Origin of the sequence: Clostridium acetireducens DSM 10703, assembly GCF_001758365.1 — a bacterium.
Classification (GTDB): Bacteria; Bacillota; Clostridia; order Clostridiales; family Clostridiaceae; genus Clostridium_C; species Clostridium_C acetireducens.
On record NZ_LZFO01000003.1, the window covers coordinates 1 to 57,671 of the forward strand.

Sequence of the window (57,671 nt, forward strand, 5' to 3'; positions counted from 1 at the left end):
AAGTTATCCACAGGTGCAATAGCACCTTAGCTTTGCTATTATCTTTTTCTGAACAAAATAGTTAATTATTAACAAAAAGTAATGATTTTTAAATATAATTGAGGAAGTTTAATTGTGCAATTTCCTCAATTATAAATAATTATTTATTAAATTCTATATTATATTTATTAAATCCTATATTAAAATTTAGTAATAACCAGTTTTTAATAATTTAAGAATATTTATATTTCTGAATTTAATATATAACATATTTTTTTATTATGCAAATATACGGATTTAATTCATGTTATGTAATATACAATAAATTTATTTATTAATTATTTTTAATTACATTTTAATTTTAGTATAATAATCTATTATACTCTATTTTTTAATTTTAACATAAATAATTCCTAATGGAAGGTGATTTGATGATTGTTTTAAGCTGTAAAAATATTAACAAAAGCTATGGTATAGATTCTATACTAAAAAATATAACTTTTCATATAAATGAAGGCGAAAAAATTGGACTTATAGGAGCAAATGGTGTAGGTAAATCTACTTTGTTTAAAATAATAGCAAATCAAATTGATTACGATAGCGGAGATCTTTTTGTAGATAAAAGTAAAAAAATAGGTTACTTATCTCAGCATTTATCCCTAGATTCTAATAATACTATATATGATGAGCTATTACTAGTATTTAAGTCATTGTTAAACTTAGAAAAAAAAATAAATAAATTAGAAAAAAGTTTAAGCACCTCTTATGATTCTAATAATATGTCTTATTACGAAAAATTAATAAAAAATTACACATTATCTCAGGAATTATATAATAATCGAGGCGGATATACATATAAAGCAAAAATCAGTAAAGTTTTAAATGGTTTAGGTTTTTCACAAAAGGACTACGAAAAGCCTATAAATATATTAAGTGGAGGACAAAAAACTAGAGTTGCTTTATGTAAATTATTATTAATAAATCCAGATATATTATTGCTAGATGAGCCTACAAATCATTTAGATTTAGATGCAATAGAATGGTTAGAAGACTATTTAAAAACCTACAAAGGTACAATGCTTATAATATCTCATGATAGATTTTTTTTAGATTCTGTAACTAATAAAACATTTGAATTAACAAATAGTCACATTAAATGCTATAATGGAAACTATTCAAGTTACATAAAACAGAAGGAAGAAAATTATGAATCTGAATTAAAAGCATACAATATTCAACAATCTGAAATAAAACGGCAAGAAAAAATAATAGAAAAGTATAAATCATTTAATAGGGAAAAAAGCATTAAAGCTGCAGAAAGCAGACAAAAAGCTTTGGATAAAATAGAAAGATTAGATAAACCTCTTACCGAAAAGCAAATTTCTCATATGAATTTTCAAGTTGAAATTAAAAGCGGAAATGATATTTTACATATTGAAAATCTAAAAAAACAATTTAATGATAAATTATTATTTCATTCTGTTAATTTAGATATTAAAAGAGGAGAAAAGACAGCATTAATTGGAGAAAACGGCGGTGGAAAAACTACATTATTTAAAATAATTATGGATAAGGAAAAAGCCAGTGATGGAGTAAAAGTTTTAGGTAAAAATATTTATATAGGATATTATGACCAGGAGCAATCAAATTTAGATATTAACAAAACTGTAATAGATGAAATTTGGGATGACTTTCCTGAATTAACAACCACAGAAATAAGAACTGCTTTGGCATCTTTCTTATTTACTGGAGATGATGTTTTTAAAAAAATTTCTTCTTTAAGCGGTGGCGAAAAATGTAAAATAAATTTACTAAAACTAATTTTATCCAAATCTAATTTTCTATTATTAGATGAACCTACTAATCATTTAGATATAATGTCTAGGGAAGCTTTAGAAAAAGCTTTATTAAATTACGATGGAACTTTGTTAATAATTTCTCATGATAGATATTTTTTAAATAAAGTTATAAATAAAATATATGAACTGCATAAAGATGGTATTAACTTATATTTAGGTAATTATAGTTATTATAAACAAAAAAAGAAAAATCCATTAAGATTTAATTATGAAGAAATATCAAATACTAAAACTAAAACTCAAATAGAAAAAGAAAAAAAGAAAAAGAAAGAAGAACAAAAATTTGAAAGACAAAAAAAAGCCAAAATAAAAAAAATAGAGGATAATATATCTAATTTAGAAAATAATATAACTTCTTTACAAGAGCAATTATGCTTAGAAGAAGTATACTCTAATCCAGAAAAAAGCGAAGAAGTAAATAAAAATATTATTTCTCTACAAAAAAAATTAGATGAACTATATGAAATTTGGGAAAATTTAATGTAGAAAGGAAATGATATAATGTCAAAAGTTGTAGAAAGATTTTTAAACTATATTAAAGTAAATACAACTTCTAATGAAAACAGCTCCACTACCCCTAGTACTGAAAATCAATTAAAATTTGCCAAGTACTTAGTAAAGGAATTATTAAATATAGGAATAAAAAATGTATACTTAACGGAAAAAGGTTACGTAATAGCTAAGATACCTTCTAATACTAGTAAAAATATTCCTAACATAGGTTTTATAGCTCATATGGATACTAGTGCTGATGCATTAGGTGAAAATATAAATCCTAAAATTATAAAAGAATATGATGGAAAAGATATAATATTAAATAAAGAAAAAAATATTATATTATCACCTGAAGAATTTCCTGAACTAAAAAATTACATAGGAGAAGATATAATAACTACAGATGGAACTACTCTACTAGGTGCTGATGATAAAGCAGGTATAGCAGAAATAGTAACTGCAATGGAATATATAATAAATAATCCTGAAATTAAACACGGAAACATATGCATAGGTTTTACACCTGATGAAGAAATAGGAAGGGGTTCTGACTACTTTGATATAGATGACTTTGGAGCAGATTTTTCTTATACTATAGATGGAGGAAAAATAGGTGAACTACAGTACGAAAACTTCAATGCAGCATCAGCAAAATTAGTTATACATGGTAAAAATGTTCATCCAGGTAGTGCTAAAAATAAAATGATAAATTCCATTATGGTAGCTAACGAATTTTTAAATATGTTGCCCAAAGCAGAACAACCAGAATATACAGAAAACAGGGAAGGCTTTTTTCATTTAACTTATTTTAATGGAAATGTAGAAAATACAGAATTACATTTTATAATTAGAGATTTTAATAAATCTAATTTTAAATATAAAAAACAACTTTTTGAAAATATAACCAAATTTATAAATGATAAATATAGGAAAAATATTGCTTATATAGAAATTCATGATCAATACTACAATATGAAAGAAAAAATACTTCCTTTACAACATATAATTGATATTGCTTATAAAGCTATTGAAGAATCTCATATAACTCCTTTAGTAAATCCTATTAGAGGTGGAACTGATGGAGCTAGATTATCCTTTTTAGGTATGCCTACTCCTAACTTATTTACTGGAGGAGAAAATTTTCACGGAAGATACGAATATATTCCAATTAATTCCATGGAAAAAGCTGTAGAAGTAATATTAAAAATAATAGATATTTCTTTAAAAACATTTTAATTTATACAATATATTTTATATCTAGGTTGTTGAATAAAAAATAATTAAAAATAAGCTGTATAAAAGTAATAAGATAGTAGCATAAAGAGAGTTTGTAAATAAGTCATTTCATTAAGACACTCTAAGAATAAAAAATAAAAAAACTCCTACCCAATTTATGCCCCATCCTTGGGGCGGAAATTGGCTCATCACGTCCTGTGATGAATTACGGAGTTTTTTTATTTTTTCTTCTAAGAGTTCCTAAAATTCATTCAAATTATTTACAAACTCTCTTTATGCTACTGCCTTATTACTTTTATACAGCTTATTTTTAATTATTTTTACCCATATTTTGAGACTTTTCACCACATTGCTTTACAGCTGAAATTATAGAACCTCTAAAATTATTCTTTTCTAAAGTATACACTGCTTCTATAGTAGTTCCTGATGGAGAGCATACATTATCCTTTAACTTTCCAGGATGTTCTTTTGTCTCAAGTACCATTTTAGCTGATCCTAATACAGCTTGTGCTGCCATTTTATATGCTTTATCTCTAGATAAGCCTAATAATACTCCACCATCTGCTAAAGCTTCTATAAACATATATACATATGCTGGTGAAGATCCACTTATAGCAGTTACAGCATCCATTAATTTTTCATCTATAATTTCAACTTTTCCAAAACTTTCAAATATTTTCTTGGCTAATTCTACATCATTATCATTAACAAATTCATTATAACTCAAAGCACTCATAGCTTCTCCCACTAAAGCAGGCGTATTTGGCATAACTCTTATTATTTTTACTCCTTTATTAAATTTATTTGACAATTGTTCTAAACTAATTCCTGCTACAATACTGATTATTATAGTATCTTTTTTAATTAAATCTTTTATTTCTTCTATAACATCATTACATATATTAGGTTTTATTGCTAAAATTATAATATCAGAAAAATTAGGTATCTGTGTGTTACTATCACAAATATTAATATTATACTTATTTTTAATATAATTTAATTTATCCTTACCTCTATTGCTTATCATTACATTATGAGGCATAACCATATTTGAATTTATTATACCACCCAGTATAGCTTGACCCATATTTCCACATCCAATAATTCCTATATTCTTTTCCATTTTATACCTCCTGTATTTTTATAATAAATTATATTAATATAATTATATCATTTACTTTCAAATATTTTTGTTTTTATAAATTTATTATTTAACAAATTGTATTATAAATATCAATAGGAGGTAATATATATGATTTTTAAAATAGGACAAAAAATTCAAAGTCAATCTAATTGCAAAATATCTCTTTCTTCAAACAAAAAAGTACTAATAAAAAAAGGAGACATAGCACAAATAGTAAGAAAATTAGACAATGATACAGCAGAAATTATATATCTAACTGGTGAAGCTAAAGGACAAACTCAGCATATAAAAATTCAAGTAACTGATTCCCTAGATGTAGACTTAATAGCTAAAAAAATATTAAATGAAATACAAAAATAAGTATTCTTAATATTTTTTGATTATATAATTAAACTTTCTTTGTCAGTAAAAGTTTGATAAATGTATATACTGCAATAATTTATTCATTTATTGATACAATTTTATCAAACTTTTTTATTTATCACTAAAAATATATAGTCAATATATGCATTACTTGTATTTATTATCTATGAAAACCTTTATTTTTACTTTTTTTTAGAATATATGCAATTAGCAAAAAAACTTTGTTAATCTTTTGACAAAACATTAAAATTAGTGTATAATATAATTACAAAATAAACAATATTCAGAATATTTCTTATAAGGAGGATTTTATATGAAAGTTTTAAAAGTTAAATGTGTTAATGATTATGTTTTATTTGAAAAAAACTTAACTATGTTTAAAATTTATGATGTTGTTGACGAGCTAAAAAGACAGTATAAAATAATAGATGATACCGGTAAAGAAAACCTATATTGTAAATCATTATTTCAAATTATTTCAACTGCAGATGAAAATACCCTAAATGAAAAGAAAAGAGTTATAAACAATGGATAATCTAAAATTTAAATGGCTTTACTTAAAAAAGTGCCTTGTCTGAAAAATAAACAGACAAGGCACTTTAAAATATTATTATTCTTTTAATTTTAATAGTAATTCCCCAGTTTCTACTTGTTGTCCTTCTTTAGCTTTAATTGAATCCACTACACCAGATGCTGTAGCTACTACATTTGTTTCCATTTTCATAGCTTCAATTATAGCTAAGCTCTGTCCTTCCTTAACTTTATCTCCTTCTTTAACTAATATTTTTAATATTGTTCCTGGAATACTTGCACCAATTTCACATTTATTAGATGGATCTGCCATATTCACATCACTTTGTACTAAATTTTGTTTACTAGCATTTACTTTATCTTTTATTTTAATTTCTCTTCTATTTCCATCTACTTCAAATACAACACTTCTATATCCTTTTTCATCAAGTTTACCTATTTCTAAAAGTTTTACTATTAATTTCTTTCCTTCTGCTATAGTTATTTCGCTAGTTTCACCTTCACGTAACCCATGGAAGAATACGTCACTACCCATCTTGCTTAAATCTCCGTACTCTTTTATATATTTTAAATAGTCTTCAAATACACTTGGATATAAAGCATACGCTAATAAGTCTTCTTCTTTAGGTTTTATTTCAAATTCTTCTTCTAAATATTTAGCATCTTTTTCAAAATCCTCTGATGGTAGTAATTCACCTGGTCTACAAGTTATTGGTTCTTCTCCTTTTAGTACAAGCTTTTGTAAATCCTTAGGGAATCCTCCCATAGGTTGACCCATCATCCCCTTAAAGAATGTAACTACGGAATCAGGGAAAGCCATATTTTTAGCCTTTTCATAAATATTTTCTGGTGTTAAGTCATTCTTTACCATGAATATAGCTAAATCTCCTACCATTTTTGATGATGGAGTAACTTTAACAATATCGCCTACCATATCATTTACTTTTTTATACATTTCTTTTACTTCATTAAATCTATGTCCTAATCCAAAACTTTCAACTTGAGGTTTTAAATTTGAATATTGTCCTCCAGGTATTTCATATTTATATATTTCTGCTGAACCAGATTTCAATCCAGATTCAAACTGATTATATACTGGTCTTACTGCTACCCAATATTGAGCTATTTTTTCTAAGTCATCTGAATTTAAACCAGTATCTCTTTCTGTATTTTTAAGAGCTGCAACTACAGAATTTAATGCTGGCTGACTTGTTAATCCCGCCATGCTATTAAAGGCTGTATCTACAATATCCACTCCTGCTTCTGCTGCCATTAGTACTGTAGCTACTCCATTTCCTGTAGTATCATGTGTATGAAGATGTATAGGAATAGATATAGCATCTTTAAGTGCTGATATAAGTTTTTTAGCAGCATAAGGTTTTAAAAGAGCAGACATATCTTTTATTCCTAATATTTGTGCTCCTGTTTTTTCTATTTCCTTAGCCATATTAACATAATACTGTAGTGAATATTTATCTTTAGAAGTATCTAAAATATCTCCTGTATAACATATGCAAGCTTCTGCTACTTTTCCATTTTTTAATGTTTCATCAATAGCAACTTCCATTCCTTTTAACCAGTTAAGAGAGTCAAATATTCTAAATACATCAATTCCAGAATCTGCTGACTTCTTTATAAATCTTCTTATAACATTATCTGGATAATTTTTATACCCTACGGCATTAGCTCCTCTTATTAACATTTGAAATAATATATTAGGAGTCTTTTCTCTTAATTGACTTAATCTATCCCATGGGGACTCTTTTAAAAATCTATAACATACATCAAATGTAGCTCCTCCCCACATTTCCATTGAAAATAAATCTTTTGCTAACACTGACTGTGCACTAGCTATTTTAGTCATATCCTTTGTTCTCATTCTAGTAGCCATTAATGATTGATGAGCATCTCTCATTGTAGTATCAGTTAACAATAACTTTTTCTGTTCCTTTATCCAATTAGCAAGACCTTCTGCACCTTTTTCATCAAGTATTTGTTTTGTTCCTCTTAAGTTATTAGGCACTTCAATCTTAGGAACTACTGGAACGTCAAAGTCTTTCTTTTCTCCATGAGTTTCATTAACCACTTTTTCACCTATATATTTCAAAATTCTAAGTTCTGTATCTGCCTTAGGTACCACATCAAACAATTCAGGATGTTCTCCTATAAAGTTTGTATTAGATTCTCCCTTTCTAAATACAGGATGATTTAAAACATTTATTAAGAAATCTACATTAGTCTTAACACCAGTAATTCTTAATTCTTTTATTGAACGTATAGCTTTTCTTACAGCATCTTCAAAAGTTCTTGACCATGAAATAGTCTTAACAAGAAGACTATCATAATAAGGACTTATAATTGAGCCTGCAAATCCATTTCCACCATCAAGTCTTATACCAAATCCAGATCCAGTTCTATACTCATCTATTCTTCCTGTATCTGGTGCAAAATTATTTGTTGGATCTTCTGTTGTTATTCTACATTGTATTGAAAAACCTCTTGGTTTTATATCTTCTTGATTTTTAATTCCTATTTCTAATGAATTTAAAGGGTAACCTTCTGCAATTAAAATTTGACTTTGAACTATATCTACCCCTGTTACCATTTCTGAAACAGTGTGTTCAACTTGAATTCTTGGATTCATTTCAATAAAATAGTGATTTCCACTTTTGTCAACAAGAAACTCTAATGTTCCTGCACTTCTATAATTTACTTCTTTAGCTATTTTTAATGCATCTTCACAAATAATATTTCTTTTTTCTTCACTTAAAGCAAAAGCTGGAGTAAATTCTACAACTTTTTGATGTCTTCTTTGAACTGAACAATCTCTTTCATATAAATGTACTATATTTCCATGCTTATCTCCTAATACTTGAACTTCTATGTGTTTTGGTTCTTCCAAGTACTTTTCAATAAAAATATCATCTATTCCAAAAGCTTTTTTAGCTTCATTTTTAGCACTTCTAAAAGCTTCTAATAATTCACCTTCAGACCTTACTATTCTCATACCTCTTCCGCCACCACCTGCAGCAGCTTTAAGCATAACTGGATAGCCGCAGACCTTAGCAAATTCTACCATTTCTTCTTCACTAGTTATAGGTTTTTGAACTCCAGGAATGGTAGGAACACCAACCTTTGTAGCTATTATCTTTGATTTGATTTTATCTCCCATACTTTCCATCATATCAGAATTAGGTCCTATAAATTCTATACCTGCTTCTTCGCATTTTCTGGCAAATTCGGAATTTTCAGACAAAAATCCATATCCTGGATGTATAGCATCTACACCTTTATTTATGGCAAGATTTATTATTTCATCAATGTTTAAATAAGCTTCTACTGGTCCTTTATTTTTTCCTATCTGATAAGCTTCATCTGCTTTTGTTCTAAACAAAGAACACTTATCTTCGTTAGAATAAATAGCTACTGTTCTTATACCCAATTCGCTACAAGCTCTAAAAATTCTTATTGCTATTTCCCCTCTGTTAGCTACTAAAACTCTCTTAAATTTCTTAATCAATTTATTTGCCCCCTTATCCTTACATAACATGTAAATCTTGAATATTTATAAATATAAGCTTATAAACATGATATAATAATTATATAAAAATAGTGTAAAAATTGCAATTGATTGTTTTTGAAATTTTATTCATTTTTAATTATAAAATATATTAAAGCCTTAATTTAAAGGACTTATAATAAATAGATATTAAAAATAAAATCTTTTTTGAAAGAAATCATATATATCAATTGCAAATTTATATTATCTCTCACCTAATTTTAAATTAGGTATAGCATTTAAATTCATAGAAGCAAAATTTTCTTTAATATATTCAAAATAAGCTGCACTTCCAATCATAGCAGCATTATCCGTACATAAAGAAAAATCTGGAAATAAAACTTCTATATTTCTTTCTTTGGATTTTTCAATCATAGTGCTTCTTAAACATGTATTTGCTGCTACTCCTCCTGCTACAGCTATTATGTTACATTTTTTTACCTTACAGGCTTTTATAGAATTATCTACTAAAAAATCAACAACTGCTTTTTGAAAAGAAGCAGCTACATCTGCATTATTTATACTAACATTTTTCATTTTCATTGTATTTAAATAATTTAAAACTGAAGACTTTAATCCACTAAACGAAAAATCCAATGAAGTTTCATCATGAAAATTAGCTCTTGGAAATTTTATAGCATTAGGATTTCCTTCTTTAGCTATTTTGTCTATTTTAGGACCTCCTGGATATCCTAATCCAATTGCTCTAGCTACTTTATCATAAGCCTCTCCTGCTGCATCATCTCTAGTTTGACCAAGTATTTCAAATTCTCCATAATCTTTCATATACACTATATAAGTGTGTCCTCCTGATACTACAAGACATATAAAAGGAGGCTTTAAATTTTTATACTGTATAAAATTAGCACTTATATGTCCTTCTATATGATTAACAGCTATAAGAGGTTTTTTTAATGCATAAGAAAGACCCTTTGCATACTGTACCCCTACTAAAAGTGCTCCAACTAATCCTGGACCATAAGTTACAGCTACTGCATCTATATCTTTATACTGTAATTTTGATTCTTTAATTGCTTTTTCTACTACTGTAGATATTACTTCAATGTGTTTTCTTGACGCTACTTCTGGTACTACTCCTCCAAATTTAGTGTGTATATCTATTTGAGAAGATATTACATTAGAAAGTACTTCTCTACCATTTACTACTATTGCAGCAGCTGTTTCATCACAACTGCTTTCTATAGCTAATATTTTTATGTTACTTTTCATTTAAATTACCTCTCTTACGGCATTGGTGTATCACATATATTAATTAACATAGCTCATAATATATAGTATTACTTAATAAATAAAATTTATTAAATATGTATATTACTGTAAATTTAATATTATACGAATATATTTATAACATTTAAATAATTTATATTATATTATACTTTATTAAAATATTATTATCAATAATTGTTTATAAAAATATTTTTTAATTAATATTTATAACTATTAAATGCCAAAAATTAATTTAACTAAATATTTAAATAAAAAAGGTTCTGACAAAAGTCAGAACCTTAATAAATATCGAAATAATGGCAGGGGCAGTAGGACTTGAACCCACAACCAATGGTTTTGGAGACCACTACTCTACCAATTGAGCTATACCCCTAAGACACCACCTATTATATACTACTTTTTTAAAAAAATCAACATTATTAAAATATATTTTTATCTTTTTTTAAATTTATCCCATTCATATTTAAAATCTTTTCTATAATTTTTAGTCCAATTCCCAAAACTCCCCAATTTATTACTTAAGGGTAATCCTATTGCTGTAGGTGTTATTATTAATAGATAAATTGTTTGACCTATACTGGCAAAAGAAATATTTTTTATAATTCCAATTATAAACATTCCTATTATCATACACCATAATTCAGATATATTCTTATTTAAATTTATTGTCACTTTTTTCCCAATATAAATTGATAAAGAAGTAACTCCTAAAATAAATAGTATAAACAAAAATAAAAATAAAAATGGCAATATTAATATTCCTATAATAGTTACTGTAAAAACAAATGACATAAATATAGATAATAGTATAATTATATAACCATACTGTAAACTGTTTAAAAATTTATTATTAAAATTCCATGCCATATTAATTATAGTATATGGAATTATTCCATATAAAATCAATCCTAAAATTATAAAAACAAATAGTGAAGTAAAATTATAATCTTTTATATTTACTCCTCTAAATATATTAAGCGGTTTAATATTTTTACCTACTTCTTTTATTTTTCCAGATATATTTCCATTTATACCTTGTGTTACACTTCCACCTATAGACTTTACATTACCATTTACATTACCATTTACATATATATTGCCTGCTAAAGAAGTAACATTGCCATTTACATTACCATTTATATATATATCTCCCCCTAAAGATAATATATTAGAATTTCTAACTTCATTAGGTTGAACATAAATATTTTCTCCAAACTTAATTGCAGAAAAACTATTTATATTTAAAAAATTTGAAGTTTTTACATTAAATATACTTATAAAAAGTATTAAAATAAAAAATGAAAAAAAAGCAAAAAATTTTTTCATTTTAAACACCTACCATAATAAAATTTTAATTTTGTATAATATTTTCTATGTTTTTTACATTATAATTTAAAATGTCTTCATATTTAAATTCTTCTCTATACACTATTAAATTTAATGGTTGCATATTATATTTTTTAATTATTTCATCATTTTCTTTTAACTCATCCTTATTAGTATAAACAAAAATAAAGTTTCTATATTTATCAAAATTTTCTTCTACATATTTTATATTTTCTTTATTATTAATTTTAATTAGGTTTATATTACTATATTGAAAAAAATAATCATAGTCTTCTGAAGATATAATAAAACAACAATCTTTAGATAAATCAGAAAGTTTTTTTAAACTTGAATCATATTTTTCTATTGTCTTAATTATATCATTAAAATTTTTTTCATAGTATTCTCTATTTCTTGGATCTTTATCTTGAACAGCATTTTTTATATTAAGCAAAATTATTTTGCAATTATCTAAATCCATCCAATAATAAGGATTATTTTTTAAAACATACTCTCCTGATTTTATAGTGCTAGAGTATGAAATTATTTTAGAGCCTCTAGACGTATTTATAACACCTACTTTATTTTTTTTTAAATTATCTATAAAATTGTTAATCCAAGGTTCAAAATTAGCGCCAAAATATATAAATAAATTTTGTTTACTTATATTATCTAAGCTATCTTCAGAAAATTTAAAATTTATTTCATCTTGTCTATTTCCAAACATATACTCTACATTATGTTTGCTACCTACAATATCTTTTATCATATAATAAAGCAGTTTATCTGTAGCTACTATATTTAAATTGACAGAATTTTTATTTTCTACTTTTGTATTGTTAATTTTGTGATTTTTATTTATATACGATATTCTAATGCTAAATATAGTAATTATAAATATAAATATAAATATAACTACTATGCCTAAAACTTTTTTCAAATTCAACACCTCAGTTTTAAAAGTTACTAAACAAGCTTATTATTATTTTACATAATGTATAATAACAATGCAAATAATTAGATTACCTATTTTATTATTTTATATATGGTATAAAGTATGATAAAATGTAATTGTTATTTATATAATTTAGAAAGAGGTTATAAATATGGAATTTACAGTTAAAAATGTAGAAGAAACAATGGCTATAGCATATAAACTAGGTAAATTTGCAAATTCAGGAGATATTATATGTTTAAACGGAGATTTAGGAACTGGCAAAACTCATTTTGTAAAAGGATTAGCTAAAGGTCTAGAAATAAAAGAACATATTACAAGTCCTACATTTAATATAGTTAATGAATATGATGGCAGAATAAAATTGTATCACTTTGATGTATATAGAGTAAATGATCCTGATGAAATAGAAGCTATAGGTTTTGATGAATATATTTTTGGAGAAGGTGTTACTGTTATAGAATGGTCAAATTACATAAAAGAATTAATTCCTAAAGAACACATATCTGTAGAAATAATAAAAATTCCTAATAAAAATTTAAATTATAGAAAAATCATACTAAATTATTTTGGTGAAAAATATAATTATATAAAGGAGATATTTATATGAGAATTTTAAGTTTGGATTCAGCTACAGAATCTGCTAGTTGTTCAATTATAGAAGACAACAAAGTACTAGGCGAAATCACTTTTAATTATAAAAAACAACATTCTGTAATTCTCATGCCTATGGTTGAGTACTTATTAAATAATTTAAAATTAGATATAGAGTCCATAGATGGATTTGTAGTATCCAAGGGACCTGGTTCTTTTACAGGTCTTAGAATAGGAGCTGCAACAATAAAAGGTCTAAGCCAAGGATTAAACAAACCCTTTATTGCCCTATCATCTTTAGATGCTTTAGCTTATAATTTAGCTTATTCTAATGGTATAATTTGTCCTATATTAGATGCATTAAGAGGTAATGTATATACTGCATTGTATATATTTGAAAATAATAATTTAAAACGAATAAGTGAATATATGATAGTTTCTACAGAAGATTTAATAAATATATTAAATTCTAAAGAAAAAAATGTACATTTTGTAGGAGATGCTTTATATAAGTTTAAAGATATTTTACAAACTAAAGTTAAAAATTCAAGCTTTGCTCCTGTACATTTAAATTTAGTAAAATCTTCTTCTTTGGGAGAATTAGGTTTTAAACTTTTAAAAAAAGGTATTTATGATAATATATTTGATTTTAAACCTTTTTATATAAGAAAATCTCAAGCTGAAAGAGAATATGAAGAAAAGAATGGCAAATCCTATGAATGATATTATAATTTGTTCTGCCTCAATGGATAACTTAGAAGATTTAGTTAAATTAAGTAAAATGTGCTTTTCTATACCTTGGACTAAAGAATCTTTAAAACAAGAATTGTTAGACACTACTTTTCGTAAATACTTAGTAGCTATAAAAGATAATATAGTTATAGGATTCATAGGTGTGTGGATAGTTTTAGATGAAGGTCATATAACTAATATAGCAGTTCATCCTGAATATAGAGGTATAGGCATAGGTGATAAATTGCTAAATAATTTAATTTATCTTTGCAGAAACTTGGAAATAAAAAATATTACCTTAGAAGTAAGAAAATCAAATATAATAGCACAAAATTTATATAAAAAATATGGTTTTTTAGAACAAGGAATAAGAAAAAAATACTATGCAAATAATAATGAAGATGCAATTATAATGTGGAAATACAACATATAAAAATTAATATTATAAATAGAACCCCATGCTTAGGTTAACATGGGGTCTTATATTTTTATTTTATTATTATTTTATTGTATTTTTTCTTACCTCTTCTAACTAACATACTTCCATCTTTGAAAAAATCTTCATCAATAATTAAATTTGCATCTGTAACTTTTTCTTCATTTATATTAAGTCCACCTTGTTGTATTAATCTTCTAACTTCACTCTTTGAAGGTAATACTTTAGTAGCTGCTAAAATATCTACTATTGTAGATCCTATTAAATCTTTACTTATTTCTGTTGTAGGAACATTTTCCATGTTTTGTCCTGATCCAAAAAGAGCTTCTGCAGCTTCCATTGCTTTTTTAGATTCTTCTTCTCCGTGTATAAGTTTTGTTACTTCATAAGCAAGAACTTTTTTAGCTTCATTTATTTTAGCTCCTTCTAAAGAAGACAACTTTTTAATTTCATCCACAGGTAAAAATGTTAATAATAATAAACACTTTTCTACATCTGCATCGTCTATATTTCTCCAGTATTGGTAAAAATCAAAAGGAGATGTTTTATCCTTATCAAGCCACAAAGCCCCGTTTACAGTTTTGCCCATTTTTTTACCTTCACTATTAGTTAGTAATGTACATGTCATTGCATAAGCTGGCTTTCTTTCTTTTCTTCTAATTAAATCAACACCTGCTAACATATTTGACCATTGATCATCTCCACCTAATTCCATTACACAATTGTATCTTCTATTTAGTTCAAGAAAATCGTATCCTTGCATAAGCATGTAATTAAATTCTAAAAAGGAAAGACCTTTTTCTAATCTTTGTTTAAAACATTCTGCTGTTAGCATTTTATTTACAGAAAAATGAACACCAATTTCCCTTATAAATTCTAAATAATTTAATTTTAAAAGCCAATTGGCATTATCTTCTAAAATTGCTTTTCCTTCATCAAAATCAATAAATCTTGATAATTGACTTTTTATACTTGAAACATTGCGATTAATAGTATCTTTATCTAGCATTTTTCTCATATCTGTTTTTCCGCTTGGATCTCCTATCATCACAGTACCTCCACCAACTAAGGCAATAGGTCTATGTCCTGCTTTTTGTAGATAACTCATCATCATCATAGGAAGAAAGTGTCCTATATGTAAACTATCTGCAGTAGGATCAAATCCTATATAAAATGTTACTTTCTCTTTTTCTAAAATATCTCTTATTTCATCTTCATGAGTAAGTTGTTTTATGTATCCTCTTTCTTTTAATACATCAAAAACATTTTCCATTATTTATGCCTCCTTAATTTTTAGTAAAATAAAAAGCCCCTTATTATAAAATAAGGGACGAAGTATCCGCGTTACCACCCATGTTGATATATTTATTTTAAAATAAATATATCCGCTCTTTGTCTTATAACGTAGACATACGTATATACTTACTTAATACAGTATAATCCTGTATAGTTCAGCATTAAGTTTAAGAATGTATTTCATTATAAATACTAACTAGTTTACACCAGCCACTAGCTCTCTTCATAGTATATTATAATTACTTTTTTCTATCATTACCTTTTTAATATTTGGTTTATATATAATATTGTATACATTATTATATACAAGTATTACAATTAATACAATACTTTTTTGTTAAAATTATCAAGCCACATATTTTTTAATATATTCTGGTAACAAATCACACTCCCCATTTATAGTAATAAAGAAATCTACTTCATACTCTTCAGATAATTTTTCCAAAGCATAAAACAATTGTGCCGCATCTTTTAAGCTACCATCTACAATATTAAACAATCCGTCTATAAAGACAGTATCAATATCGTAGTCCTGTGATAACATGCCGCACATAAATCCATAAAAACTATCATAATTTTCAACTTTAAACTCATTTGTAGTAACAAATCTTATTTTTCTATCCAACTCAAAAAGTGGTCTATCGTCATCATCTATATATACTATATTACCTCTGTTTTCTAAAGCTTTTTCATTTGCTAATTTTATTAGTTTTTTTGTTTTTCCTGAACCTCTTTGGTTACAAAATACATTTATCACTAAAACCACCCCTTAACTATTTTTTTTATAAGGTTTAGCCCATATATAAATTATACAATATTCAGAAAATTTTTTCAATACTGAAAATTATATATATTTCTTTATTCCTGGATATATAACTTTAAAGTTATCTTCTTTTAAAGAATTAATAAATTTAATTTTTTCCTTATTTTTAAAAGCTTTTTTTATTCTTCTAAATCCCTTTCCAGATTTTATAAATCTACCTTTATCATCTAAAGTTATAAGCTTTTCATATAACCACATATTTCTTTTTATATAATAGGAAGATACTATATTTTTACCTTTTACTAGTATTCCAGGGCTAGATACTGATATACTATTATAATCAAGTATTACTTCTATCTCTTTATAGTATATAGTATAATCTCTATATAAAACTGCATTTTTTATACTTTCACAAATAGCTTCTGTAGGGTATTTTTTAGGTAATATCCTATATAATACTTTCTCAGCTTCATCTAGCATTGTTAATAAATCTCCTTTTATTATTATGTATTTATCAAGTTTATTATTAATCCTATTTACAATTTTTATCATATTGTGTGGTATATATATATAATTACTTCTACAAAATATAAGCATTCCTCCTAATGTTACCATATACTTATTTATCTCTCTGTCTAAATATATTATAGATGAATTTTCCATAAGCTCTAAGTAATTATTATCATTAATTTCTATACCTTGAGATTTAAAATATTTATAAACAATATTTAAATCTATACATTTTATATCACTATTAACAATTGGACATAACTCAATATTTAAAGTCAAATTTTCTTGAAGAGCAGATATTATTTCTTGTTTTCTCATTACATCATTAGTAGAACCCCTTCTAACATAAAAGGCACCATTATCTCTTAATTGATATGGTTTTTGAGGTCCATCAAATACAGTAATAGAAATTAATTTCTTATTTTCATAATATATGGTCTCTAAGTTTACTGGCACAGGAGGATCTATTCTAGAACTTACTATTTGTTGTACTTGCTCCTCACTAATTTTTAAATCTTCTATACCTACAATATTCTTTGTTTTATCTTCTATTCCAATTATTAAATATCCTCTTCCTCCCTTTGAATTAGCAATAGCACAAATATCTTTGGCTAATTCCTTTCTACCGCTTTCCGTAACTAAATCTATTTTTTGCTTAAAATCTAATTTAGGTCCCTCTTCTTTTTTTATTAAATTTATGAATTTTTTCTTATCCATTTTTTATTACCCCTATTTAAAATTATTATATATAATAAATACTATTTGAATTATATAGTATTTATTAATATTATAACTTAAAAACTAATTATTAAAATAGTAAAAAAAATGTATTGATTATACATTTACTAAAGTTAAATATATAATCAATACACTTTTTTGCTATTTTATTTCTGAAAATTTATATTGGTTTTTTTAATTATTTTTATTAATGGTAATGCTATTATTATACCTACTACTACTTGTGCTATATCTCCAGGTATATGAGTAGACTGAACTATAAAACTTTGATTTAGAGGAATTTTCATGTAAAAATGATTCAATGCAGTGCCTGCTAGAAGATATGCTAAATTCATCCATACTCCTGATACTATAAAAGCAAATAAATTATTTAAAGTACTCTCTCCCTTATAATCTTTTCTATAAGCTATAATATATGCTATGTATGCCATACCTCCTTTAATAAAAAATGTAAATGGAGCCCACATAGCATAAGGTGATAATATATCAAACATACTCATACCTATAGCTGAAGCTATAGTAGCTTTTCTTTTTCCTAATAATATAGCTGCTACAAAAATCATGCTATCTCCTAAATGTACAACTCCTTTATATCCTATTCCCACTGGTACATTAACAATTGCAGTAGCTATATAAATAATAGCAGCCATAAGCGAAATTTGTACAATATCTAAAGTTTTAGTATTAATTTTAACATTTTTATTTTCCATAAGTAAAACCCCCTTATAATTTCTTTATCAAAATAATTATATAATGGGTTTTATCTTCTTACAAATGTATCGTTACATTTTATAGACACTTATGTATTTTACAATTCAATTCTGTCAAGAATAATAACATCTTTAATATTTAAAGGAGGTATTATTATGGCTTTTTTACGATGGTTAGGTGGCTTAATAATTCTATTTTGGCTTATTGGAATAATTTTTAAAATAGGCGGCATCCTTATAAATTTTTTACTTTTAATTGGAGCTTTTATTTTCATAATAGATTCATTATTAACTAAAAGAAAAACTATTTAAAAAAGGTCTGAATTTTTATTTTCAGACCTTTTATTAGATTATATACTATGCTATAATTTATCACATCAAATATAGGAAGGGGGAGTTATATTGAACAATTTAAAATACTTAAAATTACATAAAAGTAAAATTTATAATTTAATAAAATATATGGACAAGTCTTATTTATTATTTTTAAATTTAACATTTTTAACTGTGGCAATTTATTCATTGTTTTCTAAAACATTAATTGACGAAAAATTATATTGTTTTTTACTGGTTTTAGCTTGTACTACTTGTTATTCTGAAATAAGAAAAGATGTAAACTGGATACCATTTTTAATATTAGCAATACCCTTTATTTTTTTTGTATTATATGCATCAATTTACGGTTATGATTTTTGGGGTAAAATATTAAGTTGGCAACTATCTAAAGATATAGTGATAAATTTAAATCCTATCTTTAAAAAAATACCTTTAAATGATGCATATTTTGCTAGACTATATAAAACTGATACTTTAACTTGGTTTTTTAGATTAGTTTATAATAATGGATTCGTTTTACCTGTACTTATACCTATATATAGGGCAGCAATGGCAAAAGATTTTAAAAAAATGTTAAAATATGCCCTTTCTGGTCACCTTCTGCAAATTTTCTTAATAAGTCCTTTTTATTTAACTTTTCATTTACAAGAAGTTTGGTATGTACTAGGTAACCCTGATGGATTAGCTAGAAATTTATCTCCTCAAGCTGCTGCAGGAGTGACATTAAATTGTTTTCCTTCAATGCATACATCTATAGCTTTTGCAATGTTTTTATTAGTATTAAGAGAAAAAAATAAAATATTTAAATATACTTGGAGTTTCTTTTGCATAAGTGTAATATTATCTACAATGTATTTACAAATTCATTGGGTTTTAGATGTAATAGCAGGTATTATTTTAGCTTATGTAACAGTGAAATTAGTAGATTTAATTTTAGATATATTAAAATTAAATCTATATAGTATACTGGATATATTTTATTACAATAAAAGTTTTAATTTAAGTAATAAAAATTATTTAGATATAACTAATCATATGAATTACTAAATACATAGTAATAAAAGCTAACAACTGCAGTTGTTAGCTAATTTTTACCTATATCAGATAGAACCAATCCTTTATTATGTTCTAATGCCCAACTTATCGACCACTCACTTTGGAATATTAAAAGATTTCTATCTTTAATATCTTTAACTTTCCTAGTATCGCTTGTTAATACTAAATTATCCACATCTGTATCAGAACTTTCTATCCATCTAATAAATTTGTAAGGAAGATTATCCATTTTTATTTCAACATTATATTCTTTTTCCATTCTATATTTTAAAACATCTAATTGTAAAACTCCAACTACTCCAACGATTATTTCTTCTATACCTATATTTAATTCTTTAAATACTTGTATTGCTCCTTCTTGTGATATTTCTGTCATACCTTTTATAAATTGTTTTCTCTTCATAGTATCTACTGTTCTAACCTTTGCAAAATATTCTGGAGCAAAAACAGGAATACTTTCAAATTTAAATTTTTCATTACTTTTACATAAAGTATCTCCTATTCTAAATATTCCTGGATCAAATACACCTATTATATCTCCAGCATAAGCTTCCTCTACTATTTCTCTATCTTGAGCCAAAAACTGTTGAGGTTGAGCCAGTTTAACTTTACTATTACCCTGAACATGAAATACTTCTATACCTTTTTTGAACTTTCCTGAACAAATTCTCATAAAAGCAATTCTATCTCTATGAGCTGGATTCATATTAGCTTGTATTTTAAATACAAAAGCAGAAAACTTCTCATTGTATACATCAATTTCTCCTTTATCACTTTTCCTTTTCAATGGACCTGTAGTTAATTTTAAAAACGCTTCTAAAAAAGGTTCTACACCAAAATTAGTTAATGCACTTCCAAAAAACACCGGAGTAAGCTGTCCTTTTCTAACTTGTTCTAAGTCAAATTCATCTCCTGCTATATCTAGAAGTTCTATATCTTCTGCCAATTTATTATAAGATAGTTCCCCTAATTCTTCTTTAAAATCTTTATCTTCTAAATTAATTTTTTTAGATTCAATAGTATTTTGACCATGTTTACCAGAAGTAAACACTTGAAACACTCTCTCTTCTCTATTATATATACCTTTAAATTCTTTTCCTGAGCCTATAGGCCAATTCATAGGATAAGATTTTATTCCTAATACACTTTCTATATCCTCCATTAATTCAAAAGGATCTCTACTTTCTCTATCCATTTTATTTATAAAAGTAAATACTGGTATTCCTCTTAAGCTACAAACATGGAAAAGCTTTTTAGTTTGTTCTTCTACTCCTCTAGAAGCATCAATTACCATAACTGCACTATCTGCCGCCATTAAAGTTCTGTATGTATCTTCACTAAAGTCTTGGTGTCCAGGTGTATCTAATATATTTATACAAAATCCTTTGTAATTAAATTGCATTACAGAAGAAGTAACAGATATACCTCTCTGCTTTTCAATTTCCATCCAGTCAGATATTGCATGCTTAGATGTTTTTCTTGCCTTAACAGATCCTGCCATTCTTATTGCTCCACCGTAGAGTAGTAATTTTTCTGTTAGTGTAGTTTTTCCTGCATCGGGATGTGATATTATAGCAAATGTTCTTCTTCTTTCAATTTCCTTCCTTAAGTCTACCACTTGTATTCTCTCCTCTTCTTTTTAGTACTCAAAATGATTTTAGCTTTATTATATATTGTTGTCAATTTTAATTTTTACTTTATTTTTAAAGTTATATTTATAAAAGCGTTTAAAAAAGTTTATGCTAAAAATTATTTTATAGCATAAACTTTTTACATATTTACTATTTTTCAAAAGGTATAAATCCTATTTTTTTCTTCATCTTTCTAACCATTTTATTAGAAACATATAGTGCCTTTTGTGCACCTTCTTTATATACACTTTGCAAATATGTTTTATCATCTAATAATTCTTTTACTTTTTTCTGTATTGGTTCTAATTCATTTATTATTATTTCTGCAACATCTTCTTTAAATTCTGCATATCCTTTTCCTTCATATTTTTCTTCTATTTCTTTAACGCTAAGACCTGTAATAGCACTAATTATAGAAATTAAATTCTTAACTCCTGGTTGTTCATCATTATACTTAACTATTCCCAAACTATCTGTAACAGCTCTACTTATTTTTTTTCTTATAACTTCTGGAGGATCCATTATCAAAATATATGAATTAGGATTATCTGAAGACTTTGACATTTTTTTAGTAGGTTCTTGTAAGTCCATTACTTTGGCTGCTGTTTCTGGTATATACGGTTCTGGTAATTTAAAAGTAGGACTATATAAATTATTAAATCTTTGAGCCAAATCCCTTGTTAATTCTAAATGCTGTTTTTGATCTTGACCTACAGGAACTAAGTCTGCATTGTAAATCAATATATCTGCTGCCATAAGCACTGGATAATTTAAAAGTCCTGCACTTACAGAAGTTTCTGCATACTTTCTAGATTTATCTTTAAATTGAGTCATTCTGCTTAATTCACCAGTATATGTAAAACAATTTAATAACCATGCTGCTTCAGCATGAGTATGAACATGAGATTGTATAAATAGTGTATTTTTACTAGGTTCAATGCCAGATGCTAAATAAATAGCTAATACTTCTAGAGTTCTTTGACGTAAATTTTTAGGTTCTTGTTTTACAGTTATAGCATGTAAATCTACTACACAAAAATAACAATCATATTCATCTTGTAATTTAACCCAATTTTTTAAAGCACCTAAATAATTTCCTATAGTTAAATTTCCTGACGGCTGTATGCCACTAAATATAACTTTCTTATTTTGTTCCATGTATAATTCCCTCCAAATCTTTAAAGGTTAAAAAAACCCTATAGCTTTAGCTATAGGGCGTATTATAAACGCTATAGATAAAAAATTAATATACAAAAATAAAACTAAATTTAATATATTAACTCTTTAATTATATTAAGAGTCTATAGATTTATATTCATTATAGTGTATTTCCACCCTCTTTAGCTTTTTGTAAACAAAACTTAAATTTACTTATAAATTTGAAATATTTACACAAAGTTCTTTTTATATAGTATTACCTAAATTAGTAATTGTCAATACGTTTGCAAAAAAAGCCTTTCTTATATTAAAATTTAAGCTAAATATTTTTTTATTTTACTTTTTCCATAAGCCATGTAAATTACAGTAAGCTCTTACAGCTAATATTTCTTCATCTATTTTAAATATAGCTTCTGCTCTTTCATTAGCTTTTAAACATTTTCTATATGTTTTATTATTAGTTATAACTTCTATCCATTCTATATTATGTTTTTCTGTCATTGGATGTTCTTCTTTACCCACTTTAATAATTATTCCTCCTTGAGACTTTTCAAGTAAAGGTATATGTTTTTCTAATGTAGCATCTGTTATGTTTTCTGATAAAATAATCATATTTTTTCCACAACATTCTAATTTACCTTCTCCTTTATGAAGTACTTCTACTATATTGCCACATAATTCACATTTATAAACTTGATTAATTTGAGTCATAATATCCCTCCATTATTTATTAATAATTATTAACATTTATTTTTTATTACATACTATATATTTAAAGCTTTTTGTCAATAATTGAATTTTTAATTATTTATTTCTATGTTTATTTATATTTTTAGTGGAATACTAATTGTATAAACCATTTTAAATAGGAGGTTTTTATAATGGGAAAAAACAGAAAAAAAATTTATGGTCCACATGAAAGAGGTTATTTAGAGGAACATTCTAAAAAAGTAACATCTTATGCTCTAAGAGATCATGTGGAACTTCCTAATAATCTTACTGATCCTATAATTTCCAATAATATAGCTACATGGGAATTTGATTACACTTCAGATGAATTAGGTAATAATGAAGATCAATCTTAAAATTAAGGGATACAATATTGTATCCCTTAAATTTTTATATTAAAACTTTTATATTATGTTCACCCTTTTTAAATGGAATTAAGTCACCTTCTAGCTTATTATTATCCATTTCTATATATTTATTTTCACTTCTCATTACATGAATATTATATTTGCAATTTTCTTTTTCATAATAAATATAATATTCTTGCCAATCATTAGGAATGCAAGGAACTATTTTAATTCCTTTACTTCCTATTATTTTTAGTCCTAATATGTCTTCAATTGCAGCTCTATACATCCATCCTGCAGAGCCAGTATACCAACTCCATCCTCCTCTTCCTGTGTGAGGCTCTCTAGCGTATACATCTGCTGACATAACATAAGGTTCTATTTTATATATTTCACATTCTAAATTTGATTTAGTATGATTTATAGGATTTATCATATTAAACATTTTCCATGCTTTATCCCTACATCCTAATTTAGCAAAAGCTATTATAGTCCATATTGCAGCATGAGTATATTGACCTCCATTTTCTCTTACTCCTGGTACATATCCTTTTATATAACCAGGCTCCATACTAGATTTATGAAAAGCTGGAGTTAAAAGCTTTATCATTCCTTTATTTTCTTTAATAAGATATTTTTCTAAAGCTTCCATAGCTATTTTTTGTCTCGATTTTTTTCCTGCATTTGATATAACAGACCAAGACTGTGATAGTGAATCTATCTGGCATTCTTCATTTTCTATTGAACCTAAAGGAGTACCATTATCAAAATATGCCCTCCTATACCAGCCTCCATCCCAAGCATTTTTTTCTAAATTTTCTCTAATAAATTCTTTTAATTTACTATAATTATTAGCTCTATTTTTATCTTGCATCTTAATACATATTTCAGAAAAGCCCTCTAGTATTGTATATAAGAACCATCCCAACCAAACACTTTCTCCTCTTCCCTTATTACCTACTGTGCTCATTCCGTCATTCCAATCTCCAGATCCCATAAGTGGAATATTATGCTCTCCAAATTTAGCTGCTCGTTCTATTGCTTTTATACAATGATGGTACAGTGATTCTTTTTCCTTAGAAACTCTAGATATAGTATATCTTTCATCTTCTCCTGTTTTTAAAGGTTCATCTTCTAAATAACTAATCTTTTCGTATAATATACTATAGTCTTCTGTTATATTTATATAATTTATTACTGTGTAAGGAAGCCATAATAAATCATCTGAAAATCTAGTTCTAATACCACTTTCTACAATAGGATGCCACCAATGTTGAACGTCTCCTTCTTTAAATTGTCTAGAAGCACTATATAATATATGTTCTCTAGTAATATTAGCATCTAAATAAGTAATTGGTATTACATCTTGAAGTTGATCTCTAAAACCATATGCACCTCCAGATTGATAAAATGCTGTCCTAGACCAAAATCTACAGGATATAACTTGATACATAAGCCATCCATTTACCATTATATCCATACTTTTATCCGGAGTTTTAATTTGTATAGTTGACAATAGTTTTTTCCAATAATTTTTAACATTAATCAATTCATTGCTTATACTCTTTATGTTTTTATATTTTTTAATTACACTTTCTATAGATTCTATTCTTTCTTCTTCACCTAGCATAAATACTATGATTTTTTCTTCATTGGGTTTTATTTCTAACTTTCCATTTAAAGCCAAGCAAGGATCGAAACCTGCCCCTACGTTATTTGATAAACTCTCATATTTTAATACTTCAGGTGAAACAACACTTCCTCCTATTCCTAAAAATTCTTTCCTGTCTCCTGTAAAAGATTTACTTTTACATCCAATACAACTTAAATAAGTTATAAGATTTTTAAAAGGCCTATTATATAAATTCTTTGCATAAATATATTCTTTATCCTTATCTAAATAAGTGGATATATACTGAGCAGAATTTTCAGGAACTACTCCCATTACTAATCTAGCATAGTAAGTAAGAGATAGTTTCCTTTCTTTATTACTATTATTTTTTAACTTTATACTACAAAATTTAACACTTTCTTTTAAAGGAACAAACATAACCATTTCACCAAGTATTCCATTGTATTGATGTTTAAATATAGAATACCCAAATCCATGCTCTATTACATATCTTCCATTATCTCTAATTGGTTTCGGAGAAACACTCCATACATCTCCAGTTTCTTCATCTCTAATATATATTTCTTCTGCTTCATCATCTAATACTGGATCATTAGACCAATTAGTTATTTTATTTTCTCTACTATTTTTATTCCAAGTATAGGATACCCCATTCTCCGAAACATGAAATCCAAAATTACCATTAGATATTACATTTATCCAAGGTGCTGGAGTATTATTATAATTTTCTAAAATTATAATATAAGAATTATTCTTTAAATTAAAACCTCCAAAAGTATTAAAGTATTCAAGTTCTGGTATAGATATTTCATAAGGTTTATTAATTAATTCAATTTTTTTATTCTCTAGTAACTTCTTATTGTAACTGTTTTTATCATTACTAATATTTAACTGAGATAATAAAGTTCCTTTACTAGAGAAAAACACTAATCTAGATATTGCTATAAATAAATTTATACATTCATCATTTTTAGGAAGATTATTTATTACAAATACACCACCATTTTTACCTACTTTATCCCTTGCATAACTAGTATAAATCAAATCCCTTATTTTATCTTGTAAATTTTGAACATACCCCTCATTATTTAAATTTATTACAACCAAATCAACTTGTAAGCCTCTAGAATTCCAATATTCATAAGCCTTTAATAACTGCCTAAATATCTGAATACATTTTTCATTATCTATTATCAATAACACTATAGGTAAATCTCCCGAAACTCCATAAGACCATAAATCCTGTTGATTTAGTTTCATATTTTTAATAAATTCTTCTCTATAATTAAATGAACTATTTAAATACAATATTTTTGATGCCATTGATTGATATAAATTAGCTTGTGCAGATTTTATACCTAAATACTTCATGTTTAGTTTAGTAGAAGTATTTAATAAATTTAAAGCTCTATTTATATTTTCTTTTTTACTATATTTATTTGCTAATTCAATTACTTCCTCCTTAGAATTACCTACAGCTGTGGTATAAGCTATATTACAAGTTTTGCCTGGTTCTATTTTAAATCTAATTCTTATACTTATTATCGGATCTAGTACAGAGCCAACTGTATTTTTTAAAGGTGCTTCATTTTCCATAGCTTGAGGATTTGATAAATCCCTACATCTACCTATAAAATTTTCTCTATTTGTTTCATACTCTATTCTTCCTAAACTTTCTGTATCTGAAGTTACAGTTTGCATAATCCATACATTTTTATCCTTAATACTTCTTGGTCTTCTATTTGCTAAAATACAAAATGGATTACCTATAAATTCTGTATTAATAAATAAATTACTAAAAGCAGGATGGACTAAATCTGCATTATAAGAAGCTAAAGTAAGCTCACAATAACTAGTTACTTCAATTGTTCTAGAATAACTACTCTTATTAGTTATAGATATTTTTCTTATTTCTGCATCATCATCACTAGTTACTATAGTATCCATTTCTGTAATTAAATTTCCATCTTTTCTTTTAAAATTAGCTTTATCTAAAGAAAATGTAACTTCATAATTTTCTCCTTCATTTTTACAAGGCTCATAGGTAGTACTCCAATATTCATTAGAATTTAAATTTTTTATATAAAAAAACATTCCTTTATTATCATTTGTTGAATTTTCCTTCCATCTATATAGATTCAAATTGTCTCTCTTAGCATATCCTGTTCCTCTATTAGATATCATTAATGAATAACTTCCATTTGATAATAACTGAACTTCTGGAATATCTGTTTTTGCATTAATATATTTTCTTACTATAATATTGTACTTTTCATTTTTTATACTTCCTCTTTGAATTCTTTCTTCTCTATCATAAACCACAATATTAGGCACTCTTTCTTGTAGTAATAATTCTACAGATTTAACCTTTGGTATACTGTGAAATCTATTTTGCAATACATTGTTATTTAATATATTATCTAAAGCCATTAAACTCATACCTTTATGATGAACCATATAGTTCTTTACAATAGCTGCTTTTTTTCCTTTAGGTATTCTTTCTGTAGTATAATCCACAGCTTCATAAAATCCATATTTACCTTCAATACCTTTTTCTTTTAATTCTCTTATATTTTTAATACCTCCTTCTAAATCTACTTGCATAGCTAATATAGTAGAATAAGGAGATATAACTAACTCGTTTATCAATCCTCTCTTTAATCCTATAGTTGGTATTCCAAATGCTTTATATTGATAATTTGAGTTTAAATCAAAATCGTAAAATGCAGATTCCGATATTCCCCAAGGTATTTTTTTGTTTTCACAATACCTTTTTTGCTCTCTTATTATAGATTTATATGTTTCATCCCATAATGTACCTGTATAATTTTTCATTATAAGTAATGGCATAAAATATTCAAACATAGTTCCACTCCAAGATATAAGAGCCTTGCCATTTTTAATTTTAGTAATAGCTCTACCTAATTTAAACCAATGATTTTTCTCTATATCACCTTTGGCTATAGCTATAAAACTTGCCTGTCTTGATTCCGACGCAATAAGATCATAGTAACTCTTAGTCAAACAATTATTTTCTACATCATATCCTATATAAAATAATTGTCTAACACTATCATAGAGTATAGAAAAATCTGTATCATCTGCTATAGAATTTAATGATTTTATTAATTTATCAATTTTATTAATAATTTTTTCTATTTCATTTTTGCTTACATTTAATTTACTTTTAAATTCTAATACGTAACTATCATTATATTCATTAATTTCTTTTATAAATCTTTCAATAATATAAGGTAACTTTTTAATAGGTACATTAAAAAAGTTTAAAGCAAATTTCATAAAATTATCTCTTAAATTTTTAGGAGACTCCTCAACCATATCAATCCAAGGTAATATATAATTTAAATTTTTCAAAAACTTTTCTGATGTTTTAATAACCTTGTTATTCCAATATAAGCTTTTTTCATTATTTATTTTATTAGCCTTTAACAAAATATCTTGCAATAGTATTTTTAAATTTAATGGATTTAGCTCTATATTTCTTATTCTATATATTAAACTAGAGTATATATTATTTTTTTCTAATTTTTCACTTATAGAATCATTGGCTAAACATAGTAAATCTATTAATCCTTCTTTTTTATTAAATATAGGTGTTTTCATATACTTTTTTAAAGATTCAGAAACCAACCATAAATACCCTACAAGATTTCCACTATCTACTGTAGATACATATCTTGGATATAAAGGCTTTTTAGTATTAGTATTATACCAATTATAAAAGTGTCCCTTATATTTTTCTAAATCTTCCATAGAAACTAAAATATTTTCTAATCTAAATATTAAATCCAATATTTCTATATAACCTAAATCATAAGCACATATATTTGCTGTAAGTCCCATTCCTATATTAGTAGGAGATGTTCTATGAGCTATACCATTATTAGGGTTTTCTTGATAATTATCTGGTGCTAACCAATTACTATCTTCATTTATAAAATCCTCAAAATAAGCCCATATTTTTCTTGATAACTTTCTTAACATTAATTTATCTTCTTCTTTAATATATCTTTTTATATGTAAGTCTTTGCTTATATAAAAAGCTATAAAAGGACTAAAAGCCCATAATAAACAAGAAGGAATCATTATAAAAGTAACATTTGTAGATTTATTTAAAGCCAAGTATATAACTAAAATAGATATAATAATAGATATATACATAAATTTTATATAATCTTTTAATTCTTTTCCTGAGGTTAGTTCAGCATCTGCAGCTGTTTGCCATTGCAATAAATTTTTTTTGCTTTTATATATTCTATATAAACTTCTAAAAATAGCATCTAACATTAAGTATGCTTGATGTGGTAAAAAACAAAATATTAAAAATAATTGTTTTAAGTTTATTTTCCAATTATTTATTTTTCCTGATGCACCTATTCCCTTTTGAGGCAAAACCACTACATCTGATACATCAAATAAAATAGGTACTAATATAGCTATAAATGATAAAGTTAGCCATATATCTGTGTTTGGTAACATAAAAGCTAATAATAATAATATAATTAAAGATGGAGCTAAAAGACTTCTTCTCATATTATCTATTATTTTCCATTTAGATAAAGTGTTTAATTTTGTCTTGTTAGTAATCCAAGGAAGCAACTGCCAATCTCCTCTAACCCATCTGTGCAATCTTTTGCAACTGGAATTATAATAAGCAGGATATCCATCTATTAACTCTATATCTGTTACTAATCCAGCCTTAACATAGGAACCTTCTAATAAATCATGGCTTAATACAGTATTTTCTGGTATTTCATCTTTTAATATATTATTAAATACATCTACATCATAAATTCCTTTTCCAGTAAATATTCCTTCTCCGAACAAATCTTGATATACATCTGATATTGCAGTAGTGTATACATCTAAACCTGTTTCACCAGAAAATATTTTTGAAAATAAAGTTTTATTTGCACTTAAATTTCCTACACTTATTCTAGGTTGTAGAAGACCATATCCTCTTAAAACTTTTTTATTTTCTTTATCTACATAAGGAATATTTAGTATATGACTCATAGCACCAATTAACTTTTTTGCACTATCTTTAGGTAATTGTGTATCTGCATCTAGAGTTATTATATATTTAATTTTAGATAAATTATCCACATTACCGCTAATCACATTGTAACTTGTGTTTTTATAGCCTCTAATCAAAGAGTTAAACTCCATAAGTTTACCCCGTTTTCTTTCCCATCCTATCCAAGCTTTTTCTTTTTCATTATATTGACGATATCTATTAAAAAAGTAAAATATATCTTCTTTATCATTACTATATTTTTTATTTAATTTCTTAATTTCATTTAAAGCAGTATTTATAATTTTATTGTCATTTTCTAATTCTTTAGTATTACTATCTTTAAAATCACCTAATATGCCATAATATATATTTTTTTGAGGATTTGCTAAATAATATACTTCTAAATCTTTTACTAATTTACGTACACTATCCTCATTATTAATTAAAGTAGATATAACAACCATAGAACTATATTCTTCTGGTATTTCTTTAAAATATTCAACTTTAGAGATAAATGTTGGTTCTGTTAAACTATTTATACTCCAATGAAAAATAGAAATAATAATTTCACTACATGGAATAAATATAACAATAGCTAATATTACATAGTTATAAAGCTTGAAATTACTATCTAATCTAACACTATAAAAAATCATACCTAAAATAAATAATAACGTTGCAATCACTATACTAGCCACATAATAATTTGCTCTGTTTTTACTAATATTTTTTAATACTTTATTTAATAAATTTTCTTTTATACCTATTTTTTCTTTTAAACACTCTATTCCCTTGTCAATTATATAATATCCCACATGCTTAACATAGCTTTTATTATCTTTAACTTCAGCTTCTTCTGCACATTCTATAGCCTTTTTTGCTATAAATGTTTCCGGAATATTTATTTGCTTAGATAATTTTTCTAACTTATGCCTATAGTAATCCCTAGATTCAAAATCCATTTTATTATATACTTTAGCAGGATCTTTAGATAATATTTTTTCTACATAACTTAATTTCTCAAAATTATTTTTCCAATTAAGAGCCTGTATATTCCTTATAGAATTTATGTAATTTCCAATGGATATCTGAAAAATAGATTGATTTTTATGCTCTTGATTTATTACATTTTCCTCATCAATTTCCTTTATTTCTAACTCTCTATCAATCCACTTGTATATATTTATATCTTCTACTGCATTATCTCTTAGTATTGTTAATAATTTTTCAATAAACTGAGGTGTGAATTTTATATTCTTATCAATTAGTGTTTTTATAGTTTTGTCTACTGAATTATTATTAGATGCTTCTATAAGTTTATCTGCTATTTTATCTGCTCTTTTTGCCTCTTTTTGTGTAAATATTATTTTACTAGTTATAGCACTTATATTTTGTATTAAAGCTATTCTTAACATTATAGGTAAAGCCCATAATTCTCCAGTAGTTAACACAGATCTTTTTTGATATACATTTACAAAATTTTCTATAACTTCTCCATCTATTTTTCCATTAGTATGAGAAGCTATTTCTACTGCTATATAATATACTCTAGGATATCCTTTCATTATGCCTTTTTTTACAATTGGTAAATCTTTATAATACTTCTTAGGCATACTTCTTTTTATATCTTTATATTCTTTTTCTATTAAATATAAATTATCTAAAAGCCATTCTCCAGCAGGCACTATTTCAATTTTATTTTTAGAATCTTCATCTAAGTAATAATAATCTTCTAGTATATGCTTATAGCTCTCATCTAAACTTTTCATAAGCTTTTTGCTATACATCATTTTTCTACTTTCTGAATAAAAATTAGAAATTTCTTCTGCATGCCTTTCTAGTTGATTTTTTTCTATATTTAGAGTGGGCATATCCTCCATTATATTGTATTTTTCTCTTTTATTTATATAAAATATATAAACTATAATCACAAATAATAAAAATATAGATAATGATATGTAAAATAACATGGAAGATCATCCTTTCTAGGTTATAAATAATTTAAGTGTACTTTGTTTATTATCTCCAAAATAATACAAAAATATAATATAAAAAATAAAAAAGTGGGAAAGTCTCTTTCCCACTTTAAATACTTCTTTCATTTTTTATTATATCTTCATAACTTTCTCTTTCACATATTATTTTATATTCATTATCTTTTACTAAAACTACTGCTGCTTTTGGAATTTTATTATAATTGCTGGACATAGAATATCCATATGCTCCTGTGCTAGTGATAGCTAAAATATCTCCTGTTTTTATGCAAGGTACTTGAACATCATTTAGCAGTATATCTCCTGATTCACAACATTTTCCTGATATAGTTACAGTTTCGCAAAATTTTTCATTTACTCTATTGCATATAATACATTCATATTCTGCATTGTAAAGCGCAGGCCTTATATTATCTGTCATTCCACCATCTACCGCTACATACTTCCTAATATTTGGTATTGTTTTTATAGAACCTATAGTGTATAAAGTAGTTCCTGCATTACCTATAATTGACCTTCCTGGTTCTATTATTAATACTGGAATATTCATATCTAGTTCTTTGCAAGTTTTAGTAGCTCTATTTAATATAGTACTACAAAATTCTTCTATAGATTTTGGATTATCTTCTTCTGTATAATATATGCCAAATCCTCCACCTAAATCAACTTCCTTTATATCATAATTTAATTCTTCTTTTATCCTTTTTACTAAAGCTAACATTACATCTACTGCATCTTCATAAGGTTTTGTTTCAAATATTTGTGATCCTATATGGCAATGTAACCCTACTAAATTTATATTAGATAAATTTATAACTTCTTTAATATTATCTATAGTTTTTTCATTTACTAAAGTAAATCCAAATTTTGAATCAATTTGTCCTGTCTTTATATAATCGTGAGTATGAGCTTCTATTCCTGGAGTTACCCTTAAAAATATATTTTGAACTATCCCCTTATTTTTTGCTATTTCATTTATCTTCTCTATTTCATAAAAATTATCTACTACAAATCTGCCCACACCTAATTCTATACCCATTTTTATTTCTTCTATAGTTTTATTATTTCCATGAAAATATACTCTATCCATAGGGAAATTACTTTTATATGCTGTGTATAATTCCCCTCCTGATACTACATCTAAGCTTAACCCCTCTTGATTTATTATTTGACACATAGCTATAGTTAAAAATGCTTTTCCTGCATAAGCCACTTTGTTTTTCTTGTCAACTTCAAAATATTTATAATATTTTCTACATTTTTCTCTTACTAATTCTTCATCTATTACATATAAAGGAGTGCCTAATTTGTTAGTTAATTCTAGAGTATTTACTCCACCTATATACAGTGTATTATCCTTAACCTCCATTGTACCAAAAAGTTTCATTAATTTTGCCCCCTATTATAAGTTAAACTCTTTTGCTACTATATTTATTGCCTTAGTTTTATCTTCATGTTTTATAGCACATGTAATTCTTATTTCTGATGTAGTTATCATTTTTACTTCTATATTATTTTCTTTAAACAATTTAAACATCTTAGCTGCAACTCCAGAAGTTGTTTTCATTCCAATTCCCACAATAGAAAATTTAGTAATATCTTCATTGATTGTAATATTATCTTTGTTTGCAAACTTTTTAATAATGCCCATACATTCTTTTAAATCTTCCTTAGGTATAGTAAAAGATATATTTACTTTATTATTTATTGGTGCTGTTTGACTTATCATATCTATATTTATTTTTTTACTTCCTACACTTTCAAATAAATTAGATAACATATTTATATCGTTTTCTATTTCCTTTATTGTTATAACTACATCCTCATCACTAGTAGCAATTCCTGTTACAGGTTTATCTTCCATATTCATATTTTTTACCTCCTTAATAACTGTACCTTTAATATCACTATTGCTTAAACCTACATATATTGGTATATTATATTTTTGTCCAAGCTCTATAGACCTTGAATGCATTATTTGAGCTCCTAAACTTGAAAGTTCAAGCATTTCTTCATAATCAATTTCATTTAACTTTTTAGCATCTTTATATATTCTTGGATCTACACTATATATACCATCAACATCTGTATATATTTCACATATTCCATTAAATTTTGCTGCTATAGCTACTGCAGTAGTATCTGATCCCCCCCTACCTAAAGTAGTTATATTTCCTTCTTCATTTATTCCTTGAAATCCAGCTACTATTACTATTTTTCCTTTTTCTAAACTTTTTCTTATTTTATTATCATTAATATCACTTATAAATGACTTTCCATATTGTCCATTTGTTTTAATACCAATTTGATATGCTGTGTAACTTACAGCATCATATCCCATATCTTTTATAGCCATAGCTAACAAAGATGCTGATATCATCTCCCCTGTAGAAAGCAGTGCATCTAATTCTCTTTTATCAGCATTGTTAGTAATTTGTTTTGCAAGAGATATTAAATTATCTGTTGTATCACCCATAGCTGATACAACAATTACTAAACTGTCTCCATTATCTTTTCTCTTTATAACAGTTTTAGCTACCTTTTTTATCTTTTCTACAGATCCTACAGAACTTCCTCCATATTTTTGAACAATTACTGCCATAGTATGAGCCCCCTTTATTATTTATGCATTATATTGAATAAAAATTCTATCAAAGTAAAAAAATATACAGCAAAGGAACACCTCTGCTGTATTACTCAGCAATCTGTGACCTTTGTAGCTCTCCACCTTTAATATAAGGTGACAGCCTTACACATATTTTATGTAAGACCAGGAAATAACCTTGCAAAAATTAATTTCCTTCGGCTGCAATTCCTTTCTTTATTTATTACAGCTTGCCAGCTCCAAATAAATACTCTTAATTACAGCGCCTCTACTTAGGCATATTTAGTTATAATTTAAAATATTGAAGTTATTTTAACATATATTATCAAATATTTCAACTCTATTTTTTTATTTATTATTCAAAATTTAATCTTTATTCTAAAATAATACGAATTTTCATACTTAATACTTCCATTATTTAATTAGATTTATATTAAAATTAATTACAGCTCATAAAATTGTTGAAAACTTTTTAACGCATATACATTATCTTTAACTCCACCTAATTCTCTTATAGAATGCATTGCTAATATGCTAGTTCCTATATCTACGGAATTTATATCTAAATATGATGTTAAAATTGGTCCAATAGTTGAACCTCCTCTTTGATCTGACCTATTTACAAACTTTTGAACAGGAATATCAGCTAAATTACATATTTGCTCAAATATAGCACTAGTTATAGCATCCGATGTATATGTTTGACTTGCACTTATTTTTATAACTGGTCCTCCATTTATAACAGGTCTATTTGTAGGATCTGTTTTTTCTAAATTGTTAGGATGAACAGCATGAGCCATATCTGCTGATATAACAAAAGACTTTGATAAAGCCCTAAAATAATCTTCTCTACTTCCATCAAAAGCTATAATTATTCTTTCCAAAATAGATGAAAGCATAGGGGAATCAGCTCCTTGTTTGGTTCTACTACCTACCTCTTCATTATCAAAACAAACAATCAAATCTGTAGATTTAGGATTATTAATACTAGTTAATGCTTTAATTCCACTAAAAACCATAGATAAATCATCTAATTTAGCACTAGATATAAACTCTTTATTGTTGCCTATTATTTTGCCTTTTTCAAATTCATATAAAAACAAATCAAAATCAAGTATATCTTCTTTATTAACTTTTAATTCTTCTTCCAATATATTTAATAAATAATTATTTTCTTCCACATTTTTATTTATTACACTTAAAAGAGGTAAAACATCTTTTTGTCTATTTATATCTACTCCTTTATTTACATTTCTATTCATATGTATGGCTAAATTAGGTATTATTAAAATAGGTCTATTAATATTTATAAATTTAATTTCTGGTTTCATTACATTTTCACTTTTTAAAATTACTCTTCCAGCTATAGATAAAGGTCTATCAAACCATGTATTTAATATAGGTCCTCCATACACCTCTGTATTTAATTTAACATATTTTTCAGATATAATATCTGCATTAGGCTTTATTTTAAATCCTGGAGAATCTGTATGAGTTCCTATAATTTTAAATCCATTTTTAATAACATCTTCTTTTGAAGCTATAAAAGCAATTATAGCCGAATTATTTTTAATTACAAAATATTTGCCTCCTAATTTTAAATTCCACTTTTCTTCTTCTTTTAATTCTTTAAAACCTGATTTTTGTAAATAGCTTTTTAAATTATTTACTACATGAAAATTTGTAGGAGAGTCATATATAAAATCTATTAATTCTTCAGCTAACTTTAATTCTTTATTCATTATTATCCTCCTTATAATATAATATTTATGGAATATATATATTATACTCACACTTTATAACAATATTTCAAATATTATTGTATAATATATTGAGAACTTATGAAATACTTAAAAATATAAGAGGTGATTACAAATGTTATCAAAATTTTTAGTAACTAATTTTATAAAAGATTATAACAATATTTCTGATGAAAAAGTAAGGAATTCTTATGGATATTTAGGAGGAATAGTAGGAATTATAGCTAACATTTTGCTATTTATAGTGAAAATTTTTGTAGGTTTCATTACAAATAGCATAGCCGTTATAGCAGATGCTGTAAATAATTTATCCGATGCTGCTTCTTCTATAATAACAATAATAGGTTTTAAATTAGCTAGCAAACCTGCTGATGCTGAACATCCTTTTGGTCATGGTAGAATAGAATATATTTCCGGCTTAATAGTATCTTTTATGGTTATGTTAGTTGGATTTGAATTTATAAAAACATCTTTTAAAAGAATAATAAATCCTACTAATATAAATTTTCAACTAATGCCCTTTTTACTATTATTAGTTTCAATATTAACAAAAATTTGGTTAAGCTATTTTAATAAATACATAGGAAAAACTATTGATTCTTCTGCATTGCAAGCATCATCATTAGATGCTCTAGGTGATGTGTTTACATCAAGCTGTGTAGCTTTATCCTTATTAGCTTCTAAATGGACATCTACACCTATAGATGGATATGTAGGAGTACTAGTTTCTATATTTATATTATATTCTGGATTTTCATTAACAAAAGAAACATTAGATCCTATTTTAGGAGAAGCTCCTGATCCTGAACTTGTAAAAAAACTAATAGATGGTGTTTGTAGTTATGACTATATATCTGGTGTTCACGATATTATAATACATAATTATGGTCCTGGAAAAGCAATGGCTTCTGTACATGCTGAAGTTCCTTGTGATATATCTGTAATGAAAATTCACGAAATTATAGATACCGCAGAAAAAGAACTTTCTGAAAAGCTCAATATATTTCTTGTTATACACATGGATCCTATAAATACAAATGATGAAAAGGTAAATTCTACTAAAAATGAATTATTAAAAATCATACACAATGATTTTCCTATAATAAAATCTATACATGATTTTAGAATAGTAGGAGATAATGATTTTAAGAACTTAATTTTTGATATAGTTATAGATTATGAGCATGTTCTTACACCTGAAATTGAAGAAAAATTAAAAAAAGATTTAGATAATGCTATAAAAACAATACATCCCCACTACAATGCTATAATCACTATTGATAGAGACTTTACTTCTTTAAAATAGTACACAATACATTTAAAGTTGCATAATATATATTGATTTAAAATATCAGGAGTGTGATTATTAAATATGAAAGGAAATATAAAACATTTTTTTCCTGGTAATAATACTTCTCAGGGCTTTTTTTCATTTTATAATTATATACTACCACAGGAAAAAGCTAAAAGGATAATTTGTCTCAAAGGCGGTCCTGGCACAGGGAAATCTACATTGATAAAAAAAGTAGGCGAACATTTTAACAATTGCGGATTTGATATTGAATATCATCACTGTTCATCAGATGATTCTTCTTTAGATGCTTTATTAATAAATAATATAAACATAGCTATATTAGATGGCACTTCTCCTCATATAGTAGACCCTATAAATCCTGGTGCAGTAGATGAAATATTAAATCTTGGCGAATGTTTAAATAAAAAAGAATTAACTAATATTAAAACTGAAATAATAAACACTAATGAAAAAATAAGTAATACATTTAAAAAAGCATATAGTTATTTTTATGCTGCTAGAAGTATTCACAACATATGGTCTAATTGCAATTTAAAATCTTTAAATAATTCTAAAATAAACAAATTAATAGAAGACTTAAATTTAAGTATATTTAAAAAAAACAGATTATCTTATTTAGGAAGTGAAAGACACTTATTTGTTACTGCTTTTACTCCAAACGGAATCATAACTTATATAGATGATATATATAAAAATATAGATAATTTATATGTTTTAAATGGAGGTCCCGGACTAAAAAAAACTAAAATATTAACTTCTATATACAAAGAAGCTATAACTAGGGGGTATTTTGTAGAAGTTTTTCATGACCCTTTAATTCCTAAAAGAATAGAACATGTATTTATACCTGAGCTTAGTACAGCTATTTTAACATCTAATGAAATAAACAAAAAAAACTTACCTGGAATACAAATATATCTAGAAAATTTCATTAACCATAATAATCATTCTATTTTAATAAAAGAAGATATAAAAAACTTTTATATGTTATTAAATGAAGGATTGAATATATTAAAAAAAGCAAAAATTTTACATGATGAATTAGAAGAATACTATAATCCTAATATTGATTTTGATAAATTAAATGTTATAGAAGATAAGTTAATTTATAAATTAAAAAAATATATTAAATAAAATAAATAGACAATAAATCAACATAAATACTGATTTATTGTCTATTTGTTTATTTTAAAAATAAACATATAATTCATGCAAAGCTCTAGTTGCCATAACATACATAAGCTTATTTTCCTCCAAATAATTGTAATTTTTATTTTTATCACGCAAATATAATATTACAGCATCAAACTCTAATCCTTTTGAAAGATAAGAAGTTAGAATTACCTCTCCACCATTATAATTAATATTTTCATTTTCAAACACCTTTAAATGAATTTTGTCTTTTAACCTATTTCCTAATACCTGTACACACTTTAAATTTCTTGTGATTATAGCAATATTCTCATAGCCCTTTTCTTTAAGCTTATTAATAGTATTTATAATATCTTTTTCAATTTCCTTTTGTGAATTTAATTTTTTTTCTACAACATCTTTACCAGATCTAACTATTGGTACTATTCTTTTCTCATCTAAATATTTATTAGCATATTCCATAATTTCTTTTGTAGATCTATAACTTTTTAAAAGATTAAAATGTTCTATATCTAAATCCTTTATATACTTTTCTAACACAACCATAGGTATATCTTCTTTTATAGGAATTATTCTTTGATTGCTATCTCCTACTATAGTAAAAGAATTACACTTAGTTAATTCTTTTATAACAATAAACTGTAATACAGAATAATCCTGTGCCTCATCTATTATTATATGTTTAATTTCATCTTTAAGTTTATACCCCTCTAATTTAATCTTTAAATATAAAATAGCAGATAAATCATCATATATTAATTCTTCTTTATTAAACTCTTTATAAATTTTAACAACATCACAAATTTTTATCCAAGTAATATCTTTTTTTACTTTAATAACATCTCTCATAACTTTTTTAATAGCTAGTTTTCTTTTAAAATCTAAATCACTTCCATATATCTCTAATTGGTCTTCATCTAATTTAGATAGTTCTCTTTTATATTCTTTTTCTATATGTCTTACATATTTATCTCTTTCATCTTTAATTCTAGAGTATATTATTCTTTTTATCTTCTTTAATCTTCTAAATAAAGGCATATCTTTATAATAATTGTTATACATATCTTTGATTTCTTTTTCTTCAACAATTACCTTATCTCCAAATTTTACACATTGTATTTTATCATATTGAATTTTATCTAAATGCTTAATAATATTATTTAATTCATTTACATATAAATAAGAATTTTTATGTACTACCTTATTTATAAATTTTTCATCTCCAGCCAATATTTTTTCCATGTAATCTTTAAAACTCATAATTTCATCCAATTCTAATATAGATAATGCTAATTCAATAAAAGTAGTTTGTCTTACACCTATTTCTCCAAGGCTTGGTAAAACCCTTGATATATATTCCATAAAAATTTCATTAGGACCTAATATTAAAACTTTATCTTGTAATACATTTCTATAATTATACAGTAAATAAGCTACTCTATGAAGTGCTACAGTAGTTTTTCCACTTCCTGCTACACCATCAACAATTATAGTTTTTTTTCTTGACTGCCTTATTAAATTATCTTGTTCCGTTTGTATTGTCATAACAATATCTTTTAGTTTTTCTGAAGAATTTTTACTTAGCATTACTTGAAGCATTTCATCTTTTATATCTATTTCTGAATCAAACATTCCTAAAAGCTGTGATTTCTTTATTATAAATTGTCTCTTATTAATTATATTGACCTTAATTTTTCCTTTTGGCGCAATATAATATTCCTCTCCAAGTTTACCTGAGTAAAACAAAGAAGATATTGGAGCTCTCCAATCTATCACTAAGGGCTCATATCCTCCTTCTGGTATAATACCAAATCTGCCTATATAAATCGTATCTACATCATCATAGTCTTCTTCTTCAAAAACAATTTTCCCAAAATAAGGTGATTTAGCAAGTATGGTATACTCTCTTAACTTATTATCAATGTATTTATAACTTTCTTCTTCTATAAATTTTTCATGATCAAAATATTCTATTATTTTATCTTCATCATCTTTATATTCTTCTACAGCTTTTTTTCTACATTTTAAAATACCACTAACTACGCCTTTTCTTTTGCTAATTAAATTTAAAATTTCATTTTTTATAGAATTTATAACATATTTTAATCTGTCTTTTTCATGATTAATTTCTATCTGCTTTTTTAATTCCCTATCAGGTTTATATTTATTCATTCATCTTCCCCCTTACAACATAAGTATACTATTTTTAATTGTTTCCATTTTTTAATTCATTAACCATATTAATAAATTCATCTCCCATTAAAGTTTCCTTTTCTATTAATTTTTCAGCTATTTTTTCTAAACAATTTTTATTTTCTTTTAATATATCAATGGCTTTTTTATGACAATATTTTATAATTTTTAAAGTCTCCTCATCAATAATAGCTGCTGTTTGAATACTACAATTTTGAACAGATTTTCCTCCTAAATACTTATTAGATATAGACTCTAATGCCATCATATCAAATCTTTCACTCATTCCATATACAGTAACCATATTTCTTGCCGTTTCAGTAGCTCTTTCTATATCATTAGATGCTCCTGTAGAAATGGTATTAAACTTAACTTCTTCTGCAGCCCTTCCTCCTAACATAACAGTTATTTGTTCTATCATTTCTTCTTTAGTAATAAGATATTTTTCCGATGTAGGTAACTGCATTGTATATCCTAAAGACCCCATAGTCCTAGGTACTATAGTTATTTTATGTACCGGGTCTGTATGAGTTAAAAGTGCTGCTACTAAAGCATGACCTACTTCATGAAAAGCCACAGATTTCTTTTCTTTAGGTGATAAAATTCTATCTCTTTTTTCCTTTCCTGCAATAATAACTTCTACTGCTTCTTCTAAATCTTCTTGTATAACTTCTTTTCTATTATTTTTTACTGCCCTTAATGCAGCTTCATTAATTATATTTGCTAAATCTGCTCCTACTGCTCCTGGAGTAGACTTAGCAATAGAACTCAAGTCAACGCCTTCTGACATCCTTACCCCTTTAGAATGAACTTTCAGTATATCTATCCTACCTTTTAAATCTGGTCTATCAACTATAACCCTTCTATCAAACCTCCCCGGTCTTAAAAGGGCTTTATCTAATATTTCAGGTCTATTTGTAGCTGCTAATATAACTACTCCTTTTGATGAATCAAATCCATCCATTTCTGATAACAATTGATTTAATGTTTGTTCTCTTTCATCATTTCCTGATATATTTCCATCTCTGCTTTTTCCTATGGCATCTATTTCATCTATAAATATTATACATGGGGCTTTTTCCTGAGCTTGTTCAAATAAATCTCTTACTCTTGCGGCCCCCATTCCCACAAACATTTCAACAAAAGCAGAACCAGATATTGAAAAAAACGGAACACCTGCTTCACCTGCTACTGCTTTAGCTAATAAAGTTTTTCCAGTACCAGGAGGTCCAACTAAAAGAGCTCCCTTAGGCAACTTAGCTCCTATTTCTGTATATCTCTCTGGTTTATGTAAAAAATCTACTATTTCAATTAAAGATTCCTTAGCCTCTTCTTGTCCTGCTACATCCTTAAAGGTTACACCTGTTTCATTTTCTGCATATATTTTAGCTGTATTTTTTCCAAAGGACATAACTCCACTTCCTATTTTTTTATTTATTTTTCCAAATAACATACGTCCTATAAATATAGCTATTAAAATAGGTATTAAATTTATTAAGATATTCTTAGAAACACTATTTTCCTGAGACACTGCACCATATTGAGTATTATACTTACTACTCCATTCTGATAATTTGACTAAAAGTTGTTCATCCGATATCTTTTCAGTATACAATGTCCTTTTCTTTCCCTCTATTTTCTCCTTAGGAATAATAATTATCTTATCTTTGGATAACTTTATATCTTCTATTTTGCCCTGATTTCCCATTTCTATAAATTTACTATACTTAATATAATCTGTTTTTATATTTTTTATGTAATCATTTGAAAGAACTATAACTATTAGTACAATTAATGTGTAGTAAATTGCATACTTTATTTTGTTTCCATCAAATTTTTTATTGTTAAACATATATTCCCTCCACAAATCAATTTAAATATTCATAATATGAACTATAAATATATTTTATATTTTATCATAACCATTATCAAATTAAATTAATATTTTATGTATAAATTTATTATTAACAAAATAAATAATAGTTAAAAAAGATTTAATCTTTTTTAACTATTATTGCTACATTTTCAATATGTGTGGAGTGTTGCCTAGTACAATATGCTTGCCCTTCATACTCTAGTCCGTTTTCCAAAACAAACACAAAATGTTCAGGGGATTTTACAAGCACCTTATTGACTAAGGCTTTAAATATATCATCGTCAAACTCTTCCAACCCATTCTCTTTAGCATTTAATATCATTGCTACATTTTTAAGTCGTTGCTTATAATCCTCATTTTTTATATTTTCTTCTTCAAACTCTATCTTTTTATCATTGAGGATTTCAATTTGATTTTTGATTCGCTCATATTCTTCATCGTAGTATTTATCGTCTATTTTGCCCCGAAGCTGTAACTGTATAAGATTCTTCAGGTCTTGCTCGTAAACCCCAATCTCTTCAATTATATCATTTATCTTTTTTATATTTGTATCCTTTTTTAAAACTTTTTCAATATTGCTCATGAATGTCTTTAAAAAAGAACCTTTATCCTCAACCATATCATTGTATAGTTGGACAAAGGTTCTCTTAAGTACTTCATCGTTTACTGCTTTTGAATCACAGTTTTCAATGCCCTTTATATAATTATTACACTGCCACATTATTTTTTCGGATTTAGTACCTGCATTCCACTTCCTTCGTTTTAAAGTTCTTCCACATTTATCGCAGAATAACTTTCCACTAAAGGCATACTTATTGGTATATTTCGTTCTATCATTATTTTTACCGCTAGATACTTCAAATCTTTTTTTCTTTTCAGCCTGTACCATATCAAAGATTTCTTTTGAAATAATCGGCTCATGATTATTTTCAACCCTATATTTAGGCTCCAAATTATTATTCTTTACTCTTTTGTGTGTTAAATAATCAACTGTTACGGTTTTTTGCAGAAGCAACTCTCCATAGTATTTTTCATTACTCAATATTTTGCTAACCGTTGAACCATGCCACCTTGTTCCTCCAGTTACTGTTCTAATCCCATCTTTTTCAAGACCTCTGGCAATGGTACTATATCCTTTCCCTTCTAAATACTCTCTATAAATTCTTCTTACAACCTCGGCTTCTTCTTCGTTGATTACAAGGTTTCCATTTTCATCTTTATCATATCCATGTAATCTTGTAGTATTGCAAACCGTGGCTCCATCTCTGAATCGTTTCCTGATACCCCACTTTGAGTTTTCTGAAATATTCCTGCTTTCTTCCTGTGCAATTGAACTCATCATGGTTAACACTAGTTCTACCTTTGGGTCAAAAGAATATATATTCTCTTTTTCGAAGAAAACCTCTACCCCAATATTTCTCAACATACGCACATGATTAAGGCAATCTACTGTGTTCCTAGCAAATCTTGAAATGGATTTTGTAATAACCAAGTCTATCTTTCCATCCTGACAATCTTTAATCATTCTGTTGAATGAAAGCCTATTCTTTACATTTGTTCCACTGGAACCTGCATCGGCATATATCTGTACAAATTCCCACTGTGGATTTTCTTTGATTTTTTTAGTATACTCACTTACCTGTGCATTATAGCTTTCCATCTGTTCATCGGAATCTGTGCTTACCCTACAGTAAGCACAAACCCTTCTCTTTATGTTCATATCACTTTCATCTGTAAAATTTAATTTTTTGACTGGCTCCAATACCTGAACGCTTTTACTCATAATAATATTTGCTCCTTCCTTTTTATTGTAATTGGGTACACACATGATATAATTAGTGTTGCAATAATTCAAGCAATTCTTTGATTATCATTCTTATAAAAGGACTTTCTATTTTCCCTATCTATTGCAGCATATTCTTCATCAGAAATCATATTTTCTTCTCTTAATTTTTTAAGTAAATGAACACTCCACAAATATTCAACATTACTTCCCTTTACCATAGACACCCTCCTTGTTTTTATGAAAATTAAAAGACCCACAAAAATGTGAGTCCGTCAGTTAAAATAAACTTTTAAGTTGTATACTTTGGGTTAATATTTCACCACTTTCATTACTTGTTGCAGATAAAATAACTGAATAGCCATATCCTTCTCCTTCCAGTTTTACTTTATAACTATTTATAACTGTATAGATGTAATTGCTTGACGGGGTTCCATTTGGATTCAAGCTAAATGAATAAGTATCATTGACATCTGCAAGCACCCCATTAACATACTTTTCAACCCCGAACCATTTGCTAGAGCCATATCTAACTGAAAAGTCAGTGTAACTCTTCCCACTTCCATCGGTATAGGAACTCCACATCTTATAAGTAATTACATCAGGAATGCTCTCCACAACTTCTATCTGTATATTTGTCTTTACAGTTGGTTTATCCTGAATATGAACAGAAATCTCTACACTTCCAATTGCTACCCCAGTAATCACACCATCATTGACTACAGCTATATTCTCATCTGATGATTCCCAAACAAGAATAGCTCCCTGATACTCTGTGCTATTCTTCATAACTGTTGCAGTAAATGTAAATTCTTTATTTAGTGCCACTTGACAATTTTCTTCATTTATTTGAATTTCCCATATTGCAATCAGGTTTGTATTGGCAATTTCATTAATCCGATCATCATAAGAACCAAATAAATCTTTTTCACAGTGAAGTATAACTATTCCTAGACGGCTTTTATCTACACCTACTACTTTCCATGCTTTATCCATTTTAATAAAACGCATATCAACATCGATTTTATTTGAAACCGAATCAGCAGGTATAGTAACCTGAATTTTACCTGCTTCAAAATTCATAAACTTTCCTTCATCTATTCCAAAACTGATTCCTTCAATAATTGAAATGAATTCACATAGCACTTCATCAACCACCATTTTTATGGTGTAGTTCATCTTTCTTATTCTTGCCTTATATGAATTTTTGTTCTTATCAATCTCACTAATAACAATCCATTGATCGGTTTGATAGTCGATTCTTTCACCAGTATGAATCTCCATATCCGTTCTTATCATCTTGTCATCGTAATAGCTTATCTTTTCATTTACATCAGTAATAATAGCTTTTGCTTGTATTCCTCTTATAACAACATTTTTACCTTTTTCCTTTAATAAAAAATCCAAATAATCTTCTACGCTTTTTGGCATACCACCACCTACCTATTACATTCATATAACCATAATTCTGTATAATCGCTCCAAGTTTTGATTTTCATTACCTTGAATAGGTTCTCTTTGATTGAAATATAACTGTCTTTACCTATTAAAGGTTCGATATCACAGAAAGCCCTTTTTGTGATTTCTATTTCTATGCCCTCTTCAAAGGATATGTTTCTATCATAAGGCTGTATATCCCCATATACTGTTTTTACTTCCTGCAATTGCTCCGTTAATATTTTCATTTCTGTATCATAGAACATAGTCAATAACCTACCTTAATCCTAGGAAGAGGTAGTGATAACCTAATAAACTCAGGAATACCTTCCTCATAGGTTACACTTTTTTCTCCCTCACTCCTTTTTATAATTCCTGCACTATCTCTATTTTTATATAGATACACAGCAAAATCTACTATAGTCCCTTCATAAGCATCTGATAACTCTATAACATTGCAATACCCAAGTATGATTTCTCTTGCTTTATTTAAGAAATGATTTAATATACTGTCTTTAGAGTTATCTGTAAGGTCAATTCCCAATAATTCTTTCATCAAATCTAGCACCTACTCATCCCTCCAATTCGTTAAGAGCTTTAATTATATTTTCTTTTTTCATTTTATTAGCATTAATACCTTTGGCACTTGCTAGACTTTTTAGTTCAGCATATTTCATATGCTCATAAACTGGAATCTCATCATTATCATTTTCTTGCTCATTAACAGAATTATATTTATAAAAACAATTCTCAACATGAGCATTTAAAGAAATAACACTGTTGTAATCAACACTACAATATGGACACTTCAATATAATCACCTTCCCTTAAAATCAGAAAAGGGATGCACCATAAGGCACACCCCTGTTCTAGTATCTTTAACCTAATAATCTACAAGCTAATTCTGGATTTAAAGTCTTTACTCCACAAAGCATATCAATTGAAATGACATCTTTCTTGTATTGACTATTGTAATCATAGATTACTCTTAATCCGAATCCATCATAATTAACGATTGCTTTCTGTTCAGAACTTAATCCTCTTGGCAATGCTAATGGTCTGCTTACTAATGCAAAAGCATTTTTGTGAAAGGCAATATTGGCAGTATGATTTCCTGTTATTGTTACATCTGTATCATCTGCGATATCTGTTGTTGCTGGATATACTTTTACAGCAATCTCATTGGCAGCAGCAGTAGCATTTTCTTTTATTACATAGGTCTTTCCACCAATTGAAAGAATATCTCCTTTAACAAGAGTACCCGTAAGATTGGTTCCGTCTATTACCAATTGAGTTGATCCTGCACTTACTGCTCCTTTAATTTTCACTGTTCCTTCATCCCCAGTTAATGTTCCTTTTGTATGAGGAATAACATTTTGATCCATAAAGATATTGAATCCGAACTTTCTACCTAGAGAAGCTTCTCTCATGGCTGTACCATTATCTCCTACTTTATCTGCCTCATGGAAGGTAGATAACTGAAGGAATTTATCCTCAGCAGCGGTATCAATTACAAGATTTCTATTTGCAAAAGGTACTTTATTGTCATTTAATATTTTTCTTGCTCCTGTAATATCGCTTACTGCACTGGGAGTAGTTCCTGCTGTACCATATGCATCTGGAATATCATTATATAATCCTAATAAGTACAAGTCTATTTTATTTGCAAACCCTTGCATGGCTGGAATCAATAATTGCTCACTAAAATCTCTAATATTCATGGTTAACTGTTCAGATGTTACTTCAAAAGATACATCCAATAATTTATCCAGTACTACTGTATCAGAACCTTCTGTTGCATCCTGAATCTGAATACCTGAGCTTCTATCAAACTCCTGTGCTTCAAATGTTGCTGGTTTTCTGATCGTTACCGTATTCCCCACACCAGCCACAAATTCCTGTGAATAGTCCCTATGTACTAAATTTGCCATTACTGTATTATTTCTTAATTGCATTAAAGCTTCCTTAGCTATAATTGATGGAGTTAAAATTGTATTTCCCATAATAAATCACCATATCCTTTCTAATTTTATTTATTTCTCGCTTTGATATAATCTTCCATTGATAAACTATCTAAGTCACTTTGCTTGTTGTCTGAATCTTTTGGTGGAACGTATCCTTCTCCTTTTAATCTCTGCTCCACCATTTTCTGTACAGATAGATTAAAAGTATCTTCTAATGCTTTGAGATTTAGTGCAGTTTTTTCTTCATCTGCACCAATAAAAAAATCTACCAATTCAATCGGTAGACCCTTCTCTGTAGCTGTTTTTATTGCCTTATTGGTTAATGACTCTCGAAGTTTTTCCTGCTTCATCTTCTCAATTTCACTTCTTAACTTTTCCACCTCAAGCTCTTTCTCATCCTTTTCAGGAAATCTCTTTTTGATCTCGTCTGAAATCAGACTCTCAAGATTATTGGTTTTCCATGTCTCTAATCCTTTGGATAAATGCTTATCCTTAATAGAGTCCAGCCAACTTTTCGCTTCTTGATTTACATCTAAGAATTCCTGCACCCTTGCAACAGTTAATGGATTTGTCTCCTGCAAATATGCAATGACTTCTTCTTTCTTACCTTCCTCACTTTGTAAAAACTGTTTAACTTCTTCAAATGTCATAGTATAAAATCCTCCTTATTATTTGCCCTCCCAACTCTATGAACTAGGAACGCATAGTTTTTGGTATAAAAAAAGAGCCTCTATAAAGGCTCAATATCTACTAATAATTTTTACTCATAATACTTTACTATTCTATCCAAATAACCTCTTAATTCTTGTGCTGACATATCATTAATCTTAATATGTTCTCTAGCACTTTTTATGTACTTATATCCTGCTGGAGAATCTTTTTTAAATTTGAATTCTTCTAAATACCCAACATAAATATAGCCTCTTACTCCCCCATTCATTAAGGGACTTACATTTGTTGCTACGTTTTGCTTACCTGTATGGCTTTTTTTATATTGAAAAGAATACTCCGTCCTTTTTCCATCTTCCAACATATGAGGCATTAGTTCATATTCTTTAAATATTTTATCAACCTGTTCAAATGTTAAAGACATAGGCATCCCCTCTCTCGAAATCTTATTCACACTCATAATTATATCACTAAATCTTATTTTGTTAACACTAAATTGGAACCCAGCAACATTGACAAAATACATGAGCAGGGATTTCAGGTTTATTGGGGTCATCAACTGTAAAAATGCTTCCATCCATCATTTCACAATACGGACAGGTATTTCCACACAGAGCAGACACCCACATAACTTTATTCACATTAGTAGAAGCAATAAATACCTTCGTCTGTACCTCATCAAATACTCTTGTCTGCTCTGTCATAAGTAAACGGTAAGTTTCATAATTAGTCTGCTTAAATATTTCTTGAATATTATGTGATAATTCTTCTAAAGTCACATTATTTATCAACCCTTTATCCAATTCAACATATAATCGATTTGCTAGTTTTCTTTTGTTGTCGGTGATTCTATTATCAAATATATCTCCCTTGTACTGCTTAAAAATAATCTCATCAAGAAGAACTGAAGTAATTGTAATATTTTTGATATCCCCAAATAAATCAGTATGCATTTGATAGCTTTTGGTAATAACATCTTCTAAAATATGTTTACTGATATTAATATCTGCTTGTGATAATTCTTTTGTATATTTAATAATCATGTTTTCCAATTTTTTTAAGATTTCTACTCTTTGATAACGGTTAACATTAAATTTTCCTTCCAGTGAATACTTATCAAACAGTTCCATTATCAGTAACAACAACATTCCTAAGACTTTTTTGTGTTCATTATAGATTCCTTCTACTTCTTGTTCCACCTTTTCTATGGCTTTCTTTTTTATTTCTAATATTTTTTCTTTGTGATCCTGAATCACTCATCATCACCTCCCCAGTTTTTAAAATCAATTTTATCTACCTCTGCTTTAAATTTCTGCACTTCAATCTTTGGATTTTCTACAAAAGGTAGCAATGTCAGCAATGTTTCCTGTGAACAAACATTTTGCAACTTTACAATAACATCAGCAAGCCCTACAAGATCTGTAGGCAAGTTACGAGTAAACTTAATGGCAACATCCCTATAATCAAAAACCTTCCCTTCTTTTTTCTTAATATAAATAAATAGATTTTTAAGTCTTTCTTTAATAACCTTCTCCATAAAAGCTTGTCGTATTGCCACTCTATTCTCTAAGTTCAATAGTTTATTCCTTAATGCCAGCGATGAAGTGTTACTTGCCCAATTTTCATTGAAATTTACTTCATCCATCATGTCGTAGATTTTACGTTCAATATTATCTAATTCATTCTTAACAAAAGAATCATTAATATCCTTAGTGAGCCACTTCACCACTCCCCCCTTTGGAACTTGGATAATTCCCATAGACTTCATTTTTAACAAGTCCTCTTCTTCAATTTTGGCATTTTCAATTATAAGATAAGCATTCCTATGATCTGCAATCTCATTGACTAAATCTGAATTCAAAACATTATAAGCATCAAATAGGCTGATTACATCTTGAAAGCCACTTCGTCTTTCACTATTGGCAGGACAAATAATTATTGGAACACGATTGAAAATATGATTATGCTTTCCTATATATTTCAGATCCATATTTCCTTTTTGATCAGAATCTATTGTATAATGTAGGATTTCCGAATCGGTATAAACATCTAAATAGCTGGTGTCATCAAATCTCTTTCTAAATCTATGAAGCCCCAGTAATACATTCCTTTCAGTAGTACCATCTTCCAATACATATGCTTCCAATGGTGTTAAAATGGATGCACAAAATTCTCCTTCAGAATTAATATAGTTTAATTCATAGCTCTCTCCATAAATCTCACTCGTCTTTCGAAGGTTAATATTATGCTCTTTATCCCAGTGATTTAGATTCCTATCAATACAATCAATGATTTCTGTATTATCTGTTTTAGGCACAAAATTAACAGGCTTACCTAATAGATAGCCTGTTTCATTATCAACAAATTTGCGTGGAAAATTAAAAATGAGTTTTTGATTACTCCTGCTGTCCTGCATAGCATAGTTATTCAAAATGCTGTGATTCCCTTCATAATATTCCTTATACATCTTTTTATCAGCAGAGTTTTTCTCCAACTCATTTAGACATTCCATTATTAAGTTTTCAGTAATCTCCAAAATACCATCTCCTTTCTTAAAACAATAAACTTCTATCATAAAACTTTATTTTCTGCACCCCTTGTATCAATTGCACTGCTCCATATAAAGAATCAGGAGCATCATCATGCTTAGCTCCTTTGTTATAATCTTTCACCTGATTATTGTAGGATATATTTGCAGAATTAAACAGTATATACCCTTTCTTGATATCAGGCTCTAAAGTGATAATTCTCTCATGTTTCTGACCTTTTGCCACTACTTCTTCAACTGGAACATAAATCTTATTCTTCCATAACTCTTCTTCAAACTTTTGTTTCATGTAACTCTGTGCCTGTGTGCCCTCAAATCCTATTTTTTCTACAGGATATAACTGCAGTTTCTCAATGGCTATTTGAAATAAATCATCGGGTAAAAGCTTATAAATGCTACCATCTACTACATACATTTGATTGGTTTTAGTATGCTTTCCCAACACTGTTATTGCTGAATAGTCATTTCTTTTCCCAGCTTTAATTGCAGGATCTATATACATTACAAGTTCCATCTCTTCATACTCAGGAAGCTTATCCCAATGTGATATACTTTGGAAAATATAATCATCACTGCTCCTAGGATCATTCTGCATTTCTTTATAAAAGCTTTTATCCCCCATCGCTTGCTTCTTGCACATAAGATAATAGTAGTCTAGGTACTCTGACCATAAAATTTCTGTACCCTCCAACATTTCTTCTTCATGGTCATAAAAAAAGGACTTGGCAGTTTCAATTCTATCCAAGTCCTGAAGGTTATTATATTTTGTTTCCCACTGGCTCCAGAGATCATCTCGCTCAGACCAACTAATAATTGCAGATTTCTTTATACTTCGCACTCCTGGAATTTTTCCTTTTAATAAATCTGCCATCAAATCCTCTTCATGAAGTACCGTTCCTACAACTAATATATTCGTATCTCTTGTACCAATAGGGATTACTACATCGGTAAAGGTATTTTTCACCTGCTCTCTTTTGGATTCTGATTTTGCTGTATCATCTTTGAGAAGATCATCCAGCAACACAAGTTGTGGTCGGTGCTGCTTAAAGTGGATACCCCTCAAAGACCCATCAATCCCACGTATCATAATACAAGCGTCCAATCCCACTCTTCCTCTAATCCAAATCTCATTATTGTTCCATCGATTCCCTTTGAAAATTCCAAAATCCTCTATCAATAATTGATTGTTCTCCAATTCATCCTTTATCATATCTAGGAATGGAAGTGCAATCTGCTCGGTAGCTGATATTATTAATGTGAATTGTGATTTATTATATAGAGTTGAATAGAGGGGAAATAAAAAAGAGTTAATTGTACTTTTCCCATGTTCCCTCGGGAGTCCAAAAGCTTCAATCAACCCATTATTGTCCAGCATATATTTTAATTCTTCAAATAGCTCCTTATGAAACTGCCCAAACTTCCTGTCAAAGTATTTCGGGAAGTAACACAGAGCAAAAAATTCTATATCCATCTCGCCAAGTAACCTTCGAAGTTCTGAAAATGAAAACTCCCCGACAAGTTCTTCTATCTTGTTCGGGGAGAAGTATTTATTCATATATTCTTTTAGTAATAGGTTCTGACGATGATGGTCTTGTTGTATTTCCATCACATCACCTCTTTAGATTAAAATATAACAGGCAACCAACATGGTCGCCTTTATTTGAAAAATTAACATCGAAGCCTCATGCTTCAATTTATTTGTAATGAAAGCGAGGGATAAACACTATCCCTCTTTTTTGAAATTAATTAGTGTTTACTCATCATGAGTAAACTTATTTGTATATTTATTATAACACATAAGCATTTAGATATTCAAGGAATAATTTATAGTTTTTCTAAATCTAAATCATATTTCTTTAAAATAGCTTTTATTTCTTCAGAACCATCATTTTTAACAACCTCTTTTAAAGAATTTTTCAATTTATAATTATCATCAATAATTTTTTTAATAAATTTTTTATCTTTAGAAACCTTCTCTCGTAAGTCTTTTAACTCTCTAAACAATCCTAATGATGTTAATATTTTTTCATTCATTTCATTAATCTCATTACTTAATTCTGTAATACAGCCTCCGTTAAGTCTTGCTTTACTAACTGTTACAATATTAGCCAGCAAAATATATCCTGATAATTTTTTTTGAGTCCCATCCTCTATATCAGTATATGTATAAGAACCTGTAATTGGAACGGAAACTTTCTCTTCACCCTGTTCATTTGTGATTGGTGCAACAATAGTATTGGGAGAAAATTTATTTCCTGTATTATTCTGTATTATTACACAAGGTCTATTCTTTGTTTCTTCACTTCCAATTCCTACACCTAAATCACAATAATATACTTGTCCTCTTTTGACAGTTCTTATATTTTTATTTTTAGAATTATTTGCTTTCCAATCATAAAAAAGAACTTGCTTAAACCACTGTAAATATACTTGAGTTTTTGATAAGTCTATATTAATTGCCATCTAATCCCCCCTCTATCTATATAATATAAGGTAGATTATAACATTTTTAATTATTTTTTTCTACAAAAAATGTCAAAAAAAATTTCACACCTTTTACTGTAAGGGCATTTTTGGTAAATAGAAGCACCCCTCCCTTTGGAGAAGTGCATTAAAAAAGAGTGGCTATCTTACCACTCCAGTGCATCCAAAGCTTCAACCTTATCCTGTTCAGTTGTGACTGTATAAAGATTTGTAGTCATGATATTATCATGTCCCAATATTTGCTGAATCGTTGTGATTGCAGTTCCCTCTTTGACTAACTTATATCCAAGGGTATGTCTTAATCGATGGGGAGTTACTTCTACATCTACCCGTTTCCCATACTTCTCTAGTATTAAGTTAATTGCATTCCTTTTTAAAGCTCCACGCTGTCCTATTAATAGGAAGTCACTTTCATCTACTGATCTTACTGCAAGATAATCCTTAATTGCTTTTCTTACATCCTTATTTAAAGGAATGCTTCTATTTACATTTCCTTTTCCAATCACCTTTAATAAACCTTTGCGTTCAGATATTTCAATATCTCTTAGTCTAATATTGCATAATTCACTCACCCGAAGTCCTGTTCCAAGCAGTATTTCAATAATACATATATGCATTTTATTCCTGTTTCGGTGAATCTCGGCTCGAAGTCTCCTTAACTCCTTTTCTTCTAAACCTTTATATTGTCGAGTATCCCGATTCTTTACTGCTTTTATATTCACTTCTGTAAGAATAGTACCACTTTCATAGAGCCATTTGCAAAAAGCATTTATACTTGCAATTTTTCTGTTGGCAGTAACCACAGATTCATTGATATTAAGCAGATGCTTCTTATATTCAATTGCATCCAGTTCGATCAGCCTATCAACTCCACAGTCAGTTCTATTTTTATACCATCCAATAAAAGCTTTACTGTCCCTAATATAGCAAGCAATTGTATTCTTGCTACGTTCTTGGCTTCTCAAATATACTTCAAAACCGCTTAAATCAAGCATATAGACACACCCTTCCTTTATTTGGTGTGTCCATGTTACCTCTGTACTGCCCCTAAGTCAACTGAATACATAACACTAATTATGAATTGTAATCAGCTTGATTTGGGGTAGTTTTACCCCTCAAAAAGGGCATTTATCTAGGTAAAAACTCAAGACATAAGATTATTAGCTTTATTCCTCTTCATCAACTCTTACGGATTCATCATCATTGCCAGTATTTTCATCTTCGGCATCTAATTCACCATTTACCATCTTCAAGAATAACTCTTTCCTTGCAGCTTCATTTTGACTGGTATCCAATATAAGTTCCTTCTTATCAGACCATTCCTCTGGCATACGATTTCTAAGGAAAAATGAAATGGCTTGAGCAGACGGTGGTTGATGACGTTTTGTCTTCTCAATCTTAGTTCTCTTTTTTCCATTCTTATCCTCTTCAACAATGGTCTTGAGTTCTTCATAATCATATCCAGTGCAAATCTTCAATAATGATTTTTCTACATCATTACATAACACGCTCCTGCCCATAGTTACAAGTTCAGAAAGTGTTTCATGCTCTTTACAATAACGATACCAAGTATCAGGTGATATAGCAAGTTTCTTACAAATCTCTCTAACTGTATCTCCCTGCATTATCCACTCCTGTATGTCAGATAATCTAGGTAATATGTCCGACTCATATCTGGTTGTTTTATTTGGAATTCCTTTTCTGCTACCCATGGTTTCACCTCCTTCAAATTCCTTATTCTTTTATTTTCTCATATTAAAAAAGAGCCATTTGTCGTGGCTCTCATTTCTAGTATTCAGGTAACTCCCCTAAGTTGTCTTCTTTTTTACTATTCCGTTCAGTTTTTATAAATTTTTCATTGTCTACTTCATAAACTATAACCTCTGAACCTCTTTCCCAGTTACCATTGTCCTTTTTGATTAATGTGATAACCTTATTATTAGCTTCAATTTTTGAGATGACCTCATCTCTTGAAAAAGTGTGTTTCCCATCCGTACTGTTATCTGTAATTTTATACGCATGAACTTCTTCAATTTTTGCGTGATCATCATCATAATGAACTTCATAAATACCATATTCAGCCACATTCTCACCCCCTTCATATTATTAATTTCGACATACGAAGGGTATTTCCTCTATTATTATAGAATTTTACTAATTTTTGTATATTTTACACATCTATAATTCCCATCCAATAACAAATTTTTCATCAAGCAAAACTTGATTATTTATCGCTTCAATATGTTTGAAATATAATTCTTTATCTAAATTCCATCTATTGATTATCTGTGAGCACATGGTATTTATTGCTATTACTTCTTCTTTTACCGCATCTAATCCGCTTTCTTTAATCATAACTATCGCTGTATTAGATAATCCCTTAATTGTTGCATTTAAAATTTGTTCTTTCTCTCCCATTTTTTTATCCTCCTAAATTATAATAGGACTGATTTTACTCAGTCCCTATACTTCCTACTTCCATATCAAATTCATCAACCAATCTTTCATCTAAATCCCAAAACTGCACTAGTTCTTCATACATTTCCCTGATTTGCTTAATATCAGCTTCAGCATCTTCCACCCCCAGTACACAGATTTTCTCAATAGCTGTAGCCAGTAATCCTTCCAATGTTTCCCTTATTAAGTTTTCAGTTTTCAATGCAATCTCCACCTTTCCATATTGGGTTAGGTAGTACATTACCTCTACTGCTCCTGAAAGTAAAGTTGATATTTCAACATTTGCCACATTTTTAATATCTAAACCAATTAACCATTTATCCCACCAATATAAAAATATCGCCTTACAAGCCAACGTAAAGCGATATATGATATATAAGTGACTATTCAGCTTCTCCATCTTTGACTTTTTCAGGCTTACTCCCACTTCGAAAGGCTGAATTACCATCTAGATTTTCCAACAATATTTTCCTATCCATCTTATATTCATCACCTATCATTCCAAGTCGTAGAAGCCATACTCTAAATGCATATTTTTCATTATCAGTTGGTTTAACCTTAGCAGATGCACGTTTCAGTTCTTTGGCTTGTTGATTCAGTAATGCTACAAACTGCGTATATGCTTCCAGTTTTTCAGGAGCTACTTCTTCCTCTAGAAAACTGAAGGTTAAAGTATTTTTATAAAAATCAAATTCTATTCCTTCACAACTTTTCTCACCAATATCTTCAAGGGTAGTTTTGAAATCCTCCAAAGTTTCAATTGGCACTTCATTAATTCCTATACTAAAATCAGCACCGACTATATCGACTGTAGTTCCTAATGATTTCTTTATTAAATGTTGTTTGCTATAAATCATATTAACAAGATTTCTTAGGGTGCGACCAGTATGTCCTTCCATTAGAACTGCCACTTCATAAGCTATATGTTCTTTTTCGTCCATGGTTTCATTTATCAATGTATCAAATTCCACTTCCTTGCCCAATTCTGTTGTAATTCTTCCTTCTCGATCAATTGTTATAATTCCTCTTGGT

At 27.5% G+C, this 57,671-nt stretch carries 49 protein-coding genes, 1 tRNA gene, 1 riboswitch and 1 other annotated feature (1 of these 52 running past the window's edge); of the genes, 12 read left to right on the forward strand and 38 right to left on the reverse strand.

Translation table 11 applies throughout. From position 1 onward, the window contains the following. Nucleotides 1–410: 410 nt before the first annotated feature. Nucleotides 411–2,324, forward strand: a complete 1,914-nt coding sequence (locus tag CLOACE_RS01225) for an ABC-F family ATP-binding cassette domain-containing protein (protein ID WP_070109225.1) — start codon at nt 411–413, stop codon at nt 2,322–2,324. A 15-nt stretch (nt 2,325–2,339) separates the two neighbouring features. Further along, nucleotides 2,340–3,569: a peptidase T gene (pepT, locus tag CLOACE_RS01230; protein WP_070109226.1), complete on the forward strand. Its 1,230-nt coding sequence runs from the start codon at nt 2,340–2,342 to the stop codon at nt 3,567–3,569. 310 nt (nt 3,570–3,879) lie between these two features. On the opposite strand, the gene proC is transcribed toward pepT, so the two are convergent. Next, nucleotides 3,880–4,692 (reverse strand): pyrroline-5-carboxylate reductase, encoded by an 813-nt coding sequence (proC, locus tag CLOACE_RS01235; RefSeq protein WP_070109227.1) that lies wholly within the window; start codon nt 4,690–4,692, stop codon nt 3,880–3,882. A 129-nt stretch (nt 4,693–4,821) separates the two neighbouring features. On the opposite strand from proC, the gene CLOACE_RS01240 reads away from it, so the two are divergent. After that, nucleotides 4,822–5,073 (forward strand): hypothetical protein, encoded by a 252-nt coding sequence (locus CLOACE_RS01240; protein ID WP_070109228.1) that lies wholly within the window; start codon nt 4,822–4,824, stop codon nt 5,071–5,073. A gap of 316 nt (nt 5,074–5,389) precedes the next feature. Beyond that, nucleotides 5,390–5,611 carry a hypothetical protein gene (locus CLOACE_RS01245; protein WP_070109229.1) on the forward strand — a complete coding sequence of 74 codons (222 nt, stop codon included), beginning with the start codon at nt 5,390–5,392 and terminating at the stop codon, nt 5,609–5,611. Between the two features lie 75 nt (nt 5,612–5,686). Here CLOACE_RS01245 and CLOACE_RS01250 read toward each other — a convergent pair whose 3' ends face one another. The 5 genes from CLOACE_RS01250 to CLOACE_RS01270 all read right to left on the reverse strand — a co-directional run bounded on the left by CLOACE_RS01250 (nt 5,687) and on the right by CLOACE_RS01270 (nt 12,680). Further along, nucleotides 5,687–9,127, reverse strand: a complete 3,441-nt coding sequence (locus CLOACE_RS01250) for a pyruvate carboxylase (protein WP_070109230.1) — start codon at nt 9,125–9,127, stop codon at nt 5,687–5,689. Between the two features lie 243 nt (nt 9,128–9,370). Beyond that, on the reverse strand, nt 9,371–10,396 hold the full coding sequence (gene tsaD / locus CLOACE_RS01255) for a tRNA (adenosine(37)-N6)-threonylcarbamoyltransferase complex transferase subunit TsaD (protein ID WP_070109231.1): 1,026 nt from the start codon (nt 10,394–10,396) through the stop codon (nt 9,371–9,373). 315 nt (nt 10,397–10,711) lie between these two features. Then, nucleotides 10,712–10,787 (reverse strand) — tRNA-Trp (locus CLOACE_RS01260). A gap of 59 nt (nt 10,788–10,846) precedes the next feature. Continuing rightward, complete coding sequence (locus CLOACE_RS01265; protein WP_070109232.1) at nt 10,847–11,740, reverse strand: bactofilin family protein; 894 nt, start codon at nt 11,738–11,740, stop codon at nt 10,847–10,849. A gap of 25 nt (nt 11,741–11,765) precedes the next feature. After that, on the reverse strand, nt 11,766–12,680 hold the full coding sequence (locus CLOACE_RS01270) for a metal ABC transporter substrate-binding protein (RefSeq protein WP_070109233.1): 915 nt from the start codon (nt 12,678–12,680) through the stop codon (nt 11,766–11,768). 166 nt (nt 12,681–12,846) lie between these two features. On the opposite strand from CLOACE_RS01270, the gene tsaE reads away from it, so the two are divergent. Genes tsaE through rimI form a run of 3 tightly spaced genes read left to right on the forward strand, consistent with a single transcriptional unit; the run spans nt 12,847 to nt 14,454 of the window. Continuing rightward, on the forward strand, nt 12,847–13,305 hold the full coding sequence (gene tsaE, locus CLOACE_RS01275) for a tRNA (adenosine(37)-N6)-threonylcarbamoyltransferase complex ATPase subunit type 1 TsaE (protein WP_070109234.1): 459 nt from the start codon (nt 12,847–12,849) through the stop codon (nt 13,303–13,305). Next, on the forward strand, nt 13,302–14,012 hold the full coding sequence (gene tsaB, locus CLOACE_RS01280; protein WP_070109235.1) for a tRNA (adenosine(37)-N6)-threonylcarbamoyltransferase complex dimerization subunit type 1 TsaB: 711 nt from the start codon (nt 13,302–13,304) through the stop codon (nt 14,010–14,012). The genes tsaE and tsaB overlap by 4 nt, the downstream gene beginning before the upstream one ends. Further along, nucleotides 13,981–14,454: a ribosomal protein S18-alanine N-acetyltransferase gene (rimI, locus tag CLOACE_RS01285; protein ID WP_242866363.1), complete on the forward strand. Its 474-nt coding sequence runs from the start codon at nt 13,981–13,983 to the stop codon at nt 14,452–14,454. The genes tsaB and rimI overlap by 32 nt, the downstream gene beginning before the upstream one ends. A gap of 55 nt (nt 14,455–14,509) precedes the next feature. On the opposite strand, the gene tyrS is transcribed toward rimI, so the two are convergent. The 4 genes from tyrS to CLOACE_RS01305 form a co-directional block, all read right to left on the reverse strand. Further along, a complete protein-coding gene (gene tyrS / locus CLOACE_RS01290) occupies nt 14,510–15,730 on the reverse strand; it encodes a tyrosine--tRNA ligase (RefSeq protein ID WP_070109236.1) in 1,221 nt (406 codons plus the stop codon). 50 nt (nt 15,731–15,780) lie between these two features. After that, nucleotides 15,781–16,018 (reverse strand) — a binding site (T-box leader). 81 nt (nt 16,019–16,099) lie between these two features. Then, on the reverse strand, nt 16,100–16,510 hold the full coding sequence (locus CLOACE_RS01295; RefSeq protein ID WP_070109237.1) for a hypothetical protein: 411 nt from the start codon (nt 16,508–16,510) through the stop codon (nt 16,100–16,102). Between the two features lie 87 nt (nt 16,511–16,597). Next, a complete protein-coding gene (locus CLOACE_RS01300) occupies nt 16,598–17,743 on the reverse strand; it encodes an AlbA family DNA-binding domain-containing protein (protein WP_070109238.1) in 1,146 nt (381 codons plus the stop codon). 167 nt (nt 17,744–17,910) lie between these two features. Then, the gene (locus tag CLOACE_RS01305) at nt 17,911–18,474 is read right to left on the reverse strand and encodes an ECF transporter S component (RefSeq protein ID WP_070109239.1); all 564 of its coding nucleotides are present in this window, start codon (nt 18,472–18,474) and stop codon (nt 17,911–17,913) included. 156 nt (nt 18,475–18,630) lie between these two features. Between CLOACE_RS01305 and CLOACE_RS11705 the strand changes: the two genes are divergently transcribed. Then, on the forward strand, nt 18,631–18,786 hold the full coding sequence (locus tag CLOACE_RS11705; protein WP_175429419.1) for a DUF5670 family protein: 156 nt from the start codon (nt 18,631–18,633) through the stop codon (nt 18,784–18,786). A gap of 87 nt (nt 18,787–18,873) precedes the next feature. Continuing rightward, the gene (locus tag CLOACE_RS01310; RefSeq protein WP_070109240.1) at nt 18,874–19,857 is read left to right on the forward strand and encodes a phosphatase PAP2 family protein; all 984 of its coding nucleotides are present in this window, start codon (nt 18,874–18,876) and stop codon (nt 19,855–19,857) included. 37 nt (nt 19,858–19,894) lie between these two features. Here CLOACE_RS01310 and CLOACE_RS01315 read toward each other — a convergent pair whose 3' ends face one another. The 3 genes from CLOACE_RS01315 to CLOACE_RS01325 form a co-directional block, all read right to left on the reverse strand. After that, complete coding sequence (locus CLOACE_RS01315) at nt 19,895–21,484, reverse strand: peptide chain release factor 3 (RefSeq protein WP_070109241.1); 1,590 nt, start codon at nt 21,482–21,484, stop codon at nt 19,895–19,897. A 163-nt stretch (nt 21,485–21,647) separates the two neighbouring features. Beyond that, nucleotides 21,648–22,655, reverse strand: a complete 1,008-nt coding sequence (gene trpS, locus CLOACE_RS01320; RefSeq protein WP_070109242.1) for a tryptophan--tRNA ligase — start codon at nt 22,653–22,655, stop codon at nt 21,648–21,650. A gap of 336 nt (nt 22,656–22,991) precedes the next feature. Then, nucleotides 22,992–23,366 (reverse strand): desulfoferrodoxin, encoded by a 375-nt coding sequence (locus CLOACE_RS01325; RefSeq protein WP_070109243.1) that lies wholly within the window; start codon nt 23,364–23,366, stop codon nt 22,992–22,994. Between the two features lie 170 nt (nt 23,367–23,536). On the opposite strand from CLOACE_RS01325, the gene CLOACE_RS01330 reads away from it, so the two are divergent. Continuing rightward, complete coding sequence (locus CLOACE_RS01330; RefSeq protein ID WP_070109244.1) at nt 23,537–23,740, forward strand: hypothetical protein; 204 nt, start codon at nt 23,537–23,539, stop codon at nt 23,738–23,740. A gap of 34 nt (nt 23,741–23,774) precedes the next feature. On the opposite strand, the gene CLOACE_RS01335 is transcribed toward CLOACE_RS01330, so the two are convergent. From CLOACE_RS01335 to CLOACE_RS01350, 4 genes are all read right to left on the reverse strand, one after another. Further along, nucleotides 23,775–32,372, reverse strand: coding sequence for a glycoside hydrolase family 94 protein (locus CLOACE_RS01335; RefSeq protein WP_070109245.1), 8,598 nt, complete (start codon nt 32,370–32,372; stop codon nt 23,775–23,777). 115 nt (nt 32,373–32,487) lie between these two features. After that, the gene (gene lysA, locus CLOACE_RS01340; RefSeq protein WP_070109246.1) at nt 32,488–33,783 is read right to left on the reverse strand and encodes a diaminopimelate decarboxylase; all 1,296 of its coding nucleotides are present in this window, start codon (nt 33,781–33,783) and stop codon (nt 32,488–32,490) included. Nucleotides 33,784–33,798: 15 nt separating this feature from the next. Continuing rightward, the gene (locus CLOACE_RS01345) at nt 33,799–34,998 is read right to left on the reverse strand and encodes an aspartate kinase (RefSeq protein ID WP_070109247.1); all 1,200 of its coding nucleotides are present in this window, start codon (nt 34,996–34,998) and stop codon (nt 33,799–33,801) included. 107 nt (nt 34,999–35,105) lie between these two features. Continuing rightward, nucleotides 35,106–35,280, reverse strand: a riboswitch (Lysine riboswitch). A gap of 164 nt (nt 35,281–35,444) precedes the next feature. Beyond that, on the reverse strand, nt 35,445–36,743 hold the full coding sequence (locus tag CLOACE_RS01350) for a M18 family aminopeptidase (RefSeq protein ID WP_070109248.1): 1,299 nt from the start codon (nt 36,741–36,743) through the stop codon (nt 35,445–35,447). Between the two features lie 133 nt (nt 36,744–36,876). On the opposite strand from CLOACE_RS01350, the gene CLOACE_RS01355 reads away from it, so the two are divergent. Further along, entirely contained in the window at nt 36,877–38,067 is a 1,191-nt protein-coding gene (locus CLOACE_RS01355; protein ID WP_070109249.1) for a cation diffusion facilitator family transporter, read from the forward strand. Nucleotides 38,068–38,133: 66 nt separating this feature from the next. Continuing rightward, complete coding sequence (locus tag CLOACE_RS01360; protein WP_070109250.1) at nt 38,134–39,210, forward strand: PRK06851 family protein; 1,077 nt, start codon at nt 38,134–38,136, stop codon at nt 39,208–39,210. A 54-nt stretch (nt 39,211–39,264) separates the two neighbouring features. Here CLOACE_RS01360 and CLOACE_RS01365 read toward each other — a convergent pair whose 3' ends face one another. From CLOACE_RS01365 to CLOACE_RS01460, 21 genes are all read right to left on the reverse strand, one after another. Further along, entirely contained in the window at nt 39,265–41,400 is a 2,136-nt protein-coding gene (locus CLOACE_RS01365) for a HelD family protein (RefSeq protein ID WP_070109251.1), read from the reverse strand. A gap of 34 nt (nt 41,401–41,434) precedes the next feature. After that, complete coding sequence (gene ftsH, locus CLOACE_RS01370) at nt 41,435–43,273, reverse strand: ATP-dependent zinc metalloprotease FtsH (protein WP_070109252.1); 1,839 nt, start codon at nt 43,271–43,273, stop codon at nt 41,435–41,437. Nucleotides 43,274–43,415: 142 nt separating this feature from the next. Then, nucleotides 43,416–45,080: a recombinase family protein gene (locus CLOACE_RS01375; RefSeq protein ID WP_084027508.1), complete on the reverse strand. Its 1,665-nt coding sequence runs from the start codon at nt 45,078–45,080 to the stop codon at nt 43,416–43,418. A gap of 68 nt (nt 45,081–45,148) precedes the next feature. After that, nucleotides 45,149–45,301 carry an SHOCT domain-containing protein gene (locus CLOACE_RS11710; protein WP_175429420.1) on the reverse strand — a complete coding sequence of 51 codons (153 nt, stop codon included), beginning with the start codon at nt 45,299–45,301 and terminating at the stop codon, nt 45,149–45,151. 58 nt (nt 45,302–45,359) lie between these two features. Then, the gene (locus CLOACE_RS01380) at nt 45,360–46,511 is read right to left on the reverse strand and encodes an Ig-like domain-containing protein (RefSeq protein ID WP_070109254.1); all 1,152 of its coding nucleotides are present in this window, start codon (nt 46,509–46,511) and stop codon (nt 45,360–45,362) included. An 8-nt stretch (nt 46,512–46,519) separates the two neighbouring features. Continuing rightward, complete coding sequence (locus tag CLOACE_RS01385) at nt 46,520–46,783, reverse strand: hypothetical protein (protein WP_070109255.1); 264 nt, start codon at nt 46,781–46,783, stop codon at nt 46,520–46,522. Between the two features lie 2 nt (nt 46,784–46,785). After that, nucleotides 46,786–47,085 carry a phage head-tail connector protein gene (locus tag CLOACE_RS01390; protein WP_207644896.1) on the reverse strand — a complete coding sequence of 100 codons (300 nt, stop codon included), beginning with the start codon at nt 47,083–47,085 and terminating at the stop codon, nt 46,786–46,788. Between the two features lie 4 nt (nt 47,086–47,089). Beyond that, entirely contained in the window at nt 47,090–47,329 is a 240-nt protein-coding gene (locus tag CLOACE_RS01395) for a hypothetical protein (protein WP_070109256.1), read from the reverse strand. A 66-nt stretch (nt 47,330–47,395) separates the two neighbouring features. Next, nucleotides 47,396–48,520, reverse strand: coding sequence for a major capsid protein (locus CLOACE_RS01400; protein ID WP_070109257.1), 1,125 nt, complete (start codon nt 48,518–48,520; stop codon nt 47,396–47,398). 26 nt (nt 48,521–48,546) lie between these two features. Further along, on the reverse strand, nt 48,547–49,131 hold the full coding sequence (locus CLOACE_RS01405) for a DUF4355 domain-containing protein (RefSeq protein ID WP_070109258.1): 585 nt from the start codon (nt 49,129–49,131) through the stop codon (nt 48,547–48,549). Nucleotides 49,132–49,241: 110 nt separating this feature from the next. Beyond that, a complete protein-coding gene (locus CLOACE_RS01410; RefSeq protein WP_070109259.1) occupies nt 49,242–49,574 on the reverse strand; it encodes a hypothetical protein in 333 nt (110 codons plus the stop codon). Between the two features lie 67 nt (nt 49,575–49,641). Beyond that, entirely contained in the window at nt 49,642–50,406 is a 765-nt protein-coding gene (locus CLOACE_RS01415; RefSeq protein WP_070109260.1) for a minor capsid protein, read from the reverse strand. Beyond that, nucleotides 50,403–51,686, reverse strand: a complete 1,284-nt coding sequence (locus CLOACE_RS01420; RefSeq protein ID WP_070109314.1) for a phage portal protein — start codon at nt 51,684–51,686, stop codon at nt 50,403–50,405. The genes CLOACE_RS01415 and CLOACE_RS01420 overlap by 4 nt, the downstream gene beginning before the upstream one ends. A 16-nt stretch (nt 51,687–51,702) precedes the next feature. Further along, complete coding sequence (gene terL / locus CLOACE_RS01425) at nt 51,703–53,304, reverse strand: phage terminase large subunit (RefSeq protein WP_207644897.1); 1,602 nt, start codon at nt 53,302–53,304, stop codon at nt 51,703–51,705. A 218-nt stretch (nt 53,305–53,522) separates the two neighbouring features. Beyond that, nucleotides 53,523–54,161: a type II toxin-antitoxin system PemK/MazF family toxin gene (locus CLOACE_RS01430; protein ID WP_070109261.1), complete on the reverse strand. Its 639-nt coding sequence runs from the start codon at nt 54,159–54,161 to the stop codon at nt 53,523–53,525. Between the two features lie 167 nt (nt 54,162–54,328). Further along, nucleotides 54,329–55,177: a tyrosine-type recombinase/integrase gene (locus CLOACE_RS01435; RefSeq protein ID WP_070109262.1), complete on the reverse strand. Its 849-nt coding sequence runs from the start codon at nt 55,175–55,177 to the stop codon at nt 54,329–54,331. A gap of 171 nt (nt 55,178–55,348) precedes the next feature. Next, nucleotides 55,349–55,894, reverse strand: a complete 546-nt coding sequence (locus CLOACE_RS01440) for a hypothetical protein (RefSeq protein WP_070109263.1) — start codon at nt 55,892–55,894, stop codon at nt 55,349–55,351. A gap of 76 nt (nt 55,895–55,970) precedes the next feature. Next, nucleotides 55,971–56,267 (reverse strand): DUF3892 domain-containing protein, encoded by a 297-nt coding sequence (locus tag CLOACE_RS01445; RefSeq protein WP_070109264.1) that lies wholly within the window; start codon nt 56,265–56,267, stop codon nt 55,971–55,973. A gap of 93 nt (nt 56,268–56,360) precedes the next feature. After that, the gene (locus tag CLOACE_RS01450) at nt 56,361–56,600 is read right to left on the reverse strand and encodes a hypothetical protein (RefSeq protein WP_070109265.1); all 240 of its coding nucleotides are present in this window, start codon (nt 56,598–56,600) and stop codon (nt 56,361–56,363) included. A 34-nt stretch (nt 56,601–56,634) separates the two neighbouring features. Next, nucleotides 56,635–56,928 carry a hypothetical protein gene (locus CLOACE_RS01455; RefSeq protein WP_242866366.1) on the reverse strand — a complete coding sequence of 98 codons (294 nt, stop codon included), beginning with the start codon at nt 56,926–56,928 and terminating at the stop codon, nt 56,635–56,637. Between the two features lie 94 nt (nt 56,929–57,022). Beyond that, on the reverse strand, nt 57,023–57,671 hold the 3' portion of the coding sequence (locus tag CLOACE_RS01460) for a virulence-related protein (protein WP_070109267.1). Its footprint extends 95 nt past the window's final position; 649 of the gene's 744 nt are visible here — the last part of the coding sequence; its start codon lies beyond the right edge, outside the window; its stop codon occupies nt 57,023–57,025.

Excerpts from the sequence above, each read along its gene's own strand:
- CLOACE_RS01225 (WP_070109225.1), top strand. The coding sequence starts at position 411 with ATGATTGTTTTAAGCTGTAAAAATATTAACAAAAGCTATGGTATAGAT.
- pepT (WP_070109226.1), top strand. The coding sequence starts at position 2,340 with ATGTCAAAAGTTGTAGAAAGATTTTTAAACTATATTAAAGTAAATACA.
- proC (WP_070109227.1), bottom strand. The coding sequence starts at position 4,692 with ATGGAAAAGAATATAGGAATTATTGGATGTGGAAATATGGGTCAAGCT.
- CLOACE_RS01240 (WP_070109228.1), top strand. The coding sequence starts at position 4,822 with ATGATTTTTAAAATAGGACAAAAAATTCAAAGTCAATCTAATTGCAAA.
- CLOACE_RS01245 (WP_070109229.1), top strand. The coding sequence starts at position 5,390 with ATGAAAGTTTTAAAAGTTAAATGTGTTAATGATTATGTTTTATTTGAA.
- tsaD (WP_070109231.1), bottom strand. The coding sequence starts at position 10,396 with ATGAAAAGTAACATAAAAATATTAGCTATAGAAAGCAGTTGTGATGAA.
- CLOACE_RS01265 (WP_070109232.1), bottom strand. The coding sequence starts at position 11,740 with ATGAAAAAATTTTTTGCTTTTTTTTCATTTTTTATTTTAATACTTTTT.
- tsaE (WP_070109234.1), top strand. The coding sequence starts at position 12,847 with ATGGAATTTACAGTTAAAAATGTAGAAGAAACAATGGCTATAGCATAT.
- tsaB (WP_070109235.1), top strand. The coding sequence starts at position 13,302 with ATGAGAATTTTAAGTTTGGATTCAGCTACAGAATCTGCTAGTTGTTCA.
- rimI (WP_242866363.1), top strand. The coding sequence starts at position 13,981 with ATGAAGAAAAGAATGGCAAATCCTATGAATGATATTATAATTTGTTCT.
- tyrS (WP_070109236.1), bottom strand. The coding sequence starts at position 15,730 with ATGGAAAATGTTTTTGATGTATTAAAAGAAAGAGGATACATAAAACAA.
- CLOACE_RS01300 (WP_070109238.1), bottom strand. The coding sequence starts at position 17,743 with ATGGATAAGAAAAAATTCATAAATTTAATAAAAAAAGAAGAGGGACCT.
- CLOACE_RS01305 (WP_070109239.1), bottom strand. The coding sequence starts at position 18,474 with ATGGAAAATAAAAATGTTAAAATTAATACTAAAACTTTAGATATTGTA.
- CLOACE_RS11705 (WP_175429419.1), top strand. The coding sequence starts at position 18,631 with ATGGCTTTTTTACGATGGTTAGGTGGCTTAATAATTCTATTTTGGCTT.
- trpS (WP_070109242.1), bottom strand. The coding sequence starts at position 22,655 with ATGGAACAAAATAAGAAAGTTATATTTAGTGGCATACAGCCGTCAGGA.
- CLOACE_RS01325 (WP_070109243.1), bottom strand. The coding sequence starts at position 23,366 with ATGACTCAAATTAATCAAGTTTATAAATGTGAATTATGTGGCAATATA.
- CLOACE_RS01330 (WP_070109244.1), top strand. The coding sequence starts at position 23,537 with ATGGGAAAAAACAGAAAAAAAATTTATGGTCCACATGAAAGAGGTTAT.
- CLOACE_RS01335 (WP_070109245.1), bottom strand. The coding sequence starts at position 32,372 with ATGTTATTTTACATATCATTATCTATATTTTTATTATTTGTGATTATA.
- lysA (WP_070109246.1), bottom strand. The coding sequence starts at position 33,783 with ATGAAACTTTTTGGTACAATGGAGGTTAAGGATAATACACTGTATATA.
- CLOACE_RS01345 (WP_070109247.1), bottom strand. The coding sequence starts at position 34,998 with ATGGCAGTAATTGTTCAAAAATATGGAGGAAGTTCTGTAGGATCTGTA.
- CLOACE_RS01350 (WP_070109248.1), bottom strand. The coding sequence starts at position 36,743 with ATGAATAAAGAATTAAAGTTAGCTGAAGAATTAATAGATTTTATATAT.
- CLOACE_RS01355 (WP_070109249.1), top strand. The coding sequence starts at position 36,877 with ATGTTATCAAAATTTTTAGTAACTAATTTTATAAAAGATTATAACAAT.
- CLOACE_RS01360 (WP_070109250.1), top strand. The coding sequence starts at position 38,134 with ATGAAAGGAAATATAAAACATTTTTTTCCTGGTAATAATACTTCTCAG.
- CLOACE_RS01365 (WP_070109251.1), bottom strand. The coding sequence starts at position 41,400 with ATGAATAAATATAAACCTGATAGGGAATTAAAAAAGCAGATAGAAATT.
- ftsH (WP_070109252.1), bottom strand. The coding sequence starts at position 43,273 with ATGTTTAACAATAAAAAATTTGATGGAAACAAAATAAAGTATGCAATT.
- CLOACE_RS01375 (WP_084027508.1), bottom strand. The coding sequence starts at position 45,080 with ATGAGTAAAAGCGTTCAGGTATTGGAGCCAGTCAAAAAATTAAATTTT.
- CLOACE_RS11710 (WP_175429420.1), bottom strand. The coding sequence starts at position 45,301 with ATGGTAAAGGGAAGTAATGTTGAATATTTGTGGAGTGTTCATTTACTT.
- CLOACE_RS01380 (WP_070109254.1), bottom strand. The coding sequence starts at position 46,511 with ATGCCAAAAAGCGTAGAAGATTATTTGGATTTTTTATTAAAGGAAAAA.
- CLOACE_RS01385 (WP_070109255.1), bottom strand. The coding sequence starts at position 46,783 with ATGTTCTATGATACAGAAATGAAAATATTAACGGAGCAATTGCAGGAA.
- CLOACE_RS01400 (WP_070109257.1), bottom strand. The coding sequence starts at position 48,520 with ATGGGAAATACAATTTTAACTCCATCAATTATAGCTAAGGAAGCTTTA.
- CLOACE_RS01405 (WP_070109258.1), bottom strand. The coding sequence starts at position 49,131 with ATGACATTTGAAGAAGTTAAACAGTTTTTACAAAGTGAGGAAGGTAAG.
- CLOACE_RS01410 (WP_070109259.1), bottom strand. The coding sequence starts at position 49,574 with ATGTCTTTAACATTTGAACAGGTTGATAAAATATTTAAAGAATATGAA.
- terL (WP_207644897.1), bottom strand. The coding sequence starts at position 53,304 with ATGGAAATACAACAAGACCATCATCGTCAGAACCTATTACTAAAAGAA.
- CLOACE_RS01430 (WP_070109261.1), bottom strand. The coding sequence starts at position 54,161 with ATGGCAATTAATATAGACTTATCAAAAACTCAAGTATATTTACAGTGG.
- CLOACE_RS01435 (WP_070109262.1), bottom strand. The coding sequence starts at position 55,177 with ATGCTTGATTTAAGCGGTTTTGAAGTATATTTGAGAAGCCAAGAACGT.
- CLOACE_RS01440 (WP_070109263.1), bottom strand. The coding sequence starts at position 55,894 with ATGGGTAGCAGAAAAGGAATTCCAAATAAAACAACCAGATATGAGTCG.
- CLOACE_RS01450 (WP_070109265.1), bottom strand. The coding sequence starts at position 56,600 with ATGGGAGAGAAAGAACAAATTTTAAATGCAACAATTAAGGGATTATCT.